Source organism: Acinetobacter sp. WCHAc010034 (assembly GCF_001696615.3).
In the GTDB taxonomy this organism is placed as follows: Bacteria; Pseudomonadota; Gammaproteobacteria; order Pseudomonadales; family Moraxellaceae; genus Acinetobacter.
The window spans coordinates 1-56,655 of record NZ_CP032268.1; the positions used below are offsets into that span (position 1 = coordinate 1).

A 56,655-nucleotide genomic window follows, 5' to 3' on the forward strand; every position below is an offset into this window, starting at 1 on the left:
AAATCATTCTTTGGGCTGTGCGCTGATATTGTAAATATGGCATTAGCTATGATCATCTCTTAATGCATAGCGTTTAGTCATAAAAGTATAATGGGGACAAGACGGTTTTCCTCAAATTAATTGATGACACGCCCTAGGTTAAATACTCTCTATCCTTAATACTAATCAAAAATAGTTTTAGGATAAGTTTTTTCAATGAAAATTATATTGCATAAGATTAAAAAATATTTTCTAAAAAAATAGCCTATATTTTTAGCCCTTAAATGAATAATGATTTTTTTGTAACTATAGAGCACACCCCAAAGTAACGTCACATCTGTCTGTATCCGCAACCTAAAATCAATGGTTTAGAAGCGGTGGAACATAGATTTAAATACGCCTAAAGTAAGTCTTAGATTTATACGTGACAATAAAAAGCCAGTTGCACTGGCTTTTTCTATTTTGGACTTACATTTCAAATTTCGAATAAGAGATTTTGTGTTAAATCAATCTAGTAATATTTACTCAGATAGAAGAATATATAATTATTTTGGCTCTAGACTAGCAGAATAATTATGTTAGTCTAGAATAATGATAGAAAACAGTAAATTAAGTCACTACAAGATTAAAAAAATTATTCAATGCTTTTGTGTTGATATTCCTGCTTCCAAAACAGCCTTATTACTCAATTTAAATCGTAATACGATTAATTATTGGTACATGCTTTTTAGAGAAACTATCTATGATCATCAAACAGATTTAAGAGCTAAGTTTGTTGGTTTAATAGAAGTAGATGAAAGCTATTTTGGAGCGAAAAGGCAACGTGGGTTTCATGGAAAGTTAAAGCGTGGTCGTGGGACTCTAAAACAGCCAGTATTTGGAATATTCGAACGTAATGGGCGCGTCTATACTGAAATCGTACCTGACTGTAAAATGAAGACTTTACAAGAGGTTATCATTGGTAAAGTTTCACTTGAGAGTGTGATTTATAGTGATGGATGGCGTGGCTATAATGGTCTTGTTGATGTGGGTTATTCAAAGCATTTTAGGGTAAATCACGGAGCAAATGAGTTTGCTAGAGGACAATGCCATATAAATGGAATAGAATCATTTTGGAGCTTTTGTAAAAGAAGGCTAGCAAAGTTTAACGGCATATCAAAAGAGTACTTTGATTATCATCTTAAAGAAACTGAATGGCGTTGGATGAGGGAACCTAATGAGTTAGCAACTGAGCTGTGGAACCTCATTAGGTAAAATTAAGTGTAAATCTGCTAGTCTAGAGCCAAAAATAATGTCATTGAATGTGATCATGGTAAGTTAAAGCGAATCATCAGGGCCACATTAGGATTCAAATCTATGAAGACTGCTTATGCCACAATTAAAGGTATTGAAGTCATGCGTGCACTACGTAAAGGACAAGCATCGTCATTTTATTATGGTCAGCCTCAGGGTGAAGTGTGTCTAATCAACAGGGTTTTCGGTCTCTAAGCACTTTTTAAAGGGAACATCATCGACTCAAATCACTATTTGCAACAGTGCCAAAAAACCTCCTTAAGGAGGTTTTTTAAAATCAACTGGATTAAAACTGCGGTTTAACCACCACTAAAATCACTACTGCGAGTAAAATAAGCGTTGGCATTTCATTGAAGAAACGCCAAAACTTATGTGATTTGTAATGCGGGTTTTCCATCAGTTTTTTACGGTAATAACCACAAACAAAATGGTAAATCACCAGTAAGCCCACTAATCCAACTTTCAGGTAAAACCAGAGTGCTTCATGGTAATGCCGAGTTGCATCACCCCAATCCACTAAAAAATGCGCTGTGATGAGAGTGGCAAGCATTGACGGCCACATGATGCCGCGGTACAACTTTCGTTCCATAATCTGGAAACGCTGATGACTCGTGCCATCTTCACTCATCGCATGATAAACATATAAACGTGGCAGGTAGAACAATGCCGCGAACCAACAAACGACTGCAATAATATGTAATGCTTTTACCCACAAGAAAGCATCAGAAGGAGCATCCATCCATTCACCCTTTTAAAGGGCAGTGTGGCAGAAGTTGATCATCCATGGCTGAATGATCAACACTTCTTAGCTTAGCCTTCCTATTTTTTGAAAACAAGAAGACAGGCATTTACACCGCCAAAACCGAAACTGTTACTCATCACAGTATTCAATTTTGCATCACGTTTTTCAAGTACGATATCAAATCGTTTTGCGCCTTCATCCAGTTCAGTCACGTTGATGTTTGGTGCAATAAAGTCATTTTTTCATCATCAATACTGAATAAATCACTCATATAGGCATACGATACGGATACAGTCCATTCAGTTTCGCTGACTGTAAGCGTCATATGTTCACAGCTCATTAGCCATTGCGTAGTGATCCTGAAAACAGCCAGTTTTTACGTCCCATGCATGGGTATTTGTAGTCATGAATTAAGTCCCCATTTATTTTTAAGTGGGAACTTAATTAAGGCTTATCGGATAGCTTGGTAAAGTGTGTTCACTAGAGAGGTTGCTACAATCCTTTTTGGGGAAAGAATTAGTTCATTAGAAAGTGATGATTCAGTGGAATGAGCTTAGATAGTGGCAGTCCGAACCGATTAGGTATCTAAATTAGGAAGGAATTGTTTTACATAATACTTAAAAATAGATTATATTATTCTTAATTAAATAAGATAAGCAAAATACAGATGCAAACATTTTTATTAGGAAAGAGGGCTCTTTCCGTTCTTGTAGTGCTTATTACATTAATCTTATTTTTGGTTTATGTCCTATTGCGTACAGGACCTTTTGCACCTGTCAAGGTCACTCTGATACAAGTTCAGTATAAATCCATTCAGCCTAGTCTATTTGGTATAGCGACTGTTGAAGCTCGTCATAATTACAAGATTGGTCCCACAACGGCAGGTCGTCTTAAAAACCTTCGAGTCGATATAGGAGATGCTGTACAAGCTGGACAACTTTTAGGGGAAATGGATCCCGTTGATTTAGAAGAAAAAATACTTGCGCAACGTGCCATTATCCAAAAAATCATCTCTCAGCAACAAGATACTCAAATTCGTCAAAAGTTTGCACAGCAACAAGTTCAACGCTATCAGCAACTCACCAAAATCAATGCCACCAGTCAAGAGTCACTCGCCATTAAGCAGCAGGAACTTGATCTTGCTACAACGGCACTTGGCTCAATGCAGCAAGAACTTAATAAAGCCCGTGCAGACCTCAATACACTACAAGCCCAGCGCGACAATTTAAATTTAATGGCAACAGCACCAGGTATAGTCACAGCCCGTTATGCAGAACCTGGCTCTACTGTAGTTGCAGGGCAAACCGTATTGGAAATTGTAGACCCGAAGTCTATTTGGTTGAATACACGCTTCGATCAATCTAGTGCGATTGGCTTAGCCTCAGGTTTACCTGCACAAATTCATTTACGTTCGCGTCAAAGTAACACGCTTTCAGGTCAAGTCTTATGGGTAGAGCCTCGTGCAGATGTTATTACCGAAGAAATCTTAGCCAAAGTAGTCTTTAGTCAACAACCTAACCCTCTACCCCCTTTAGGTGAATTAGCAGAAGTGACAATTAAACTAGCACCACTGTCTCGCAGCCTTGCTATTCCAAATGCTGCTATTCACCGCATCAATAACCAAGTCGGTGTCTGGAAAGTGACAGATCAAAAACTACAATTTATTGAAATTAAACTAGGTCGCTCTAATTTAGAGGGTGATGTTCAAGTACTCGATGGTCTATCAGAAAATGATCAAATCGTTTTATATAGTGAAAAACCACTTAATGCGAAAAACCGTTTGCGTATTGTAAAAAATCTTGCAGGAACATCTGAATGATTAGCTTAGCCGGTCGGGATATATTCCATTCATGGGGTAAGTTTGTTTTTACTGGTTTTGGACTTGGCTTGTTGATCGGCGTGACTCTAATTATGGCGGGTGTCTACCGTGGTATGGTGGATGATGCCAAGGCTTTATTAAATAATAGCGGTGCAGATTTATGGGTAGTACAACAAGATACGCTTGGTCCATATGCTGAACCTTCTAGTGTGCGTGATGATTTATATCGTAGTGTCAAGACTACACCTGAAGTAGAACATGCCTCAAATATTACTTATCTGACCACACAAGTTCATTATAAAGATAAAGATATCCGTGCGATGGTGGTTGGAATCCATACAGGTGAACATGCCTGGAATAATTTAGGCTGGCCACCTTACCTTTTAGCGGGACGTCAATTGACTCGAGGGCACTATGAAGCTGTTGTAGACATCACTTCAGGACTTAAATTAGGTGATCGCATCAAAATCCGTCGTAATTATTTTACTGTAGTAGGATTGACTCGACGAATGGTGTCATCAGGTGGTGACCCGATGATTTTTATTCCGATTAAAGATGCACAACAAGCCCAATTTCAAAAAGATAATGCGGCAATTTTACAAGACCGCCGACGTACCGCACAAAATCCAATTTACAATCGGCCTGCTTATCCAGATTTATTAGACAGTGTTCTGAGTACTCAAACCAGCAATCGTTATGTAAATGCAATTTTAGTCCGTCTTAAAACTGGTACTTCCGCAGAAGATACTGCTGAACACATCCAACGTTGGCAGCAACTGACTGTCTACACGCGTCTTCAAATGGAACATATTTTAATTAGCAAGATGATTGCAACGTCAGCAAGGCAGATTGCGATGTTTTTAGTAATTTTGGCTTTGGTGAGCGCGGCAATTGTGGCATTTATTATTTATACCCTAACCATGGATAAAATTCGAGAAATTGCAGTTCTGAAACTAATTGGAACACGCAACCGAACGATTGCCTGGATGATCTTACAGCAAGCGCTCGCACTTGGTCTAATTGGATTTACTATAGGTAAAATCACTTCAACCTTTGCTGCGCCATATTTTCCAAAGTATGTATTATTGATTCCTCAGGATTCTATTCTTGGATTTATTGCTGTGATGTTGATTTGTATGTTGGCAAGTCTAGTAGCTATTCGTATGGCATTACGTATTGATCCAGCCGAAGCAATTGGAGGATAACACATGACCCACGGAATTTTAATTGAGGGTTTAAAAAAACGTTTTGGGCAAGGTGATAATGCTTTTTATGCATTAAAAGATGTCAATATGTGGGTGGATCCAGGAGAAGTTGTTGGACTGATTGGTCCGTCAGGTTCAGGTAAAAGTACCTTATTAAAATGTTTAGGCGCTGTGATTGATCCCACTGAAGGACGTATGACTTTAGGGAGTGAAGTGATTTTTGATCAACACTGGTTGGTAAAAGATTTAAGTGCATTGCGACGTGACAAAATTGGTTTTATGTTCCAAACACCTTATTTGATTCCTTTTTTGAATGTTTTAGATAATGTTGCGCTATTACCTATGCTTGCAGGTGTTCCTAATAACATAGCACGTGCAAGTGCTTTAGAAATTTTAACGGCTTTAGATGTTCAGCATCGTATTCATGCCATGCCTGGGCAATTATCGGGTGGTGAACAACAACGTGTAGCTATTGCACGCGGCTTGATTAATAAGCCACCTGTCATTTTGGCAGATGAGCCAACGGCACCTTTAGACAGCGTTCGTGCCATGACTGTAATTCGTTTGTTGCACGAAATGGCGGAAAAATTTCAAACAGCAATTATTGTTGTTACACATGACGATAAAATTATTCCGACTTTCCAGCGACTATATCATATTCGTGAGGGAATAACGTATGAAGAAAAAGGAGAGGGTCGTAGTTTCTAAAAGCGTAGAAATTTAAAGTATTTTATCTAGTTGATAGATTTAGATTAATAGCTTAATTATTTTCAATAAGCTGAATAAATTTTCTTTTTATTGCGTTGTTTTAAGTGGTATTCATCTGCTTTGGATAAACGAATAGTTTTCATATTTTTACGATGATATGTAATTAAACCAAATGTCTTGATTCCTCAAATTTGATTTTTAATTCTTGACTGATATATCCATGAACAGCATAGAGTTTTGTTTTTAAGCCTTCTACCAAATGCTCAATCATTTTAATGTCTGCTGTATGTTCATTAGATAAAGCTGTACTGACAATCTTGCCTGACTGACTCATGATTAAATGTAGCTTACAGCCAAAGAACCAGTCCATTGAGCTTTTACCACTTGTTGCAATGGTAGATATTTATACCGTTGAATACGCTGATTTTTGCCTACAGGCAGCGTAGTCGATTGATCCATAAATAAAATTGCTCTGATAATCTTTCATCAAGACAAAATGTAAAGCATACAGTGCCAATCGATGTGCTCTGATGAGATAAACTATCCGTTGTTAACAAGGTAAATATCTAAAGACTTGACCGTGATTTTGCTTTAATGAAAAGAATAAAACTTTGAGATTATGGAAATACGAAAATTTATACTAAATGGCAATAAACACGATTTACGAAACTTTTAATTGAGAGGATCGTATTTTAAAAATTGCCAATAAGTTACTTCGATTTTTGAAAAAAGTCATCAATCATGCAGAAGAAATATGTAAAATCAAACATGGTCGCTGAAAGCGTAGGTTGTGTGGTAACTCCCTAATAGTATGTAGCCACCTTTTTTTTCAAGCCAATTTCTTATCCACAATTCAGGTTATATTGATTTAAAAAGAGTATAAATCCTATGAAATTTATTAAAAACTTGTGCTTGTCTTTTCTGCTGTTTTTTTCAAGTTTATCGATTGCAGTAGCAGAAACAACAAAAGATCCATTATTTGTATTGCTTACCAGTAATGATGCTCATCGTACAAAGATGGCCATCGGCATGAGTAATAATCAATTCCAAAAAGGGCATCCCTTGACTGTATATTTAGTCGATCAAGGGGTTATGCTTGCTTCTAGCCGCTTCGAACATAGATATGCAGAGCATCAGGCCATGCTGAAAAATATAATGGTCAATGGTGGACAAGTCTTTATCTGTAAAATGTGTATGGATCAATATGGTGTTAAAGAGGGTGATCTTATCAAAGGTTTAAAATATGCGAATCCTGATGATATGGGGGAAGCAATTTTTCAACCTGGTACCAAAACTCTATCATGGTGATTTAATCAGATTTCTTACAACAAAGTATAATAAAACCTATTAAATTCACATGACGTTACTCAGAGAACTATAAAGCTACAGCCGTGAAATTTCAGGGCTGTAGCTTTATAGAAATACCACAACTTTTCGCAACAAGAATAGCATTCGGTATTCCTGCTAATAGCTCAGGAAGAGAAGAACTTGATTTTCCAAGCTTAATTTGGATGGTCTGCCTTTAGATGGAATATGCATTTTCAATTGCTTAACCATTAAATAAAAAGTTGACAATCAGATACCTATGTATCGCTTGAACTGAGGATCAGAAAGAAGATTGCTTTTTGATTTATGAAAAGAAGTCTAATCAGTGGTAGATGTCACTGCTGAAGGGCTTTGTTGCACAAAGATTTGAAATGCAAAGCGCCCCTAATTGAGCCAAATTTAAGGCGTAACTTGGGTAAGTGGTCGACCTAATTCCGTAAATCTGTTAAGGACTGCTACACGTGCATGGATCTCATTCACTTGGCTATCAAAACTCCTTGCACTGAGTTTATCTCCTAATAATTTGATGCAATGCATCTTAGTTTCAACCAAACTTCGCCGATGATAGCCTGACCATTTTTTCCATAGTGTCCTGCCTAAACGTTTAATTGTTCTAAGTAATTCATTTCGCTCTAGCGAGCTACTCTTTGTATCTTTCCATTGTTTCGCATTTTTTCTAGGTGGAATCACCGCATGCCCTTGCCGATCTGCAATGACCTGACGGCATTGCTTGGTGTCATAAGCTCCATCGGTATAAACAGAGTCAATCTGCTCATCTTGTGGAATCTGATTAAGTAAATCACCAAGCACCTGTGAATCACTGACATTATTGGTTGTAAGCTGAACTGCTCGTATTTGTAGGGTTTTAGCATCTATACCAATATGAAGTTTACGCCATTGGCGACGATATTCAGGTCCATGTTTCTTGCGCTTCCATTCGCCCTCACCTAGAAACTTCATGCCTGTAGAGTCCATGAGTAGATGCAGCCCATCGCTACTTTTTTGGTAGCTGATTACAATATCAATATGCTTTTGTCTTCTACAAAGCGTGGTGTAATCTGGAGCTATCCAATTTAATCCGCAAAGTTTAATCAGACTTTGCACAAAGCCAGTAACCATACGTAAAGACAGACGGAATAAGGATTTAATCATTAAGCAGCATTGGATGGCTGCGTCGGAGTAGGTTTGATTTCGCCCTTGTTTGCCTTTTGATGGAGCATACCATTGCGTAGCAGGATCAAACCAAATGGCAATATTTCCGCGACTCATAAGTGCTCGGTTATATGCGGGCCAATTGGTTGTGCGGTAGATTTTGTGTGTAGGCTTCTTCATTTGAAAATTATATCGCTGAAAAAGCCTTTACAGATAGGTTTGTGCAACAAAGCTCTGCTGAAGCAGAGTCATAATCGAGAACACTGTCGATAATCGCACATTGTTTTGTACCTGGATCTGAAACTACATAACTGAATGTATTTGTTTTAGGATCAAAAAATCTTTTACATTTGGTTGAGTCGACATAGTCTTACTCCTTTTTAAAATTTAGAAGCTCACAGAGCATATTTAAAACTTAGTTTTTGATACAAGGCAGGCCATTTTTCCACCAAGATTTCATACCACCTTTTAACTGTGTGACTGAATATCCCATCTTGGCTAATTTGCGTGTCGCTGGAATGCTTCGGTGCGCCGATAAACAAATGGTCACCACGGGCTGATCCAGATTGAGCCCCAATGATTGTATTGTAGATTCATTCAACTGTGTAATAGGTAAATTAACAGCACCTTTTATATGACTGTGTTTAAACTCGTGAGCACTTCGGACATCAACAATCTGTACAATTTCCCGTTTCTGTAATAATTCCTGACAAGTGATTTCAGGCACCTTGCCCCAAGGTAGATACATCAGAATATTAAACATGATTTTCCTCTATTAGAACAGTTGTTATCCGCGACTTATATTTATAAGGATTTAAAATAAAAATAAGTAGTAAAATAAATATAAGCCAATCTTGGGTTAAACTTCAAATCTATCCTCATAGAAAATACAATGACTTTTTAATAACCAAACCTACAATGCAGTCCAACTTTAATAAGACCTCATTCGCTCCAGAATGATCTTACGCTTCCTATTCCATAAAGAAAAAATAAAATTATGTTTAGTAGCAGATTAAAATCGATTTTATCGTCTATTTTTCAATTATAAATTTTATATTTTGTTATACTATAACCTATGTAATGTCCATAAAAGTGTAGTGAAGTGCTCATGATGTTGGGAAGATTGCTGGGGTTATCAGCAATCTTGTTACAGATCGCTGTGTTCCTGCAGCCTTTATTGCCAGAAAAACACAGTGTTTTTTCGGTATGTAAAACTATTGCCGCAGCATTACATCTAGAAGTTACTAACGTTCATCCACACCACAGCTTCGCAACATCACATCCGCATAGCAATCAAGCCAGCGGAGCAGACCAAAGCAATGCACATATCCTCGCACATGTGCAGGATCGACATGAACATCAAGAGCGGGATGATGCACATACCGGTCATGACTGCCAGTTTTGCCTGGTGCACAGCTATACCCTACCGCTACTCGATACCAAACTCAGACTAGTACTGATCAGAACTCAGACCTTACTGCAGTTCTTCAGTACATTTGTCCCATATACGCTGTCCCAACCTACTCCCTGGTTCCTTATTCCTCAGAGCCGTGCTCCTCCTCTAACATTCATCCATTAAATCAGCAGATGTGATATCGCTGAGCAGTCTTCCTAGTTTGCGATATGGTCGAAAATATTCATCTATCCAGAATATGTAGGCAGCTCACAATCGACATCTTCAGTCACCGTAATCCTATCCGTAATAGTTAATATGACTTTTGATTTGTCTGTATCTAAATCTTTTTGAAGTCCAACTATCACAGTCTCAATGACTTTCTAATTTTTCAAAGTGTTATTACAACTTTTTAGTATATCGATAAGGAGGACACAATGATGAATCTACTTCAGCATGATCAGGCACATCACCTAAAAAGTGATTTTAATAACAACTGTTGTCTGGATTTAGCACAACAAATTGTAAGGATCCGGCAAGCTCTCAATATTTCACAGACAGAACTAGCATCAAAACTGTGTATTTCCGCCCGTACCTTAGAAAGTTGGGAACGTGGAGTTCGTCATCCCTCAAGCTCAGCCCAAGCTTTGTTGAAACTCTTTATCAAGTCACCTCAGTTTGTTTTGGAAAATCTTGCTTGAATAGTATTAGCTATGTTTTTGAATAGTTTTTGTCACTACAAGCTTAACTTATAAATCATCATGAACCGATACATACCTATAAAGAGCAGTAGTATCGGTTTGGTTTGGAGAAATCTTTATGGTAATTGTAATTACATCACAGAACCGACGTCATATTACTCCGCACGCTGGGAAATGCCGAAAATTCTGGAAATATGAGCTCAAAGATGGGAAAGTTATGGACAAACAGCTCATTGAGGTGGAGAAAGAAGCATCATTTTCTCAGTCGGGTGAGGTGCTAGAAAAACTGTTACCTATGGATATTTTCGTAACTACAGGGATGGGGGACAGATTACGAGAAAAACTCAAAAATATTGGCGTACATGTTATTGTGACTGGCGAAATTGATCCTGATAATTTTATTAAGAGTTTAGTTTAACTCGCCCGCCTACCTCTGCGCTTTCGTTAAATGCTTTAGATTATTTTCTGTGTATGCTTGAATAAAATCTGAAACCATAGTTAAAGTTTCCCTTAAAAGTTAATGGAAACTTTCGCTGATAAAATACATCTTACCTAACTGCTATTTGATCAAAACATTAAATTGTCTAGGTTTGAAATAGGTTGACACTATATTTCATATAAATGCCTGACGAATTTCATCAGGCATTTTTTATTTGTAAGACAGATGCTTCTAATAAATTACAAAAGGAAAACCTTCTCAATCAAATGAAGGCCTTTCCTAAAATTAACTATTGTGAAGTATATGACCCATCTACTACATACTGGCTGCCCGTTACAAAAGATGCATCATCAGAGAGTAAGAAAGCAACGACCTGTGCAACTTCTTCCGGATTTCCTAAACGACCAACTGGATGCAATTTTATCAGTTCAGCTTCATCAAACTCACCAATTAAAGGCGTTTTAATATAACCAGGATGTACTGAATTAATACGAATACCCTTTTTAGCATATTCTAGCGAAGCCGTTTTAGTAAGCCCGGTTACACCATGCTTAGCTGCAACATAACCAGAAATATTTTCAGTCCCAACTAAACCTAAAATTGATGCTGTATTCACAATTGCACCACCGCCGGCTGCCAATATTGCAGGGATTTGATAATGTAGGCCATAAAAGACCGCATTCAAATTAATATCAATCACACGACGCCAAGCTTCAATACTTAAATTTGCAATTGGCTGAACGTCACCCAATATTCCAGCATTGTTAAAAGCTAAATGAAGGGCACCATACGTGCTAATTGAAAATTCAACCGCTGCTTTCATGTCTTCAGGTTCAGCCGTATTGGCTTTATTCGCAGCCGCTTTACCGCCTAAAGATACAATTTCCTCAGCAACTTTCTGTGCTGCTTCAAAGTTAATATCCGAGACTACAACACTTGCACCCTGCTTCGCTAAAAGCATAGCTGTGCTTTTCCCAATTCCAGAACCCGCACCAGTAACTAGGGCAACTTTATTTTTGAACCGATTTGACATAATAAAACCTCTTTCTTAAAGTACTGCAATGCTGAATATTTGCATCACATTTAAGAATTCACTTGTTTTTACTTCATCACTTGTATCGCAAATTGAATAACATGGCATTTACCACAATGTAATTCTCCCTCCTGTCTTTCTTGCTCTCCAACATAAAAATGATGGATATGATCCTGCTTGAAAACCTGCAAAATATCCCACGGATAGTATAAATATTCGATATTTTTAGGGCCACCAGTTTTATAGTTGATCTGCTCCTTGGAATACAGCTCACCGATAAACCATCCACCGTTTAGCAAAGATTCTCTTATGCCTTCTAAAACCTTTGTTTGTGTTTCTGTATCGAAATGACCAAATACACAAATCACGTTTTGATAACGCTCGGACGGCCATTTAGCTGCTGTTAAATCAACATGTCTGAGTTCAAGATTTATCCCTGTGGCTTCGGCTTTGCTGGACAGATGCTTCAAAGCAACATCGGAATAATCCCAAACTTCTGCCGAAAAAGGATAATTATCCTGTCTTGCCTGCTCAGCCAGGTACAGGATATTCCTTCCTTCTCCTTCAGCAATTGCCAGTGTTTTACCTTCAATCCGGATTTTCCGCGCAATCTCCTGGATAAACAGGTTTGCTGCTGTGCCGTATAGGTCCTGCGTCTGGGCATACAATTCATTCCAGTGCTGACTCATTTTATCACTCCATTTACGCCACTATCCAATCAGTTGGAAAACTCTTTAAATGCTTCCAGGGCATTTGCGGCATACATCAATGAAGGTCCACCGCCCATATACACAGCAACGCCCAGAGCTTCCTCCAGCTCCTGCAGGGTCATACCCATTTTGACCAACGTCCTGACATGAAAACCGATACAACCATCACAACGTGCAGCCACACCAATCGCCAAGGCAATCAATTCCTTGGTTTTGGAATCAATCACACCATCACGCATTGCGATCTGGGATAATTGATTGAAACTTTTCATTAAATCAGGTGAATCCTGGCTGAGCGTTCTTAAATTACCTGAAATATTCTGGGTTAATTCTTTGTATTTCATGACTTTCTCTCAAACTAAACAATCAACAATAAGGTTTTGTTTATTCAATAGATTATTTTTGTACCGGATAGCCCTGCTCTAGCCATGCTTGAAATCCCCCTTGAACGGATTTAACCTGAGTAAAACCCATATTCTGCAAAGTATCTGTAGCCAGTGCCGAACGGCCGCCTGTACCACAGATCAAATAGATCGGCTGATCTTTAAGATGTTCCAGTGCCTGTAGGGTATCGCAATGATGGCTCGCCAAAGGATGCTGGTGAATCCTCATTTCTAAAACACCACGAGGATAGTTCACCGCACGGTCTATCGCTGCCGCCTGAAATTCATCTGGTTCCCGAACATCAATTAGAATGGTTTTATGATTTTTCATGGCTTCAAGTAAGTCATCTACACTCACTTCCTGAATCCGTCTTTTCGCATTCAGAATGATTTGCTCTGCAGTTTTCATCATTTCTACTCTTCCTCACTCATCAAAATTAGCCTCATCTGTTATAAATGCCAGATCAGCAACTTAAAAGCACTTTGTTATAAACTCTCATTCCAGCACTGTTGCAACGATCACACTATTGCAAACAGCCCATTTGCTAAATTCATTTTAGACTCTACACCTGTTTGATATTCATTCAGATGACAGATCATGTAGTCATACATCAACTCATGCATTCTTTATCCATACAATGCACAGGACTAGCCTATGAGTGCTGAATAGATTAAATAGATTGCCACCCCAATCACAGTCGTAGCAAAAACCTTTTGGATTTGATTACTCTTTATCAAAGGTATCAAACTACGCCCAATGAGCATCCCAATGATACAAGCCAGAACAAAAGTCAGGGTAACCGAAACAGGATATTGAAAACCATCCAGAACGTGGGCAGAAATACTGACACTGCCAATCAGGAAGATAATCATCAGGGAAGTCGCAACGATACTACGCATATCGAGGTCTGTGAATTTACGCAGCGCTGGAACAATTACAAAACCACCACCAACCCCAAGCAGGCCAGTTAATAAACCCGCAACTACACCAATACCGGCGAGGAACGAGGCCGTTTTCACATTCCAGATCAGGCGACCGGTCGTTTGATTGACCTTACACGGTGGATTCTCATGGTCATTAACTTTGTTAAAGAAGATCCGGTAAGCCACAATCAACATGACTAGACTGAAAGCCATCGTCAGCCAGACCGGAGAAACAATACCAGCCAGATTTACGCCATAGCGTGCTGAAGGAATACTGATCAGGGCGATCCAGAGCGCAGCGCGATAACGTACAATACGCTTGAATAAACCCTCGAACGTTCCGACCAAGGCAGACAGAGTCACTGCCAGCAAGCCCACAGGCGCAGCCTGTGCCACGGTCCAGCCCTGACTCGCCATCAGTGCCGGTACAGCCAGGATACCGCCACCAGCACCAGTTAAACCCAGCAAGCCACCGATGGCCAACCCTTCCAGTATTAACACCCACATAGCCACTGTTCCTCTCTTTGCTAATGCAATTAAACAAAAGACCAAACTTTTTGTTTAATCTTGAAACATGTCTATTTGAAGTAATTGAGCGGAAGTTTTAAATAAGAAACCCCATTCTCTTCTGGCGTTGGAAACTGTCCACCTTTCATATTGATCTGAATGGAAGGCAGGATCAGCTTCGGCATACTCAGTCCCGCATCACGCTGCTGACGCATTGCGACAAAATCGGCTTTACTGATCCCGCTATGCACATGAATATTATGCTGTTTCTGCATCTGAACAGTGGTTTCACACTGATACGCATGACGTGACTCAGGCAGATAGTCATGACACAAGAAGACCCGAGTATCTTCTGGTAGCTGATACAGGCTGTGTACCGAATCAAAAAGCGTTTCTGCACTGCCCTTTGGAAAATCACAACGTGCCGTACCATAGTCCGGCATAAACAGCGTGTCGCCGACAAAGACGGCATCTTCAACCACATAGCTCAAGCAAGCAGGCGTATGCCCCGGTGTTGCTATGTTATAGACATCCAGCTCACCGATTTTGAAATGCTCACCATCTTCAAATAAATGATCAAATGGCTGACTAGCATTCACCTGCTTGAGATCCAGATTATAAATTGCAGCAAAGGTCTGCTGCACCACAGCGATTTTCTTGCTGATTGCAATTTTTCCGCCCAGTTCCTGTTTCAAATACTGGGCTGCAGTCAAGTGATCTGCATGAACATGGGTTTCCAAAATCCATTCCACGTCTAAAGTCTGTGCTTTGACATAGGCAATGATACGATCTGCCTGTGTGGTTGAAGTGGTTGCAGATGCCGCATCATAATCCAGCACACTGTCAATGATGGCACAGCGCTTTGTTATTGGATCGGATACCACGTAACTGAAGGTATTGGTCGCCTCGTCAAAAAAATCCTGTACCAGTGGGTGTTTTGCCATCGTTATTCTCCAGCCCATTTACGGTGCAGCAATACGCCAATCAACATCGCGATAATAAAATAGAAGACATGGTAATGCCCCAGGCCAATCAAGGTGAAACTTGGTGCTGGACATACCCCAGCAATCCCCCAGCCGATACCAAACAACAGGCTGCCAATGATTAAGCGTGGATCAAGTTTTTGACTGGTGGGCAATACAATAGGTTCGTTAAATACGGTTTTCGGTGCTGCAGAACGCATGGCTTTTTGAAAGGGAATAAATGCCACGGCAATTGCACCCATCATCACAAAGGCCAGACTTGCATCCCAGTCACCAAACAGATCCAGGAAATCCAGCACTTTTTCCGGATTGGACATGCCTGAAACCATCAGTCCGACAGAAAAAAGAGCACCAAAAATAAAAGCTAAAATATTTTTCATTTTAAAATGCTCCAGTCACGTGACGAACAATATAAACAGTGACAAAACCAGCAAACATGAAACTCATGGTGGCCACGATGGAACGTTTAGACAAACGACTCATCCCGCAAATGCCATGACCGCTGGTACAGCCTGAACCTAAGCGGGTACCAAAGCCGACCAAGAGACCCGCAACCACCAGCATCAGCGGACTCGCATTCAATTCAATTTCTGGCTGAACAAACAGTCCATAGATAAATGGCACCGTGATTAAACCCGCCATGAACCAAATCGCAGATGTTTTAAACATCATTTTAGGATTCAGCACCTGTCCGATTAAGCCACTGATGCCTGCGATACGACCATGCACATACAGGTAACCAACGACCGATACACCGAGCATCAAACCGCCGAGAAAAGCAATCAGGAAATCATGCATAGCGAGTCTACTTAAGTTTACAATATATTTATATATAATATATAATATATAATATTAATCAAGCACTCTGTGATATTCTTTCATAAATGATTTTTAACTATGCAGGACTGAAGGAGATCGTAATGAATACTGGAACTAATCAGGCTAAAATTGATTTTTCGGAAGTCGATATAGTCACAAACTACTTAAAAGTCTTATCAAATCCTGACCGCCTAAAAATTTTATGTGTCTTGGTAGAAGGCGAACTCAATGTACAGAAAATTGAGGAAAGCACTGATATTCATCAACCAACACTGTCCCAACAACTGACTGTACTGCGTAAAAATAATATGGTCAGCACTCGTCGTGAAGGTAAACAGATTTTCTATCAAGTATCTGACCCCAGAATCCTGACGATTATGCAAACCCTGCATCAGTTATATTGTGCTGCTTAAGCCTGTTTTTCACTCTAACTTGTACTTTGCTCTGCAATATTCCTCAGATATGAAGAACATTTTTGTTTCGCCACCTTTCGATATTACGCATACACTCATTTATGAATCCATTGATCATAAAATGGCACTCAAACTGGCGGGTAGTAAAGCATTTCCAGACCTGTCACATCTCATTAAATTGGCTGAAAGTGATCAATTTAGAATTAGAAATCCCAAAGCAATCATAGAGTCCTTGAGCGAAAATATATTGGACTATCTTCGTGCATCAAATGAGGTTCAATTATTCGATGGATTGCGGACATCTATAGAACTTTCAATTTCAAATGTTATGGCGACAGGCCTTGGCACCCAACATTATCGACATGATAAAAAGAAGTAATTTAAATGGTGTAATGAAAAATCCTGTAAAAAGACTCAAAATCTTGCAATAAGTACAAGGGCAACGTAAGATGAGGAGTGAAGTCATTTTAAATTCCTTGTACGGCAATTTGCATTACATGGAACAAACCCACAATAGTTACCGCTATTGTGGGTCATTAGCCCCTCTTCTTAACTAAGTTATAAGAAAAATACCTCTATCATTCGATTGATTCCTTTATATAAATAATAAAGTAAATATATGTTTTCGATGAAGCTTTATAAAATTCAGTATTAGACCTGTAGGGAAAACTTATCAAACGAAGTATTAGTTAATCCTTTTCTTCAACTTCTTCCTTAAACTCAAACAAATCATTCATCGTACAGTTAAAGTACTTACACAACTTATCGGCGACTGGTAATTCAATACGTACAGCACGGTCATAATACATACTTGTGAGCGTGTTGCGATTGATACCTGTTGCATGCACCACTTCACTTAATTTTAAAATTTTTCTATCGCCCATGAGGCTAGATAACTTACAAGTAATCATATTTAAATTAATTTACAAAAAATAACTTGCTGTGAGTTATTTGAAGTTGTTGACTGAGTAATACTTTGCTAAAATTAACCTACAGCAGGTTATTACAACTTATAGAAAGTATATTTTATCCATTTCAACTAAATTATAACTTTTTAAATATAAGGATTGAACCTGCATTAGATTATTTTGTGGAGATGACCGCCGTGTTACCAAATGAGTTATTGATCAGCCAGCAAGCTCGTGACTTAGGAAATCAATTAATTAAAGAAATGAACATCAATAGAAGTTATGGAATGGCTAATTTTCTTGGAGTAAATACTTGCTATGATAATCATCTGGCTGTACTTATTTGGACATTTCAACTGCTTGAAAGGGAACCTGCCTTAAATGAATTAGCAGAAATTAAAAAATATTTTCTTTTAATCTTTCCAGATAGTGTTTATCAATTAGCCTAAGTTGTATTTAAAAATTAATTTTTTAAATAAAAAGCACTAAATCAAAGAAACTTTCTTTAAAAATACCTATTAATTCATACGATTTACAGAATATATGAAGCATAAGTTCCTGCTCTATCACTCACTCGTACTAAAATTACATCGCTCTTTTTACTGATACTAAACGATTCATGTCCACACTACGTTCTGCGGCTTCGAGGGCTAGTTTTTGTTAAACCACTGAGAATAATGACAATAAACTGACCACTATATTTTTCCGGAGAGTGGTGTAGGAACTTTTTCATTATTGCTAATCATATCAGCGACAACATCAGCAACGAGCTCCTCTATTCCTGAGAATGCTTTAGACTGATCCGCATCAAGCCAAGACAATGATGGAAACTCAGCACACAACCCAACATACTCATTATCTTCTGCTGACCATGTAACACGGTAAGTATATTGTTTACTATCCATTTGACACCCCATAATGTTTTAAGTTTATGTATAAAAGTACGATTTTCATTTAGTAGTACTTAAATAATCACCCCACCACTGCATCATTTCAGTCCGTTGAGCTAAATAGTCAGCGTGATTATAGCTGGCACGGGTACGGTTCTTATCAATATGTGAAAGTTGTGCCTCAATCCAATTATCTTGGAACAAACCTGAGTCATTCAAAATGGTACTAAAAGTAGAACGTAATCCATGAGAAGATAATTGATGTTTGCCATACCCCATCTTACGTATGGCCATATTTAGAGTATTAAAATGAATCGGTTGATTGTATTTGCGTGGGCTAGCAAAAAGGTATTTTTCACCGTATGACCACTGCATGACGTCTTTTAAAATCTCTAAAGCCTGATTTGAAAGTGGAACTAAAAAATCTGGAATCTCATGGCCTAATATGACTTTTCGTCGAAACTGTTTAATATGTAAGGCTGGTATTCTCCAAATTTTATCTTTTAAATCAAAATGATGAGGCTCAGATAATAATAATTCAGCCCCTCGTACGCCAGTATGCAATTTGAACATCAATGCTTTTTTAATAATGGGATGGACATCCAATTTTTGTAATTTATTCTTAAAATCAGATATATCCTCCGCTTTCAAATACGGATAATTTTTCTTGATTTTGCTGTTAATGGTGATTTTATTTAAACCATGAGCGATGTTGAACTCACAATAACCCATCGCTACAGCGTAGTCATAAATTTGGTTCAAATAACTACAAGCTTTTTTGACAGGTTCTTTTACTTGGCGTCCCTCTATTTTTTTAATTACTGAAACCAGGTCATAGCGCTTGATATTTTGAAAAGGTAAATCCTGAAGGTCTGGATAAATATCTTGCTGTAAACATCTTTCTGCTAACTGTAGTACACCACAGCGGGGTAGATCGTTGAATGCATTCTTAATTTTGAACTGCAGCCACTCATCTCCGACCTTGCCAAAGGTGATGACATTAGAGGCAGTATCTTGTTCAAAACAGAAATTATTGTCTTTAAAGTCATCTCTGACTTGTCGTGCCTTTTTCAGTGATAAATCAGGATAAAGACCTAACTGAATGCGTCGACGTTTTTTGGTTAGTGGATCTGTATAACGATAGCACCAAGATTTTCTTCCATTCGGCTCAATCTTCAGGCTAAGTCCATCTTCATCGGATAAAAAACATGTTTTTTCCTTGCAATGAGCTTGGCGAACTTTAATTTCAGTAAGACTCATGGAATTTAAATGAAACCTATCAGAGGATTGATTGGATCAATTATATCAAACTAAAACGTTTTATATATGATGCGTACACTACGCATCATATATATTTGTAATATATTGTTTTATATATTTAATATTTTAAGTATTTGTATTTTAGTAACCATTATAAGTACCACCTCTTCTTTAAGTTCCCAACAACTCACTTTTTCTGTCATCAATGTTAAATAAGTCTTGTGCTTTAAATTCTTAGATGACCTCCTCTACCCTTTATTATCATTTTTATAAAAGTAACTATATGTACTCATTAAAATTTGTAGAGCTCAAAAACAAAAAAGACCGCTATATAGCAGTCTTTTAACTTAATTAAATAATAATTAATTCATTTTCATCATAAGTGCATAAGCATCACGTTTGTTTTGACGCAATGATTCTATCTCGGACTTCGTCAGCTGTTTTACGAGAGTTGAGGATATACTTTGCTTCCCACTCTGTGAGCCTTTCGAAATCGTACCCGTAAATCGATTTCCACCATGCTTCAAGATTACCATATACATCCCTCAATTGCTGAAGAGTTTCTTTACTTAGAGCTAATTGTGATGAGTATTGTTTACCCGTCAGTGCATATGCTCCAATAACTTTATTCGTCCCAGTTGTTTCAATATGACCTTTTAATGCTGCAAAAGTACCACCTTGGGTCTGGGTATCATCAACAATAATAACACATTTATCATTGTTTATTGTCCCATCAAATGCTGGTGGGTTGGCTAATCTATGCCACCCATCACCGCCAGTTCTTGATACTTTTATAGCTTGAACTATATTCGTATCAACTTCAAGCCCAAGTTTCTTTGCTATAACTGCTGAAGTAGCTAAAGGAATCATATTACGACCGACTGCTTCCTCAGCATGTACAGGTACTATAATAGTTTCCCGACCATCGATAATTCTTTCTAGTTCAGCAATCGCCTCATCCGAAACTAAATCTTTAGCTAAAATATACGCACTTTCAACATCCCCTGCTTTAGCAGCTTCATACATGTAATGAGAGGTTGCATCTCCAAGACCACGGTCAATAACCGTTTTAGGAAACATATTCCAATCTGTGCGATATAACTTCATATTTTTAAATAAGTTTTAATGATGGCTAGCATTAAATTTTACACTAAATTTACCGCTAGCATCTCTTGGATATTATTTTTCGTATCAGGCAGCACTCTCAAAAGCCGTTTGTTTGGACAGTCCCCATGATCATACACGAGGCAGCTTCAAATACTTATGGGCCCATCCTATCCAGTTGTATCTTCTTGCATCACATGAATATTGTATACTCATTTTGACTACTTGAAAATTATGGAACAACGTCAATAAAAACAATAACTCTAGAGTCTTTAGTCGACATTCCTAAAAAGGTAAATTCAACATTTCTTTCCATATCATTTCTTTGTGTCTCTAGATGAACAAAAGAAACATAGCTTATTTCAAAGAATCGGGCTAGGGTTTTTATGCCAATGATTTTGTTCTCTTCATTAGCAATTAAAACATCTAATTCCAGATCAAACTCTTCTAATTATTTAATTAAATCTTTAACTTTCATTTTACTATCAACCTCTATGAATTATTTAAAAAATTAGCACAATGAAACTTGTGAAAAAAATGGATTTGAACAAAATTTTTTAGCAAAAAAAGCATAGCAACCAGAAAAATCTTTCCAGCAATCAACAAAAATATCCCCGTGTGCTTCCAGTTTACAACATTTTGACTACCACACTGCCCACAGTAGTAATAATAGCCTTTGATACGGCCACCGCATTCAGGACAATTTTTATGATTAATGAATAAGTTACTCAACGTCTCTTCTCCAAAATTCTTATTATCAAGTTGTAAGTGAAGATAGCACACATTTATAAAAAATGTCTTTTTTAAAACATCAAAAGATGTTATAAAAAAGACATTCGCTACTTTAGGATAACTTTTAAGATGAATTTAAATCTCCTTGATGAAGAATCAATCCAACCTTCTGAACCCACGCCATGTGATTTTTTCAAAGGTGAAAATGCTATCAAAAAAGCTAAACAGTTAGGATTACCTGATCTCGAGTTAGTCAGAAACGCAATTATGATCGGTGATGCTGACTATAGAACAAATACTCACTATAACCGTGCACGCTTTATTGCACGATGGGGAAAAATTGGAGAACAGATTGCTTTACTGCTTCGACAATCTGATCCTGCTTGGATATTCCACAATGACAGCCAGCCAAGAATTGAGAATACAGTAAAGAAAATACAAATTATCTTTATGAGCGGGAATATTGCATTGGGGTTAGCTGATCAAGTTGTATCAGCACACTGTGAAAAAGGATTAATGACATTAAATAATATTAAGGAGAATCAGTCTGCTTATGATGATGAGACAAAATTGAGAACATGGATTTTATACTTTCCTTCAGCATCACATCCAGCCTATAAAGACATTGATATCCCAAATATTCCTTTTGAATTTGCATACCCAACTAGCTTCGTACAGGACTTAAAAGCGAAAAAAATTTCAATTTTACCAAGTGACCATACTTGCAGAATTGCATTTGAAATAGATAATACAGTTCCTGTAAAAACTGATCCTAAGCCAGTATTGGAACCATCTAATGAAATTAAACCAGATGATTTTGATATTCAGCTTGTAGTTTAATCTGAGGTTAATGTGTTTAATAAAGATCGTTTACGTATTGCTAAAGAATTACGAGGACTTAGCAATACCGATTTCGCAGAAAAATTGAGTTGCTCTATCTCTAAGGTAAAGCAACTTTTAGACGTGGATAAAGAAATCAATGAAAATGATCAAGATGATATATGCCGTGTATTAAATTTACCCAAGTCATTCTTTGCAGGTAATGACACACAACCACATGAAACAGACCAAATCTTCTATAGATCGGTTGCTCGTATTAAAGCACAGCATAGAAAAGCTAATGAGGCATATACTCTTTTAGCAATAAATATTAACAAGTACTTAAATCAGAAAGTAAAGTTACCTACTTTTCACCGTCCTGATTTAGATATTACTGAGTTTTTGGGTGAATCTAAGTATGCCGATCACCTAGCGTCAGAGTTGAGAGGTTTATGGGCTTTAGGTAATCAACCTATTAATAACATTGTTTCGTTGTGTGAGCTAAAGGGAATCCGTGTCTTTAGATTACCGACTGAAATTCGAGAAATTGATGCACTATCTTTTTTTGATGATGAAAGTGGTAGCCCTTTCATATTTCTAAATACATTTAAGTCTGCCGAAAGAGCCCGCTTCGATTGTGCACACGAACTTGGTCATATCGTTATGCATACGCATAACAAAAAAATTCGTGTCGAGAAAGATAATCGTGTTCTCGAAACTGAAGCGGATCAATTTTCATCTGAATTTTTAATGCCAACAGATGCATTTCTTTCTACTGCTCCACGCTATTTTTCACTAGAAAATATGATTGAGTATAAAAAGATTTGGCGAACATCCCTGAAGGCTATTAACTATAAAGCTCACAAGCTGGGATTAGTTAGTGATTGGGTTAATCGTAGTAACTCTATAAAGATCAATTCGTTGGGCTACAACATTAATGAACCTGAAGAAACTCATCGAGATGAGAGTTTGATGTTGCCCAAAATTATCTCTGTTTTAGCCTCACAACCATCTTTTGATAAAAATAAAATGCTTGATGAAATTGGAATCTCTGAAGAAGATTTTAATCAATTAACATTTGATGCTTTAGTTAAAGTTGAGCCCCCGAAGAAAAAACATAAGTTATATATTGTCGAGTAATACAAACCTTCCTTAAAAATAATGCGCCTTACGGCGCACTATTTATGCAAAATCCTGATTAATTTTTTTATGACTTCACGCCCAACGTAGTTTTGCATCCCATAAGTCATACTTTAACTGAAAATGTAACTTGCCCCATCATGACTTTTTTCATATAGCCTACTTGAACTGACACCATAAATCCCATGTGTTCCATAAAGCATCGTATACAATTTCAGATAAATTCTTTAGTTATGTGATCAGGCTATGTGCTCAAATTACCTATTTCCAAATAAAAGAAATTTGACACTCTTAGGTGTCGATACAAGCCAGTTTGATCTTGAGCTTAAGGATCATGTATTCCCTTCCTATCATGCTCCAATCATTCTGAACGGCTCAGATCACTTAGAGCTTGATATTGCAAAGTTTGGATTACTACCGAGCTGGGCGAAAGAATTGAAGTTCAGCAGTCATACTTATAACGCCAGAACTGAGTCTGTAGCAGATAAGCCTAGCTTTCGACATGCTTGGAAGTACAGCAAGTTCTGCCTAGTCCCAGTACAAGAATTTTATGAGCCGAAATACATCAATGACAAGCCACACTGGTACACCATCAAGCGTAAAGATGATCAGCCTTTTACTGTTGCAGGGATCTATGATGATGCAGTGATTAATGGCAATAAGGTACGTTCCTTTTCAATGTTGACCATCAATTCGGACCATCACCCTTTTATGAAACAATTCCATGCACCGAAGGATGAGAAGCGATCCATCATCGTTATTCCAGAACAGTACAGAAAAGACTGGCTAACAGCCGATCATGAACATGCGCATGAATATTTCTTTCAAATGCCCGATGAATTCGTCACATTTCCACGCGATGAGCAGAAACAAAACGTCTTATTCTGACGCATCCTTGTTTATCCACAACTTTTTAAATTTGAATTTTAAACGCTGTTAGTAATATCCTATTTAAACAAATTCTACTTCCAAACACGCCTCGTAGCGTAGGAGTATCTCATGTCTAAGAAGTTGCCTATTTACTTCTCTGACGACGCATGGTCATCTTTACAAGAGCTCATGGGTCCAGAGGGTAAACCAAGTCCTACCATCAACACCGTGCTTGAACAAATCGCTGTTCAAAATGAGCTTGTTGAAAAATTAGGGCTTACTGCTGTCCTACCCAAATCCAAAGTATCTATTCCCGTCTCTTTAGAGCGTATTCCTGCAGGTCCGGCCTTCAGCACCAAGGATGAGCAAGACAAAGCACTCGATCTGAATGAGTTCCTGATTCACAACCCTATTTCTACTTTTATTGCCTATGTAGACAGTGAATCCATGCTCGATGCTGGCCTAGAGATTAATGATCCAATCATTATTGATCGCAGTATTGAAGCCAAGCATTACGATATCGTGGTTGCCCTGATTGATGACAATGCCTCGACCATTAAGCGGCTGATGATCACCAATAAGATGTCCAAGTCTGAAATCAAAGAAATATTTGGAGATGAAGATTATCCGCTTCCAGAACTTTGGTTGAAGGCTGAAAATTCGAATTACAATCACATCATTCCTGATGATAGTCAGACCATATCAATCTGGGGTGTGGTGACTTTTAATTTAAAGCGTATTTATCACCGCTCATAAAAAGAAGAATAACCATGCAAAGTGAAAATGAAATATTCGCGTTAGTCGACGTGAATAATTGCTACGTCTCGTGTGAGCGTGTGTTTAATCCTGCCTTGAATGATCGCCCAACCATTGTGCTCAGCAACAATGACGGCTGTGCCGTGGCCAGAAGCCAGGAAGCGAAAGACTTAGGCATCAAGATGGGTGTTCCTGTATTCCAAATTAAAGAGCTGATCAAACAACATAACATTCAGGTGCTATCCAGTAATTTCTCCTTATATGGCGAAATGTCCAAGCGCTTTATGGAGCTGCTTGGGGACTATGTTGCACCAGGAGATCAAGAGGTCTATTCCATTGATGAATGCTTTCTGAAGCTCACAGCTTACGAGCATCTATTTGACCTGACTGTATATGCTCAAGACATGAGGGCTAAGGCTTGGCGTTGGTTAGGCCTACCCTGCTGTATTGGAATTGGTCGCTCTAAAACCGAAGCCAAGATTGCCAATCATCTCGCCAAGAAAAACAAGTTCTTCAATGGGGTCTGTAATCTGGCCCATATGGACCCATGCTCTACAGAAACGCTACTCGCGCAGGTTGATGTGTCTGAGGTTTGGGGCGTAGGCAGACAGAACTGTAAGAAGCTCAATACTATGGGTGTTCAATCTGTGCTGGATCTGATCAATGCCAATCCTAAAGAAATCAAAAAGCAGTTTAGTATCGTGATGGAAAAGACGGTGCTTGAGCTACAGGGCCTTTCTTGTATTGACCTTAGTGATGATACTGTAGCGAAGAAGCAAATCATCAGCAGCCGTTCATATGGCAACCCAGTGTATGAAATGGATGACATTAAAGCTTCGGTTCGGCTTTATGTGGCCAGAGCCGTGAAACGAATGCGGGAAGATGGCTCAATCTGCAAGATGATCGGCGTGTATATCCAAACCAGTCGCTTTGATAATACAGAGCGCTACTCGCCTTACATCGTCGTTCAAATGCATGAGCATACGGATGATCTACTGCTCATCACCAAGGCCGCGATGAAAGGCATCGATCAGATATTTAAGAAAGGCTTTAAGTATAAAAAGGCGGGAATCGTGCTGCTCGAAATTACAGATCAATCCAAGTTTGTGCCCGATCTATTCACGGACTATTCACATAAGCAAGAGCGAGAAAGGCTTTCAGATGCCATCGAAGCCATCAGTGAACGGTTTGGGAAGAATCTCGTCACGCTAGGCATTGCCAACAATAAAGAAGCCACATGGCACATGAATCAAAACCTTAGATCACCTTCGTATTTAACCAAATGGTCTGACTTACCAAGAGTAGGATAAAAACATGCACTTATTTAAATTAACTGACGAACAACTCGCACAAATTCTTATCCCGAAACGATTTGTACCACCTACTCCACCTGAACATGAAGGCAAGAATATGGTCTATGTATTTGATAGTGAGGATAAGTTTGAACTGACTTATGATGAGCTGGTGGAAATCATTAGCAAAGCTAGAATGGCTGGTCCGAAGTTGATACCTGTCTTAGGCACCGTGAATTAAATTGTGCAGTGTTCGCACGCCACTTGAAACATAACTTGATTGGAAATGAATTTGGGCTGAGAAAAATTCAGTTCAAATTTAACCTGACGGGCACACTAAAAAATGGGTAATTGTCAGATCGAGTTTGGACTACAACACTTTAGCTCATCGATTTACCATACCGCTAATCTTCACACCATTTTCGTAAATCCAGCGATCAAACTGTGATACTACATTCCGCTTATTAATCCAAGTCAGCATGGTGCTTTTCATAAAGGCAGTTTACTTATAAACAGGGAAATTTCTAAACAATTCCCCTTTAACATGCTTAGGCTATTTGATCCAGAGTTCATCTTTTTGCATCATTTTTAACATTAAATTAAATATAACCAGCGGAGTAACATTTTTTTTGTTAGAGCCGACAACTCTTTGAAAACTAAATTTAACGGTTCGCTCAGGAGCATCCAAATTAACTGGGTAGTTTTGTTTTTCTAAATACAGATGATCTCCTAACATTGGCTCTATACCAGTAATAAAATTAACAATTTGTTGCTCATCACCTTTCATTCGGCATTGAAAATGTAGAAAATTCTTACGCAGTTTTCCAAATAATAATAATATTTTAAGCGCCTTAACCATGTTCTTTTCTTTCAGTGCATCTTGCTGCCTATCATCTTTATAATGAAAATCAAGGAGAGGAATTATTTCATCTGGACGAGTCAGTTTTTTAGCCTTTTCGTAAAGTTCATCAAACCAACTCTCTTCTAAATTCTTACTATAAACATAATTCGTTTTTAAATTAAATTTTTGGCGATCCATCCATTTAGTGCTCATCCATTGACATCGTTGCATCCATTCTTGAGCTTGGGTATCTTCGCTTAAACGACCTTCTCTAAAACTTATCAAACGTTGAAAAGGTGTCAGAGTACTCTTCTCTATACTAAACTTCTTTTCTTGTCGGCCAGCCATCGTAACTGGCTGTGTTTGCTGATAAGAATTAAACCATTTCTGCTGCTGAGTATAACGATTTAGGTTTATGTAGTCTGTACTTGACTTCACTGGACTAAAACACTGTTCTAATACTTTTTTTGAAATGATACACGGCGAATTATAAATTCGATCGACTGCTAATAAATCCAAAACATGAAGGTAATTTGAAGCCGTTTGCTCAATACTGCTATGCCCCATCCAAGAGGCGAGCACCTGCCATTTATGTTGAATAATCTCTTCTTGAGCACGTGCTTTCATACCAAACAATAAATCCCTCATCTTTTTTGCTTTTACCCAAGGACAATCTGTGTAGGTCTTGATCATTTCTTTTGAACCGAGCAAAGTTATTGCTAGATAGTTAGCAGCACTGTGGCGTAATGTATGAAAACTAAAGCCATGATGCATACCTAATATTTGACTAAACAAATCTACTGTAATTTTGCTGATACATTGATCAGTTAATACACGATGATTCACACTAAAAAGTAGATCATCCTGCTGATTAACCAAATATTGCTCATAACGATGTTGTATGTAACGTTGTACTACTAAAAACTCATGTTCTGACAATGCAATTTTCAATGGTATTTGACGATTCGCACTTCGCGTTTTCAGACGGCGATATGAATTGTCTTGGATATGAAGCGTGATATTATTAAAAACTGTATTTTCTTTTTCTTTATAAAGTAGCTCTGGGCAAATAATATCTTGTATTTTAAGACAACGAACTTCATTTAATCGAAGTCCAGTTCTATAACTTAGTAAATACATCAGCTTTAAACAACTCAGATGATCGACCCACTCTGATGCCGTTGGCTCTTGACTTAAATTTTCTAGTTTTTCCAATAATTTGCCAAATAGCAAAGGACTCACTAGCCGTGCATTGCAAATTTGTAAATGCTTAAAACTTGAATTCTGTAACACCAATACCCCTGGAGCATCATAATTCTCTATACAGAATTGATGAAAATCTTTTAGGCGACCAAAACGGTATTCTGCGCTTTGGTGCATCTTACGAGAGGTTTTTCCTTTCACCGAATCTCGTTGAACTGCTTTTTCATCACGTTCACTGCTGTATTTCAATAGCTGCCGATATAAATCCTCATAGTCATCTATGGATTGTTGCTTTAAATCTAATTTATTGAGCCAAATCTCAAATATAAATTCTTTGCCAAACGATCCTAAGTAGCTTTCAATAGTTGATAATTGAAGCCCTCGTTTTTTTAAATGCATTAACCAGTGAATTAAGCGTAGTTGAGCATCAATTAAAGACTTTTCCTCCGTATTAGCATCAACTATCTTCTCCTCTAACACCCTTCTAGTTTCTTGCCAAAAACGTAGCGTGCGTTCTTCTTTATTCCTCTTTTTATCTAAACGCTCAACTTTTTGACCTTTACGTTTCTTTTGACCAAACAACATCAACTCATACGGAATCGTTTGTAATTTGCTTTGAACAGTCGGAACTTCAGGAAGTAACTGCTCTTGTTCAAAATGAATAGGGCGATTATCTGGTTCTGTGACTTGATTGTAATCATTATTCCACAGCAATCTAAATTCGGATGGCCTTAAAGCAACAGTATTAATCTCTTGCTGAAGCACATTACTCAAAAATATATCTATGCTGAGGTTTGGATTAAATTCGAGTACCATTTGCACATCATTAAATGCACGAAATCCACGGCGTTTAATTTGATATTGCAGATCCCCAAGACTTTTTTTCCTGCCTATCTTACTCAAGCTTTCTAAAATACAATCTTCAACTGAATGTTGCAGACAAAATTCTTTCTGAGTAGCTTTCAACTTTTTTAAATATTGCAAAATGAACTGCGCATATGGGTTAAAAAAAACATGTTTCCATTGGTACAACTTTCCCTGTTCTACATCGTTGCCATATTGAGAGTTTTCAACACGATAATGTAGTAACAATGGATTAGTGATTTTTTTGTAGTCCGAATGGTATAACCGAAAACAATTCAGATCTGTACCAAGCTCAATGGCCTCCTGCAATTGCTTCTGAATAGCAATCAAATGCTGTTCATCTGCACAGCCTGAAATATATATAAAACTTAAGCATAAATTTCCCCATAAGTACTTTGGTTCATTCCAATATTCAAATGAATCTTGCCAATACTGCCTTAATTCCTTAAGTACATGGATATGTAGATGCCCCTGTTCTAACCGTGACTCTGTACTCTCAATTTTTCTAGGCAGTACGATCCGTTTAGTATGTGGATTTAGCTTAATTCTGTATGATTTTTTATCTACATTCTGGTTGAATTGCTTCCTTCTTTTATTAAATTCATCTTCAGTAAATTGCATCAGTTTTGATTGTTCGTCTCGGCTCAACTTTTGACTCAAACAATCAACACTATCTTTAATGTCATGCCATTTTTCAGCGATCTGCTGATCAAGTTTTTGCTGCATTTCTTTCGTCAATACTTCAGGTGGAGAAGGCTGTCTATCTAGCGACTTTTTCACCATTTTATGAATATCAACAAATAGATCATCTAGTTGTGGTTTTATTAGTTCTTTGATTTTTTGCATACAACTATTTTCGCTCTAAGTGTTTAATCGATAAAGATTTGACATTATCTTGCAATTGCTGGCGGGCTTGCTGTACATAGACATTCGGGATAAGTGAAGAATGCGGATGAAAAGCCTCTCGGTCACGTTGGTCATGACCATACAGGGCCTGAATTAAGTGAAAAGCTAATGCTGGTTTACCCTCTTGCTGCTCATGCATCAAAAAGTTCATGTCAAAATGACGTAACCAATTCGAATACATATTCTTTGGAAAGACTCCTTGCATATATGAATTCACCCATTTTCTCGATAAAGGGATTAACTTAATTTTCCTGCTCTGCCATTCTTTGACAGTTATCGGCAAGATATCTTTACTAAAAATGACCTTACCAAAAAGATCATTTACAGTTATCTTCTTCTTTGCAAAGACTTGTCTAAAAAATGAACCGTACGCTTCAATAATTTGTTCTAAAAAGGCAGTGTAATTTTGCAGTGTTTTTATGAAAAAATCAGATAAAGGGATAAAACGACCATCTTTTCTTGCTTTACTATTTTTTTTATCATTCACATATAAAAGCTTGAGCTCAACACAATAATCATCCAAATTCCCCAACAGGTTTTTTTTAGGCCGACTTGCCAAACTCAACAAACTGATATGCCACATCCAACACGCATATGCATTAAGTTGATTAATAATGTGCTTATCTTCTTGGATGTTTTCGTGACAATGTCTATGTAAAATATGGAATTGCTCTTTCACAAAATTGGGTTCAAGTGCCAGTTGGCTCCCTATCCTTCCTATAGATAATGCAGATTGTACTTTGAATTGTTGTTGCAATATTTTTAGTTCAGCCGTGTCTTCAGTAAAATGTGTGGAATGTGGTGTAAGTGCTTTTTCTAAAAGGCTAGATATGTGCTACTGAGTTGAGTTTTCGGTAGCCCGCCATAATAGATACCAGGCATGTGATGCTGACTATCCCGCCCAGCAATTACATGAGCAAGATATTCATTATATGTTTCATAATATATATGAAAATATAATTGAGCCTGCAGTTTTTCTACAGTGATCGAACCTACAAACCGATTATCAAGCCAATTCTTAAGTTTCGTATTAATGTGTGTTGATGAAATTAGTGGATTCGATGCTTGTTCTATATAGTCAAACCAAGCAGAAGGTAAATGTAGTTGATGTGTCATCACTTCATTCCACCGCACATGATTTAAGCTCTTAATCTTCTGCTCTGTAATTTTAAGATTTAATTTGAGTAAATATTCGCGACGTCTACTTGAACCATTCTGGATCAAAATTCCATCTTGAATAAGCTCGTTAAAATCCATCAGTGCGACGGGTGATAATCCCGTCAAAAGTGACAATAAACATGCTGCAGCGATTGCAGCATCCCTCCAGTGCCCGGATAACTCGGTTCTCAACACATAAACAATTTGCTTCAGTATATCTGGCGCCAAATAATGTGGATTTGTAACAAAAGGAGCATGACGGCGCTGGCGATGCCGCATTAGATGCGTCGCATTATCGCTGAGTATATAATTTAAATTTTTAGACTTTTCATCTTCTGAATAAAACTCCATTTCAGGATCTAATAGATCAACTTCACCCTCTTCATCTTTGTGAAGAGCGGCATCATAAATACTGATCTTTGCGTTATGTCCAATATCTACTTGCTTACCCGTTTTAATTTCACGAAATTTTTTGAGTTCATTTTTCGTCGGCCATTGCAAAACTTTACTTTTTTTTGACTTACGCTGACGATGAACAACACGACGATCATCAAGTCTTTTAAAAATTATTAATAGAGCCGATAAATACTCTATGGCTTGTACTTGTTTGAAATCTTTAATATTAAAAAGTTGATTACGATCCTCCTTTTTCAAGTTACGTTCGTACATGACATAGCGATTTAGTAGCTCACTGCATTCTTGAAATAATTCAGCATGATTAGAATCCAGAACATATCGTGATACATAGCGAAAGAGATCACAAACATGTTTTTGCTTATTCTCAGCTTTATCAATTTTTGCAAATTCTTGATACTGCCGATATGTTAAAAAACTCGCTTGTAGAATCAAATAACGTTCAGACGACAGCTCTTGAGTATTACTAGTAGTCGGGCATGCAAAATAACTTAAAGAAGCTAGATAATAATATTTACCTAATTGTCTAGAACTAGATATATAGCCATATATCTGTTGTGCTTCCTTATATAGAGCATGGGCTTTTTCACGTAAATCATCTGATAGATCGACAAATTGTGTATTCACAACATGATTGCGTAATAAACAATAATCTTTTTGGAATTTTTCTGCTAAATCTAAGAATTGCTCTTCTGTTTCAATCTTTGGCATATTCGCTTTCGCTTAATTTTTTATCAAATTGCATTGGTTAAATTCATTACGATCTGAACAATTTGGTAAAAGTTGATCTTTTATTGAACTCTTTGTCAGCTTAAAAAATCTAGCAAAAAATTTAGCATCCAGCTCTTTCTGAGCTTTTCTCTCAAAGCACAAGTGTTGCTGTGATTTTTCGATAAAATCATCAAGATTATGTATCAACTGTAAGATTGCAACATAATTAGAATGTACACGTAAGCATGGCTCCGTTTGCATTAATAGCAATATTTTTTGCCAAATTTTCACATAGATTATTTTGAACTTTGCTTGTACTACTACTTTCTGGCTCTGTTTAATCTTTTTGATTTTCAGTAGTTCTGAGTTAATTTTTACTATCTTAAATTGAACATTTTGTCGCTCAAAGCAAAAGGGCATGATAAATTGCCCCATAAATATCTCTATATTTTTTACTAAATAGTCAAATTTTAACATTTTTATCGATATAAAAAATGAGCATATCTTTGTATATTAAAATTCATTTAATTTATCAACTAAATTTTCTCAAAATTACAATTATCAACAAATACATATGGTTTACTTATCATGGGTGGTCTAAATTTTAAAAATTCTTCCACTTTTTTTTAGTTTTCTGTTATCTGCTGAAGAGCAAATGGTCCGTATGGCTCTTGCAGATATTGAAGCAGTTAAAGGTCTTACTTTTGATCTTCCCAATCGAAAACTGAAAGTCTTCCATAATGAAGGGATTCAGCAAATTACGGCCAAACTTGAAGGACTGGGTTTTGGGGCGAAACTTGATGAAACACAGCTTTCTACAGGCGATATACCTAATGAACCTGATCCTGTGAGACAAGCTAAAGTACTTAAACTGTTATTAGGCATTAATGCTCTACTTTTCTTTATAGAATTCATCAGCGGAATTATTGCTGCGTCTACAGGATTGATTGCTGATTCTCTAGATATGTTTGCCGATGCAGCCGTTTATGGTATTGCGCTATATGCCGTCGGAAAAGCTGCGAAATATCAAGTGAAAGCAGCCCATTTCGCAGGTTGGATTCAGTTATTACTTGCTGTCATCGTGATTATTGATGTCATTAGACGATTCATGTTTGGAAGCGAGCCAGAATCAACGCTCATGATTGTTATTGGCCTGCTCGCACTTATAGCTAACGTGACATGCTTATATCTTATTTCTGGTCATCGAGAAGATGGCGCACATATGAAAGCCAGTTGGATTTTCTCGGCGAATGACGTTGTCGTAAATATGGGCGTTATATTTGCCGGTGTACTCGTGGCGTGGACGGGATCAGCTTACCCAGACTTAATCATTGGCATCCTGGTTTCTTTATTCGTGCTTAATGGTGCTCGAAAGATTTTGGCTTTGAAGTAAGAGTATCGAAAATGAATCTATTTCAAGTTAAACAAAATCAGATCGTCAAAATTAGAGATCTCAAAAAAGGTAATCAATACAGTCATACCACTGATCCCGTATTGGAACGGCTCCAACTATTAGGTTTTAGAGAGGGTGAAACTCTACAAGTACTCGCTAAAGGTGTTTTTGGCGGAGATCCTGTTTTAGTTCAAATTGAAACTTCAAGATTCGCATTAAGAAAGAATGAAGCTGAAAGAATTTTTGTAGAGTTAGTATCCAATGAAGATTAAGAACATTGCATTAGTCGGTAATCCAAATTGCGGAAAAACCTCTTTATTTAATACGCTTACTGGTACGCGACAAAAAGTTGCCAACTATGCTGGAGTTACCGTAGAAAGAAAAGAAGGTTCTTTTAAATTACCTTCTGGTGATGCAATACGAGTATTGGACTTACCCGGAACTTACAGTTTAAAACCTAGTAGTTTAGATGAAGAAGTCACCAGGGCAGTTTGTTTGGGCGAGCTAAAAGGTGAAATTCTACCCGATATTTTTATATGCGTTGTAGATGCCACAAATTTAAGCTTACATTTGAGCTTGGTTCTCGAAGTTCGTGCTCTAAATCGCCCTATGATTCTTGTATTAAATATGATGGATGAGGTCAAAAAGCGTGGTATTTCCATTGATAAGGATAAACTGTCTCAACTGTTAGGTATCCCTGTAGTTGAAGCTGTCGCAGTTAAAACAAAAGGAATTCAAGATTTAATTAATCAATTAGATCAAAAAAATCTTTTTATTACTCCTTATCATTCTGAATTAAGTCATTTTGAACAGGTCAAACAAATCACCAAACAAGTTATTTTAAATAATGACAGTGGTGATAAAAGAACCGCATTTCTAGATAAAATTTTTCTACATCCTGTATTGGGTTTAGTAATCTTAACTTTAACCATGTTTGTGATGTTCCAGGCGGTATTTATATGGGCAACGCCTTTTATTGAATTCATTGAAAATTTTGTCGCATGGCTCAGTGATTTTATTGGACCACTAATCCAACATCCTCTATTAAAAAGCTTGGTTGTGGATGGGGTAATTGCTGGTGCAGGTAGCGTGCTTGCATATATGCCTCAGATTTTGATTTTATTCTTCTTCATTTTAATGCTTGAAGAGTCAGGCTATTTACCCCGGGCAGCATTTCTTTTAGATAAATTAATGTCTAAAGCCGGGCTTAGCGGCCGTTCATTTATTCCTCTGCTATCCAGTTTTGCTTGTGCCATTCCCGGAATTATGGCAACCAGAAGTATCAGCTCTGAACGGGACCGATTAGCAACAATTATGATTGCACCCTTGATGACCTGTTCAGCAAGATTGCCAGTATATGCTTTATTGATCGCGGCATTTATTCCGAACCAATTAATCTACGGCTGGTTAAGTCTGCAAGGATTAGTCCTTTTTGGTCTTTATATGTCGGGAATAGTCTCAGCGTTATTAGTTTCAGTGTTTCTGAAATTGGTTCGAAAAGATAAAACTGAAAGTATTTTTATTTTTGAACTTCCCACATACCGAATTCCAGATATTAGAAATATTGCATTAGGCTTATATGATAGGGCAACTATTTTCTTAAAACGAGTTGGTGGCATTATCGTTGCGCTGTCTATCTTGTTATGGGTGCTAGTCACGTTCCCTCAACCACCAGATAATGCAACCATGCCGGCCATTAACTATAGTTTAGCTGGTCAGTTAGGGCATTTAATTCATCCTATATTTGCGCCTATTGGGTTTACATGGGAAATATGTATTGCACTCATTCCTGCTATGGCAGCAAGGGAAGTTGTAATTGCTGCTCTTGGGGTGATTTATGCGATGTCAGGTGATGAAGATACAGTAACTCAAAGTCTGTTAAGTCAAATTTCAGGCCCGGATGGATGGGGGTTAGCCACAGGTTTATCATTATTGGTATGGTTTATTTTTGCTCCCCATTGTCTTGCCACGTTAGCAACAATTAGACGAGAAACAGGTAGCTGGAAACAGCCTGTCGTTATGGCAACTTATTTGTTTGCATTATCCTACATCTTTTCATTCATCACATATCAAGTTGCGAGTAAGTTTTAATTAGCAAATGAATAAAAGAGGGGGGGAGCTAGCTCCCCCCCCTTTATTAAATTACTCGATGTAAGCGTGGGCTTCTGAATACTTTTATCTAACTATAACAACTACTTAAATGTTTAAATCTCTAGGTTTTGAATAGTCGAGGTATCAGACGAATATAGATTGGTAAAAAGCATAGTTCAACGATAGTCTGAGTCAAGATTACAGCAGGAATTATGGGCATACTTCCCGGAATTGCAAAAGCTAATGGAAGAATAACAAATGAATTTCTATATGATGCTGAAAAGGACACAGCACTAGCAGAGCCAGATTCTAATCGAAAAATACGAGCAATTATCCAACCCACGAATGGAGCAATAATGGCAAAAGAAATATAAATTGGTAAAGCTTGAAGAGCTGCACTTTTTGCAAGCCCAATTTGAGGCATAACTGATGCTAGGACGATAAACAAAACTAGGGCTGTGGCAGGTACAGGAAATAAGTTTAGGCTTTCAGCCACTTTTTCTGCTTGTTCATTTCTATTCCCAATGAACTGAACTATAGCTGCCATTGCTAAGGGTGCAACAATGAACCATACAAACGCATGGACAAAAGGACCAATTTCAACAAGCTGAGCTACCTCTTCTCCGAGGAGTACACCAAGATAAATTGGTAGTAAGATCATTTGGATAAGCAATAATACAGGTGTCATCGCAAGTAATAATCTTGCATTACCTTTCCCAACATGGGTGAAAGTAATCACATAATCAATACACGGTGCTAGTAGAACAAAAAGTACAGCTAAACGAATAAGTGGGTTTTCAGGTAAAAATTGTATTAGACCTGCCGTAATTAAAGGTAAGGCAATAAAGTTAGTAATAAGTAATGCAGAAATAAAACGTAAATTTTTTAATGCCTTGCCAATTTCTGCAATAGGTACTTGTAAAAAAGTAGCAAATAACATTAATGCCAGTGCAGGGTTAATCAAACTTTCTAAAATCGTCGCTCCACTGATGGTTAATCCAAAAATAACTCCGATAAAGATGGTACAGAAGTAGATTTTGACTTGATTATCTTCAAGAAAATTTCGAATATTTTCCATTTTAATTGAGTTACTCACTTGCTTTTAAATAGCGGTATACCGCCTGGCGACTAATTCCAAATGCCTGGCCTAATGCCATTTTTGAAGGGTACTTTCCTTCCTTCCATTCTTGTCTTAAAGCTTCAGCCTGTTCAGGTTTCAATTTATGTACACGCCCTTTGTACTTTCCTTGAGCAGAGGCCAGTTTTATTCCTTCTTTTTGACGCTCTAAAATGATCTCACGTTCGAACTGTGCAAAAGCGCCCATCAATTGCAGCATCAAATTATCCATCGGGGTAGATTGAGCAGTGAAAGTAATATTTTCTTTTACGAACTGGATGGCAATTCCTCGTTTGACCAGTTTATCTACTTCAGTGACTAAATCTTTTAAGCTTCGAGCAAAACGATCCATGGAATGTACAATCACCCTGTCCCCTTCCCGGACATAGTTCAACATTTCCTGAAATTTCGGTCGGTCGGTATTTTTACCCGAAGCTCGGTCAACAAAAATCCGGTCGATTTCAATTCCCTCAAGTTGACGTCCTGTATTTTGCTCGACTGAACTCACCCGGACATAACCTACTTTTTGACCTTTCACTCTTTCACTCCCCAATTGGATAAAAATGAACAATTTCGTAAATTATAAATCTTTAATATCAAAGTTACATGTTATATATGATTAAAAATCATTTAAATGATACATAAAATCCGGGACATTCTGAGTGTTGCTTTAGGGTACAGGCAAATAACACTCATCTAGAGCCTGTCACCAATTAGCTTGAGAAAACCTGATTTGTCCTCATTATCCTTTCATGACTAAAAGCTATGTATTAAGAAACGATCAGAGAGAACGGATTAAGGATTTGTTGCCTGGACGGGCGGGTACTGTTGGAGTAACCGACAAAGATAACTGAACTCTACTGTAAGTAGTCATATCCTTATTTTTATCTAATTGAGGTGTATAGGCTGAAGGCATCATGTGATGTCATAAGAAAGGCTGAGCGGATTTTTTGCATGTGATTTAAAGTTTATGGCTGTTATATATTTGATATTAATAAGTAAGTTATTTGTTACAACGTGCATTGATCTACTTTTGCTGTTTCAATTGCTCTGTGCTATTGATACTACTCCGTTCGATTTTTGGTAAATTTTCATGTCTAAAAAAGTTTTTGAAGATTCAGATAAAAAAATTATATTACCTGCTGATATTAAATTTGATAACGGCTTAGTAGTACCTATTGAAGAGGTTAGTGTTAATACTGTCCGTGATGATGATAATAATATTATTGCCTTAGATCTTAATACCGATTATGACGGTCCAACTATGACTAACCACATAGTTTTTGATATTTATGGTCAGCCAGATACAGGTATTGGTTTATATGATGAAGACCCAGATTACTACGAACATCCTGATGATCGTTCTTATGATGTAGCAGAAGATATTTCCCAAGAAACGTTAGATGAAATACAAATTCAAATCAAATAAAAAAGCCCCTACACTAGTTGAGTAAGGGCTTCTTGTTCATTCGTAGTGGTAACGACATGAAATAATCGTTATCGCTGCGTCTGTTACTTCATAGACTAGTCTATTCTTTTCATCTATTCGTCTGCTCCAAAACCCAGATAAATCACCGAGTAATGGTTCAGGCTTACCAATACCTTCAAATGGAGTTCTCAGACACTCCTTGATTAAGGCATTGATTCGCTTTAGAGTCTTTTTGTCTTGGCTTTGCCAGTAAACATAATCATCCCAAGCTGAAGGTGTAAAACTAGTCTTCCGTTTCATCTAAAAGTTCTCTTTCGATCGTTTTAGATGCTCGTAATTCTGCAATTGATTTTGCTAAATGTGCTGCATTACTTGGAGAAGACATGAGATGCAATGTTTCCATCAAACTATCGTAATAGTCTTGACCCATAACAACGGCATGTTGACCTTCTTTACGTGTAATAACAGCTACATCTGCATCATCAATAACACGGTCTAAAACCGTTTTCAGGTTATTGCGAGCATCTGTATATGTAAATACATGCATTTATAGCCACCGATTAACAATCATCATTGTCTTAGTAATTTTAATTGTACAGTATTCTGTACATAAAGTAAAACACTTACTTCGTAAAAAGTAAGAGCCATAATTTATGGCACTGTTGCAAATAGCGATTGATGATAAGCAAAATAGTTTTTTAGCTAAAAGTTCAGTATATGAATCTCTTCCATTGTCGGCATTTTTAGGGCGAAATCATTCTTTGGGCTGTGTGCTGGTATTGTAATATGGCATTAGCTACGTGAACTTCGGGAAATGCTTTCTGAACGTGGTGTGAATGTTGATCACACGACTATCTCAGAGTGAAGTGTGTCTAGTTAATAGAGTTTTCGGTCTCTAAGCTTTTTTGAAGGGAATCTCATTGATTCAGTTCCCTATTTGCAACAGTGCCATTAAAATTACTAATATTTTTAAATAAGAAACTTTTTGGACAAATTATTTCAAACAGACCTGTAAAACAATTAAACTATTTATACATAAATTTATAAAATAGGGGGAAATTTTATGACTGACTTTATTAATAATATTCCATCCGACTTACCGGCTTGGGCATGGGTAGCTATCACCGCTCTAGTAGTTTTAGGTCTTTGGCTTTTAGCTAAAGCGACCGGTAACACCAATAAAAAAACAACAATCATTAAAGGTGTGAATCAATCATCAAGTTTTGCCAGTTCACAGCAAGTTGCAGAGACAATTCATAATCACGATAGTAAACCTAAATCAGATCAAGGCGAATAATCATGGGGGCATTATCAGAAAAAGTAGATATTAGTGAAGTCACACAAGGCGGTTCAAACAATACTCAACAGGTTGCTAAGACCATCATCAACAACTATGGAACCACTCCATTTAACGAATCAAAAAAATCTTTTATAATTCAAGATATTATCGAAAACATTATTGAATTAGAATTATCTTTTGAGGCTTCAGAGGTAGATGTAAAAATATACGATATAAGTAAAAAAGTGGATCACAATAGAATTGAAATTTACAAAGAAGCCTTCGATTTTTTCATGGGACACAGACAAGTAATTCAGTCACGATTGCATGCATTGGAAAACAACCTTACACCACTTGCAACAAATAAACTTTTTATGGTCATTCGAAATCTTTACCACAAATATGTTTATTTAAAAGATCCAGACTCTATAATTGGTCAAATGCAAACTGAGTTGTCTAATATTTTACTGGCAAGTAATCCAGAAAACTATGATAATATTTCATACGTACCATCAATTATTTTCTATGTTTTCTCTGAATGCCAAATATTTAAAAAGCCTCCGCTATGATTTTACTATCCAATAAGAATCCTAAAAATTCAGTATATTATTTAGGCTCCGTCTTATTAAAAATCATGATTCAAAATAAAGAAAACAATCTTGGAATTAATGATTATTATGATCTAGTCAACAGCATTGAACCTATTTCAATGAATAGATTTTTATTAGTTTTAGACTGGTTATATATGCTTGGAAAAATAAGCTCAGACAGTAAAAAAGGATTAATTTTATGTATCTGAAATACTTATCCATTAAAGATAAGGATAATAATCCTATTCAACATGTTGAGTTCAAGAAAGGTATAAATATAATTAAAGGTGAGAAATCTAATAATACTTCAAATACAAAAACAAATAGTTTAGGTAAAACAACGCTTTTACGCTGTGTAGATTTTTGTCTTGCAGGTAAATGGAGTTCATTCGTCTTTGATAAAGAGTTGAAAGACACAAAGAATAATACTGTATTTAATTTTCTTAAAGAAACACTGCCTTCTTTCGAATTAGTGCTCGCCGATACTCTAGAGAATAAAGTTACAAAAACCCTTAAGATCACTAGATCACTTACAATCAATCAAAAAGCAAAAAAAGAGACTAGTTTTTTTAGTACCAATAATTTTATCAATGGTGAATTAGTCTCAGAAGCAATTTTTGAAGAAAAAATTAAAAAAATGCTATTTGACTTCCAAGGTGATAAACCATCTCTAAGACAATTGACTGGCTTTGTTGCACAAACCTATCTGTAAAGGCTTTTTCAGCGATATAATTTTCAAATGAAGAAGCCTATACACAAAATCTATCGCACAACCAATTGGCCCGCATATAACCGAGCACTCATGAGTCGCGGAAATATTGCCATTTGGTTTGATCCTGCTACGCAATGGTATGCTCCATCAAAAGGCAAACAAGGGCGAAATCAAACCTACTCCGACGCAGCTATCCAATGCTGCTTAATGATTAAATCCTTATTCCGTCTATCTTTACGTATGGTCACTGGCTTTGTGCAAAGTCTGATTAAACTTTGTGGATTAAATTGGACCGCACCAGATTACAGTACGCTTTGCAGAAGACAAAAACATATTGATATTGCGATTAATTATCAAAAAAGCAGTGGTGGGCTTAACTTGCTGGTAGACTCTACCGGTCTAAAGTTTTTAGGTGAAGGTGAATGGAAAAGGAAGAAACATGGACCTGAATATCGTCGCCAATGGCGTAAACTTCATATTGGTATAGATGCTGAAACCCTTCAAATACGCGCCATTCAACTCACTACAAATAATGTGAGTGATTCACAAGTGCTTGGTGATTTACTCGATCAGATTCCACAAGATGAGCAGATTGACTCTGTTTATACCGATGGAGCTTATGACACCAAGCAATGCCGTCAGGTCATTGCAGATCGGCAAGCGCATGCGGTGATTCCACCTAGAAAAAATGCGAAACCATGGAAAGATACAAAGATCAGCTCGCTAGCGCGAAATGAATTACTTCGAACAGTTAAACGTTTAGGCAGGACATTATGGAAAAAATGGTCCGGCTATCATTGCCGAAGTTTGGTCGAAACTAAGATGCATTGCATCAAATTATTGGGGGATAAACTCAGTGCAAGAAAATTTGATAGCCAAGTCAATGAAATTCATGCACGTGTAGCAGTCCTCAACAGATTTACGGAATTAGGTCGACCACTTACCCAAGTTACGCCTTAAATTTGGCTCAATTAGGGGGCTTTGTATTTCAAATCTTTGTGCAACAAAGCCCAATTGACTCCAAAATTTATTCGAACTTCTGATCATCAAATTTCCAATATTATTAAATATCTCCATCCATCTACTTCTTCATTTGAGTATGAATTATTACATTTGTTCTTATTTGATTTTCCTAAAATGGATATTATTCATGAAAGAACAAATATTGAGCATACCATTGGATCAAAATCACAAGAGTTTAAATATCTTAATAACACGTTAAGTACTGGTAAACGTGAAATCAATGATGTAAAAAAAATAGAGCTTCTTGAACTCAAGTCAAAATATGACAGTTTCCAAAGGCTTTGTTGCACAAAGATTTGAAATACAAAGCCCCCTAATTGAGCCAAATTTAAGGCGTAACTTGGGTAAGTGGTCGACCTAATTCCGTAAATCTGTTGAGGACTGCTACACGTGCATGAATTTCATTGACTTGGCTATCAAATTTTCTTGCACTGAGTTTATCCCCCAATAATTTGATGCAATGCATCTTAGTTTCGACCAAACTTCGGCAATGATAGCCGGACCATTTTTTCCATAATGTCCTGCCTAAACGTTTAACTGTTCGAAGTAATTCATTTCGCGCTAGCGAGCTGATCTTTGTATCTTTCCATGGTTTCGCATTTTTTCTAGGTGGAATCACCGCATGCGCTTGCCGATCTGCAATGACCTGACGGCATTGCTTGGTGTCATAAGCTCCATCGGTATAAACAGAGTCAATCTGCTCATCTTGTGGAATCTGATCGAGTAAATCACCAAGCACTTGTGAATCACTCACATTATTTGTAGTGAGTTGAATGGCGCGTATTTGAAGGGTTTCAGCATCTATACCAATATGAAGTTTACGCCATTGGCGACGATATTCAGGTCCATGTTTCTTCCTTTTCCATTCACCTTCACCTAAAAACTTTAGACCGGTAGAGTCTACCAGCAAGTTAAGCCCACCACTGCTTTTTTGATAATTAATCGCAATATCAATATGTTTTTGTCTTCTGCAAAGCGTACTGTAATCTGGTGCGGTCCAATTTAATCCACAAAGTTTAATCAGACTTTGCACAAAGCCAGTGACCATACGTAAAGATAGACGGAATAAGGATTTAATCATTAAGCAGCATTGGATAGCTGCGTCGGAGTAGGTTTGATTTCGCCCTTGTTTGCCTTTTGATGGAGCATACCATTGCGTAGCAGGATCAAACCAAATGGCAATATTTCCGCGACTCATGAGTGCTCGGTTATATGCGGGCCAATTGGTTGTGCGATAGATTTTGTGTATAGGCTTCTTCATTTGAAAATTATATCGCTGAAAAAGCCTTTACAGATAGGTTTGTGCAACAAAGCCGTTTCCAAATCTCAAAAGAGTATGATCATGAAAATGATGCTTTAAATAAGATTCAAGAAAAAATAAATAAAACGAAAGCTCATATCAATGAACTTTTACTTGATAAAGATGTTTGGGAAAAGCGATTAGCGGAAATGCTATCAAAGAGTAATTCTATTGATACTCAAACTATAGAGTACATCTATAAAGAAGCTCAAATCTACAATATCGATATACATAAAAAGTTTGAAGAAACTGTTATTTTCCACCAAAAAATGATTGAAAATGAAGTTGAATTTATCAAAAAATCAGTTTCTAAAAGCAAAGAAGCAATTAATTCACTAGAATTGGAACATGCTAAATTAGCAGAAGAATATTCAGTCCTGCTAAATCAATTAGCAAAAACAGGCTCTCTTACTGAATATACCAATTTAGGTCATCAAATTAATGAACTTACTAAAGAGATTGCGGAGACTGAATCCTTAATAAGTCAACGTGAAAAAACCTCGGAAGAGTTGGCATCACTTAAACAGCAATTTAATAATCTAACGATAAAAATTGAGGATATATTAGAAAAAATGCGAATTAAAATTACTATTTTTAATCGCTATTTTTCTGAATACTCAAAGATTCTAACCGATGATAGTTACTACATAGTTGTCAACAAGGATAAGCTTCAACACTTCACCCTTATACCAAGTTGTGAAAGAAACGATAGTAATATTGGTGATGGTAGTAAACAAAGCGTCATCATTGCTTTCGATTTAGCTTATGTTTCATTTGCCAATGACCATACTATTAACCTAACAAGACCACACTTTTTTACACAAGATAAAATAGAAATTATTGATGTCAATATCTTGGATAGATTGATCAACCTTATTAATAGAGTCGATTGTCAGTTTATATTTCCTATCATTTCAGACAAATTAGATGGCATCCCCGATTTTGATGATAGTAATATAATACTTACATTATCAGAGGATAATAAATTCTTTAATATTGAGAAATACAACTCTGCCAAGAAAGGTTTAATATCAAAGTCTATAATCGATCTTGCTTTATAATATTACATCCAATATAAGCCAGGCTTCTTTAACTATAGCTAACTTGATTAGACATTTAAGTATTAAACTATTTTATAGCTACAATATTTAATGTCTGAAAAAGCTTTTAATTGTATGGATAGATAGCCCAAGCGTAAGTATCCGGCGATATTTATATATGAAATTCGAGTATTAGGATCCAAAAACCTAATTTTTATAAGCAGATACTCGTTATACTTAAGCAAATTTAGGTATTACTAGAGATTCTTGCTTCATGACTCAGGTTCAACTTCAACAACTACAAAAACATCTTTGGAATATTGCGAACGATTTACGTGGAAAAATGGGAGCTGATGAGTTCCGTGACTACATTCTCGGCTTCATTTTCTACAAATACCTGTCTGAAAAAGCGATTAGCTTTGCCAATGAACTGTTGAAAGATGAAGGCTTGGCAGAAAAATATCACCAACTTGATGAAAATAACCCTGATCACGCTGAACTCATTGACGGCATCAAAGAAAACTCAGTCGAAGAAGTCGGTTATGCCCTAGCTCCAAAGCAACTGTTCCACACAATTGCTGAACGTGGTCGTCAAGGTGAATTCATTCTTGATGAATTATCAAATACCTTACGAGAAATCGAACGTAGTACCTTGGGTGCTGAGTCTGAAGATGATTTTGCCAATCTATTTGAGGATCTCGACCTTAATTCAACCAAACTCGGCAACAATGCCAACGATCGTAATGAATTGGTCAGCAAAGTACTCACACATTTAGACAACATCGATTTTGATCTCAGTAACTCAGAATCAGATGTATTGGGTGATGCCTACGAATACCTGATTGGTGAATTTGCATCTGGTGCAGGTAAAAAAGCAGGTGAATTCTATACACCTCAAACCGTATCAACTTTGCTTGCAAAGATCGTGACTCAAGGCAAACAACGTCTACGTTCAGTCTATGATCCGACATGTGGTTCAGGTTCATTGCTTTTGCGTGTAAAACGTGAAGTTCAAGATGTCGATATGATTTACGGTCAAGAGATGAACCGGACCACCTATAACCTGGCACGAATGAACATGATTTTGCATGATGTTCACTTTGCCAAATTCGATATCAAGCAAGAAGATACCTTAATTCGCCCACAGCACATTGATCAGCGTTTTGAAGCAGTGGTCGCCAATCCTCCATTCTCAGCCAAATGGTCAGCAGATCCTATCTTCTTGCAAGACGAGCGTTTTAGCCGTTTTGGTAAACTTGCACCAAGTTCAAAAGCAGATATGGCTTTTGTTCAGCACATGCTTCATCAGCTCGATCACAACGGTACTATGGCGGTTGTTCTACCGCATGGTGTGTTGTTCCGTGGTTCAAGTGAAGGTGTGATTCGTCAGTACCTGATTGAAAAACTGAATGTGATTGATACTGTGATTGGCTTACCTGCCAACATTTTCTACGGTACGTCTATTCCAACCTGTATTTTGGTACTGAAGAAAAATCGTAAACATACAGGCGATATTTTATTCATTGATGCCAGCAATGACTTTGACAAACAGAAGAACCAAAACAAGCTATTACCTGAACATCTCGATAAGATCATTGCAGCCTTTGAACAGCGTCAAAATATCGAGAAATATGCAAAGGTTGCGACACTGCAAGACGTGAAAGATAACGATTACAACCTCAATATTCCTCGCTATGTCGATACCTTCGAAGCTGAAGATGAAATAGATCTGAATGCCATTGCACAGCAACTCAAAGAACTTGAGCAGCAAAGCCAAAATACCGACAAAGTAATTGCTGAATTCTGTAAAGAACTTGACATTGACTCACCTTTTACGGAGGTGAAGTAATGGCTACACCTAAGTTACGTTTTCCAGCATTTGAAGAGAAGTGGAACAAACAAAGATTAGATAGTTTTTTAGAAAGAGTTTCTAATCCTATTGATGTGATTCCTAACAAAAAATACTCCCAAATTGGCATTCGTTCGCATGGCAAAGGAATTTTTCATAAAGAAGCTGTTACAGGTGAAGAGTTAGGAAATAAAAGAGTATTTTGGGTTGAGCCAAATGCTTTGGTAGTGAACATTGTTTTTGCATGGGAACGAGCTATTGCAGTTACAAGTGATGCAGAAAAAGGAATGATTGCATCGCATCGATTTCCTATGTATTTGCCGAAAAATAATTTATCGAATGTAAACTTTCTTCGCTATTTGTTTGTTACTGATAAAGGACAAAGTTATTTAGAGCTTGCATCCCCAGGGGGAGCAGGACGCAATAAAACCCTAGGTCAATCTAATTTTGCGGAATTAAAAATTGATCTACCAAGTTTAGAAGAACAAACAAAAATCGCTACTTTTCTTTCTACAGTGGATGAAAAGATTAGTCAGCTTTCGCAAAAACTCCACCTTCTGGGCCAATATAAACAAGGCATGATGCAAAAGCTGTTTAGTCAGCAGATTCGCTTTAAAGCGAATGATGGTAGTGAGTTTGGAGAGTGGGGAAAAGTTAAATTCTCTGAAAGTTTCGTATTTCATAATACAAACTCATATTCACGGGCTTTGCTGTCGGAAGTAGGTGAAGTTATGAATATTCACTATGGTGATATTCATACAAAGTTTTCTATGCTTTTTGATGTATCTAAAGAAATTGTGCCATTTTTAAATGATCAAATAGATTCTACTAAAATTGCTGAAAATCAATTTTTGAAAGAGGGCGATTTAGTTATTGCTGATGCTTCTGAAGATTACAAAGATATTGGTAAAGCCATCGAAGTTGTTCATCTAAACAACCAGAAAGTTGTTGCAGGATTACACACATATATCGCTAGGCCTGTTCAACCCTTTGCCTTGGGTTTCTGTGGATATTTAATGCAAACTTTTGAAGTTCGGGAGCAAATTAAAAAGCTAGCTACGGGTACTTCTGTCCTGGGAATTTCAAAAACAAATATTGGCAAAGTTGAAATAAAACTCCCCAGCCTCGAAGAACAAACCAAAATCGCCAACTTCCTATCAAGCATTGATCAAAAAATTGATGTTGTTTCAGAGCAGCTAGAACAAGCCAAGCTTTGGAAAAAAGGACTTTTACAGCAAATGTTTGTTTAAATACTGAGAACGTCAATTCCTCCATCTGATCTGAAGACTTTGAGGGTAAAACATCACCGTATGTTTTGAGCTTCAATCAGATGGATTTCACTTAGATCACAGTAATTCAATAAAAAATTAGAGAAAGAGATGTCCGTACAAAGCGAAGCTCAACTTGAAAATCAACTCATTGAACAGCTCAAAAACCTGGGCTATCACCAGGTTGATCTCAAAGATGAAAATCAACTGCTGAGCAATCTAAAAATTCAAGTTGAACGCGCCAATGACATCGCTTCTTTCTCTGCAAATGAATGGGCACAAGTCCTCAACCATCTCAAGGCTGGCAATAGTTTTAACTGTGCCAAAGTACTGCGTAATCGCTTTCCTGTGAACTTTGACGATGGTTCTACACGCCACATTGATTTTTTGTTTGCCGATCCTCAGAAAAACATCTACCAAGTGACCAATCAGATCGCTATCGATCACAGTGCCAGTAATGGCCACACCAGTCGCTTTGATGTCACCTTGCTGATCAATGGCCTGCCTTTGGTGCAAATCGAGCTAAAACGCGCCGGGGTAGAGCTTCCTGAAGCCTTTAACCAAACCCAACGCTATGCCAAAGTCGCTTATAGTAGCGGAGCAGGTCTGTTTAATTACATCCAGCTGTTCGTGATTAGTAATCGTGACCACACCCATTACTATTCAACCGGCACCAGCAATTTCGAATTTACCTTCCCTTGGGCAGATTTTGACAATAAGCATATCCATAAAATCGATACCTTTGCCGAAGCCTTTTTAAAGCATCAGCACATCACCCAAATGCTGACTGAATACATGGTGATCCTGGAAGTTGAAAAGCGTTTGATGGTGCTGCGTCCCTACCAAATCTATGCGGTACAGCAGATTATTCAACGTGTGCAACATTCAGCGCAAAATGGCTATATCTGGCACACCACAGGCTCAGGAAAAACCCTGACTTCATTCAAAGCCAGTCAACTCATCATGCGTTTGCCTGAAGTTGAAAAGGTCCTCTTCGTGGTGGATCGCAGTGATCTCGATACCCAAACGGTACGTGAGTTCAATGCCTTCAAAAAAGACAGTGTCGATACCACCAAAAATACCGGAACTTTGGTCACTCAGTTGGGCCAAAAGCACGACAAACTGATTGTCACCACCTTACAAAAGCTCGGTGGTGTTTTAAAAAGTATGCTGACATTAAATGAAGCCATTATTGATGTAAAAGAAGGTTAAGTCGAAGGCTTTAAAATGGTTTTCAAGCTTTTTGGAGAAATTGCAACTTCTTCTAAAACCACGCCTTATTCGATGCCTTATTTTGCAATTATTACCTTCAATTCCTACAGTAAACAACTTACCAATACTTTGCTTGCAGTTTTTAAAAGCAGTGATGAAACTGTCCCAATGATCACTTGCAATTCGGGTGTAGTGAATACCTAATTGTTTAAGCTTTGTCTTCAACCTTTGGACTGTAGCTAAATCTCTCTTACCCCAAACATAAGCAACAATCTCACCTGTTTCTCGATGGTAGGCGTAAATAAGCCATTGTTTATTATTTTTATTTCCAACAAAAGTCCAGAATTCATCTACTTCGAGAGATTCATAATGACTTTGTTTAGGCTGAATTTGATAGGCCGATTCAGTTAAAGTCCGTAAGACTTTACCGATACTAATGCGCTCAACTTCAGCGATATCTCGTATACCGCTGCCTCTGACCATTAACTGTAATATTTTACGAGTAATGCCAGAATTACATCCTAGATAGCTCAGAGCATGGTCACCAATAAACTGACGTTTGCAGTCTTTGCATTGGTAGTTTTGTTTCCCATCTACTTTGATGCCATTTTTCTTTATACTGTCACTGAGGCAGGTTGGACATTTGATTTCTAGAGTTATTTGCATTTCTCTATTTTATCAAAATTCAACCTGCTTTTTTTTAGCATACTTTTTGATACACCACCCAAAAGCTCAATATTGCCATCAGTTCTGACCGTTATAGCGATCAGATTCACTATCTCAAAGATAAAAAAGTCGTGATTATTTTTGATGAATGTCACCGTAGCCAATTTGGTGATACCCATCGCAATATCAAACGCTTCTTTAATCAGGCGCAAATGTTTGGTTTTACCGGAACGCCAATTTTTGAGAAAAACAGCCAACTGAAAATTGACTCAAAAGCAATCACCACCAATGCCCTGTTTGACGAATGCCTGCATAAGTACGTGATTACCGATGCCATTCGTGATGGCAACGTCCTACCCTTCCAGATTGCCTATCTGGGTAAATACACCAGCAATGGCATCGAAAATAGCGACAGCTATGAAGAAGATGTAGAAGGAATTGATACCAAAGAGCTGTTTGATAACCCTGCCCGTCTCGAAATGATTACCCGCTATATCCTGGATAATCACCACATCAAAACCAAAAATAAAACCTTCACCGCGATGTTCTGTGTCAGTTCCGTTGAAGTCCTGACCCAGTACTACGAACTGTTCAAAAAAGTACAGCAGGAAAAACAGCAACAAGCCGAAGAACAAGGTGGGATTTATACGCCATTGACCATTGCCACGATTTTTTCCTTTGCAGCCAATGAAGAACTCAAGGTCGAAGATCACAGTGGTTTAATTGAAGAAGAGTCTGCGGATCTCCCGCCCCGGATCAGCCAATCCAATCGGGATAAACTCGATCAGTACATTGCTGAATACAATGCCAAATTTGGCCAGAACTACAACTCAGGCGATGAGTTCTACGCTTACTATCGTGACATTGCCAATCGGGTACGTAAAAAAGAAATCGATATTTTGCTCGTGGTGAATATGTTCCTGACCGGTTTTGACTCAAAACCACTCAACACCCTGTATGTCGACAAGAACCTTAAATATCATGGTCTCATTCAGGCCTTTTCACGCACCAACCGTATTCTGAACGCAGATAAGCCGTTCGGTAATATCCTGTGCTTCCGTAACCTGAAACAGGCCACGGACCAAGCCCTCACCCTATTCTCAAATAAAGATGAAGCACAAAGAATCGTGCTGATTCCAAGTTTCGACAGCATCAAGGAAAAATACAACGCTGCGGTCGCCCATTTACTCAGTATTGCCCCAGATCCGGATCAAGTCCCCAATACGCTGGAAACCGAAGAACAGCAATTGGAGTACGTCAAAGCCTTCCGTGAGGTGATGCGGATCAATGCCCAATTGGAAAACTTTGTCGAGTATGAGCAAGACGATACAGATTTAAACAAAGCAGAATTCCAGAAACACACCTCGCAGTACAAATATCTGTACAACAACGTCCGTGTGGTCCAGCCTAAAGACAAGGTATCGGTCCTCAATGACGTCAATTTCCAACTGGAACTGATCCACCGCGATACCGTGAATGTCGGTTATATCCTGAATTTACTGCAATCGGTGGTCAATCATAAAGATCCTGAAAAGAAACAGCAGTATCGTTCCCAGGTGCAAGATATCATCTCGACCAACCACAACTTGTATGACAAACAAGAGCTGATTCAAAAGTTCCTGGATGAAAACATTCCGCGCATGGCCAATGGTCAAAGCGTTGAACAAGCCTTTGCTCAGTTTTGGGATGTGGAAAAAGAAAAGGCGCTGAATGAGCTGTGTCAAAAAGAAGCCATCAAACCTGAAGTCTTCAAAACGGTGCTCAGCCAATATGAATACACCCAGCGTTTACCTAGCCGGGAAGATGTCAAAGACTTACCGATTGCTCGCCCTAAGATCTCAGAACGTAAGACTCTGATGAATACCCTGGTTCTCAAAACTCGAAATTTTATTGAAAAGTTCTATCGGGGTTTCTAAACACCATGGTCTAGGTCATATTTTGCAGGCTCATATGGTGGCTACCCATTACTTGATCCTAGCCAAAATAATGGACAGCACTTCCCTCTAAAGATAACGTAACGTTAACTTTGTAGATACAAGAAATGACCATCTTGCGTAGCGATTCTACTCATTACTATTGCTTCATAGATAATTACTGCCTTTAACCATTTTTCTGCATACATCTTTTTAAGTTTAGTATTTTCTGCTTCCAGTTCTTTCAACAGTGCCATCAATTAAAGCTGTAAAACTCCATAAATTAATAAAAAGATGAAAATTCACGCAAAAAAATTAAGATAACAAGAAAAAATTTGATTTTGAAAAATATAAAGTTAGAAAAAAATAAAAATTCTAAAATATTCACCAGAAAGCAACTCGGTATTATGCGTACAATACGCATAACACCGACATTATAAGTTATTGTTTTAACGAGGTATATTAAAATTTGTTTGAAAAATAGTAAATAAAATATTAAACAAAAAATATTTAAAAAATTATATATAATTCAATAATTTACAATTTTATTGAATCTAAACTAAAAAATTGCTTATAAAATATAAAATTAAATGAATTTTAACATAAGATAAATGTATTTAAAAACAAACACTTATGCTATCATTTTTTTGTAAATTAATTTGAACTCTAATAAAGCCAAAAATTTGGAATTAGTGTATAAATTGTACAGCTCTCCTATGGGTAGACAAATCTTTATAGATAGGTTTGTTTAAAAAAGTGTTATGAAGTTATGTTATTTAATTTATAAGATTAAATAACATGTTCTTATTTTATTTAAAACTTTTATCAATCAGCTGCTTAAAATCTTCTAAATTCTGCTCTGCCAGTGACTCTAAAGCTATTCTTACAATACTAGATCTGTTAACACGAGCGTTATTACTTTTGATAATTAGCTCATCAATTAATTCACTTAATTCTTGGTTTAAAGAAAAGGTACAACGAACGAATTTCTTTTGTGAAACTTCTAGATCCTTAACTCTTTTATCAGCTCCAGATATGAAATTTTCAACCAGTTTATCCTGATCTGAAAGCTCGTCAGTTTTCTTTTTTAAACCGCTAAGACCTGCCATAGTTATACTCCTAAAAACTCTTGAGCTATCCCTTCAATTTCTGCTTTTGCTTTAAAATCACTTGTTACTTCAAAAACAGATAGGCCATTTTCATCTGCATCATCATAAACATTTCGATTTGTCGTGATGTGGTCTAAGGCTTTTATTCCGAACGATATACAGGCTTCTTTAGCATCTAGAATTCGCTGTACTTGTGACGGTAATGTTGGGCATTGTGTAATGATTGCTCTTGCATTCAAATCTGGATTCACTGCTCGCGCCAGTTTTAATACTTGCTCCATATGATCCAAAGTCTTTAGATCTCTACGTTTAGGCCTAAAAGGCAATAGCATATGTGTTGCTATAGTCATAGCAGAACGCAATGCTTCCGAATCTTGCCCACCAGCATCAATGATAATATCTTCATATCTTTTTGATAAATCTTTTAAAACTTGACGAATATTGCCTGAAGCTTGTACAGATGGAATATTCTTTAAATCCTCATTCTCATCACGCTCTTTAATCCAGTCAGTAGTTGTACCTTGAGGATCTGCATCTAGAAGAAGAACATCTCTATTCTTTTTTTGTAAATAAACCGCTAAGTTTTGGGCAAGGCAGCTTTTACCAGCTCCGCCTTTTTCACCACCTACTAAAATAATCATAAGTTATGTAAGTTACGTAATTTTGTTAAAAACAATGTACAAGTTTGATTCTCCTGAATCAACTATTGTGAAAAATAAATTTAAAAAATAAAGTTATCCACAAGTAATGCTCTTTTTTAATTTTATATATATTTTTAAATTTATATTTATAAGACCTTTGTATGCCTTATGTAGTCTAGTTCTCAGAGGATTTATATGGACGTTTTCCTGACAATAAGTGGACATTTTCCTTTATTTAAATGGACGTTTTCCTGACAATAAGTGGACATTTTCCTTTATTTAAATGGACGTTTTCCTGATATAAATGGACGTTTTCCTGGCATAAATAGATCTTCCATTAATGGTCATTAAGTGTTAATGTCCATTAATGATATTTGTTTCTCTAATCACAATATGGCAAATCTAATTTATAAAGATAATAACTTGATTGAAGCATCTTATGCGTTGACTTTGTCTGAACAACGCTTAATTTTAGTTGCGATTATTGCAGCTAGGGAAATTGAAAAAGAGCTTACATCGGATACCTTGCTAACAATACATGCATCTGAATACATGAAGCACTTTAATTTGGGTCGTCAAGCGGCCTATGAGGCTCTTCAAGGAGCGTGTGATAACTTGTTTGAACGTAGACTCACCTATAAGGCCATAGATCCTGTTACAGGTAAGCCAGCGGTCTACAAAAGCCGTTGGGTATCAAAAGTTGGCTATGTTAAAGAAGCTGCATGCGCTCAACTAATTTTTGCTCCTGATATTTTACAGCTTTTTGTAAAACTTGAAGAAAAATTTACCCGTTATGAATTAAAGCAAATTTCTCAATTATCTAGCGTATACGCTATACGGCTGTATGAACTTTTGATTAGATGGCGTAGCAAAGGCAAGCTATATATTAGTATGGTTGAATTGCGTGATAAGTTAGGTTTACTTGAAAATGAATATAAAACCATGGGCGATTTTAAAAAGCGTGTATTGACGGTTGCCATAGATCAAATTAATAAACTTACTGATATCGACGTAAGTTATGAGCAGAAAAAAGAAGGAAGAACAATTACACATATCGAATTTTCTTTTAATCAAAAAGCTTCCTTAATTGTTAGTGATAAGGTACTGGAACCGACATATCAGTTGACACCAAAACAATCTATATTTTTCGCTCAAAAATTGTGTGACCTTATCAAATATCCCGAATTCGGGGGAAAATATGCCAATGTAGGCGAAGAGATCGAAGCGTTTAAAGAAAGGATTTCACTTGAACTTCTCGACCCTGAAAAGGTAAAAAAGTATTATCCTGATTTGTTAAAAGTGGGCTATAAAGAAAAATATAAATCAGAAAAGTTATCATAACCTGAATAATAGAAATTCTTATTTTGAACACTACTAACCTATAGAAAAAAATTTAGTCTGTCTTGGTAACCCTAGTTCTATAATTTGGTCTTTATTGAGAAGTGTCCATTTTAATTGGAAGGCTATTACATGAACGGTTAGCAGCTGATCTATAAGGAATATTAAATTATAAAGTTACATAACTTATGAACTTATGAACTTATGAACTTATGAACTTATGTAATCCTGAAGAGAGTGATGAGATGGAAACCTCTCCCGGTCATGCTTGTCAGGGATTTGTCCATATATGGAAGTGCAGTGCTGAAAACTAAGGATCCATCTAATGAGAAGAACTGCCCGGGATTAATCTGCCAGGAATATTAAATTATGAAGTTACATAACTTACGTAACTTATAAACTTATGTAATCTGAAGAGAGTGATGAGATGGAAACCTCTCCCGGTCATGCTTGTCAGGGATTTGTCCATATATGGAAGTGCAGTGCTGAAAACTAAGGATCCATCTAATGAGAAGAACTGCCCGGGATTGGTCTGGCAGGAATAAAAGTTACATAACTTGCGTAACTTATGATGTTATGTCATTTGGGAGAGGATATGAAATTGAAAACTCTCCCGGTAATTCCTGTCAGGGATCTGTCCATATATGAGAGTCTGCCGCTGAAAATAAAAATTAGTGGTGTTTCAAAAAGTATGCTGAAAAAAACAATATGGCTTTTGATAAAATAGAGGTATGAAAATAACGCTATAAATCAAATGAAGAGAGTCCTCTCCCGGTCATGCTTGTCAGGGATTTGTCCATATATGGAAGCGCAGTGCTGAAAACTAAGGATCCATCTAATGAGAAGAACTGCCCGGGATTAATCTGCTATAGGAATATTAAATTATGAATTAATGTAATCCTGAAGAGAGTATGGATGGAAACCTCTCCCGGTCATGCTTGTCAGGGATTTGTCCATATATGGAAGTGCAGTGCTGAAAACTAAGGATCCATCTAATGAGAAGAACTGCCCGGGATTAATCTGCCAGGAATATTAAATTATGAAGTTACATAACTTACGTAACTTATAAACTTATGTAATCTGAAGAGAGTGATGAGATGGAAACCTCTCCCGGTCATGCTTGTCAGGGATTTGTCCATATATGGAAGCGCAGTGCTGAAAACTAAGGATCCATCTAATGAGAAGAACTGCCCGGGATTAATCTGCCAGGAATATTAAATTATGAAGTTACATAACTTACGCAACTTATGAACTTATGTAATCTGAAGAGAGTGATGAGATGGAAACCTCTCCCGGTCATGCTTGTCAGGGATTTGTCCATATATGGAAGTGCAGTGCTGAAAACTAAGGATCCATCTAATGAGAAGAACTGCCCGGGATTGGTCTGGCAGGAATAAAAGTTACATAACTTGCGTAACTTATGATGTTATGTCATTTGGGAGAGGATATGAAATTGAAAACTCTCCCGGTAATTCCTGTCAGGGATCTGTCCATATATGAGAGTCTGCCGCTGAAAATAAAAATTAGTGGTGTTTCAAAAAGTATGCTGAAAAAAACAATATGGCTTTTGATAAAATAGAGGTATGAAAATAACGCTATAAATCAAATGGGCTTTGTTGCACAAAGATTTGAAATGCAAAGCGCCCCTAATTGAGCCAAATTTAAGGCGTAACTTGGGTAAGTGGGCGACCTAATTCCGTAAATCTGTTAAGGACTGCTACACGTGCATGGATCTCATTCACCTGACTAGGAAAGCTTCTTGCCATTAATTTATCGCCTAATAATTTGATGCAATGCATCTTGGTTTCCACCAAACTGCGGCGATGATAGCCTGACCATTTTTTCCATAATGTCCTGCCTAAATGTTTAACTGTTCGAAGTAATTCATTTCGCTCTAGCGAGCTACTCTTTGTATCTTTCCATGGTTTCGCATTTTTTCTAGGTGGAATCACCGCATGCGCTTGCCGATCTGCAATGACCTGACGGCATTGCTTGGTGTCATAAGCTCCATCGGTATAAACAGAGTCAATCTGCTCATCTTGTGGAATCTGATTAAGTAAATCACCAAGCACCTGTGAATCACTGACATTATTGGTTGTGAGCTGAATAGCGCGTATTTGTAGGGTTTTGGCATCTATACCAATATGTAGTTTACGCCATTGGCGACGATATTCAGCTCCATGTTTCTTGCGTTTCCATTCGCCCTCACCTAGAAACTTCATGCCTGTAGAGTCTACGAGTAGATGCAGTCCATTGCAACTCTTTTCATAGCTAATTTGAATATCAAT

At 37.3% G+C, this 56,655-nt stretch carries 59 protein-coding genes and 9 pseudogenes (1 of these 68 only partly in view); 36 read left to right on the forward strand and 32 right to left on the reverse strand.

Annotated elements, in window-relative coordinates; all coding sequences use genetic code 11:
• The first annotated feature begins 570 nt into the window (after positions 1–570).
• Together BEN74_RS00020 and BEN74_RS00025 are read left to right on the forward strand one after the other, a co-directional pair.
• Complete coding sequence (locus BEN74_RS00020; RefSeq protein WP_068908137.1) at positions 571–1,233, forward strand: IS1595-like element ISAcra1 family transposase; 663 nt, start codon at positions 571–573, stop codon at positions 1,231–1,233.
• A 30-nt stretch (positions 1,234–1,263) separates the two neighbouring features.
• Positions 1,264–1,467 (forward strand): annotated as a pseudogene (locus tag BEN74_RS00025) (DDE-type integrase/transposase/recombinase); the annotation flags it as partial.
• Between the two features lie 91 nt (positions 1,468–1,558).
• Here BEN74_RS00025 and hemJ read toward each other — a convergent pair.
• Complete coding sequence (gene hemJ, locus BEN74_RS00030) at positions 1,559–2,011, reverse strand: protoporphyrinogen oxidase HemJ (protein WP_016165450.1); 453 nt, start codon at positions 2,009–2,011, stop codon at positions 1,559–1,561.
• An 80-nt stretch (positions 2,012–2,091) separates the two neighbouring features.
• Positions 2,092–2,278: pseudogene (locus BEN74_RS00035) on the reverse strand (beta-ketoacyl-ACP synthase I); the annotation flags it as partial.
• A gap of 403 nt (positions 2,279–2,681) precedes the next feature.
• Here BEN74_RS00035 and BEN74_RS00040 point away from each other — a divergent pair.
• Genes BEN74_RS00040 through BEN74_RS00050 form a run of 3 tightly spaced genes read left to right on the forward strand, consistent with a single transcriptional unit; the run spans position 2,682 to position 5,746 of the window.
• Positions 2,682–3,833: an efflux RND transporter periplasmic adaptor subunit gene (locus BEN74_RS00040; RefSeq protein ID WP_016165452.1), complete on the forward strand. Its 1,152-nt coding sequence runs from the start codon at positions 2,682–2,684 to the stop codon at positions 3,831–3,833.
• Positions 3,830–5,038, forward strand: coding sequence for an ABC transporter permease (locus BEN74_RS00045; RefSeq protein WP_068912712.1), 1,209 nt, complete (start codon positions 3,830–3,832; stop codon positions 5,036–5,038). Before BEN74_RS00040 ends, BEN74_RS00045 begins: the two co-directional genes overlap by 4 nt.
• A 3-nt stretch (positions 5,039–5,041) precedes the next feature.
• Positions 5,042–5,746, forward strand: a complete 705-nt coding sequence (locus tag BEN74_RS00050; RefSeq protein WP_068912714.1) for an ABC transporter ATP-binding protein — start codon at positions 5,042–5,044, stop codon at positions 5,744–5,746.
• A gap of 163 nt (positions 5,747–5,909) precedes the next feature.
• Here the strand turns inward: BEN74_RS00050 and BEN74_RS00055 are convergent, their stop codons facing one another.
• Entirely contained in the window at positions 5,910–6,116 is a 207-nt protein-coding gene (locus BEN74_RS00055) for a transposase (protein ID WP_068912715.1), read from the reverse strand.
• Between the two features lie 518 nt (positions 6,117–6,634).
• Here BEN74_RS00055 and BEN74_RS00060 point away from each other — a divergent pair.
• Entirely contained in the window at positions 6,635–7,054 is a 420-nt protein-coding gene (locus BEN74_RS00060; RefSeq protein WP_068912717.1) for a DsrE family protein, read from the forward strand.
• A gap of 417 nt (positions 7,055–7,471) precedes the next feature.
• Here BEN74_RS00060 and BEN74_RS00065 read toward each other — a convergent pair whose 3' ends face one another.
• The 3 genes and pseudogenes from BEN74_RS00065 to BEN74_RS00075 all read right to left on the reverse strand — a co-directional run bounded on the left by BEN74_RS00065 (position 7,472) and on the right by BEN74_RS00075 (position 8,987).
• A complete protein-coding gene (locus BEN74_RS00065) occupies positions 7,472–8,404 on the reverse strand; it encodes an IS5 family transposase (protein ID WP_068907476.1) in 933 nt (310 codons plus the stop codon).
• Between the two features lie 37 nt (positions 8,405–8,441).
• Positions 8,442–8,570, reverse strand: a pseudogene (locus BEN74_RS00070) (MBL fold metallo-hydrolase); the annotation flags it as partial.
• Between the two features lie 69 nt (positions 8,571–8,639).
• The gene (locus BEN74_RS00075; RefSeq protein ID WP_068911068.1) at positions 8,640–8,987 is read right to left on the reverse strand and encodes a rhodanese-like domain-containing protein; all 348 of its coding nucleotides are present in this window, start codon (positions 8,985–8,987) and stop codon (positions 8,640–8,642) included.
• Positions 8,988–9,332: 345 nt separating this feature from the next.
• Here BEN74_RS00075 and BEN74_RS00080 point away from each other — a divergent pair, with 345 nt between their 5' ends.
• The 3 genes from BEN74_RS00080 (at position 9,333) to BEN74_RS00090 (ending at position 10,736) form a co-directional block, all read left to right on the forward strand.
• Positions 9,333–9,803, forward strand: a complete 471-nt coding sequence (locus tag BEN74_RS00080; RefSeq protein ID WP_171404874.1) for a DUF2946 domain-containing protein — start codon at positions 9,333–9,335, stop codon at positions 9,801–9,803.
• Between the two features lie 254 nt (positions 9,804–10,057).
• Positions 10,058–10,318 (forward strand): helix-turn-helix domain-containing protein, encoded by a 261-nt coding sequence (locus tag BEN74_RS00085; protein ID WP_086374386.1) that lies wholly within the window; start codon positions 10,058–10,060, stop codon positions 10,316–10,318.
• Positions 10,319–10,436: 118 nt separating this feature from the next.
• The gene (locus tag BEN74_RS00090; protein ID WP_068911067.1) at positions 10,437–10,736 is read left to right on the forward strand and encodes a NifB/NifX family molybdenum-iron cluster-binding protein; all 300 of its coding nucleotides are present in this window, start codon (positions 10,437–10,439) and stop codon (positions 10,734–10,736) included.
• A 310-nt stretch (positions 10,737–11,046) separates the two neighbouring features.
• Here the strand turns inward: BEN74_RS00090 and BEN74_RS00095 are convergent, their stop codons facing one another.
• The 8 genes from BEN74_RS00095 to BEN74_RS00130 all read right to left on the reverse strand — a co-directional run bounded on the left by BEN74_RS00095 (position 11,047) and on the right by BEN74_RS00130 (position 16,095).
• Positions 11,047–11,790, reverse strand: coding sequence for an SDR family NAD(P)-dependent oxidoreductase (locus tag BEN74_RS00095; RefSeq protein WP_068911066.1), 744 nt, complete (start codon positions 11,788–11,790; stop codon positions 11,047–11,049).
• Between the two features lie 68 nt (positions 11,791–11,858).
• Complete coding sequence (locus BEN74_RS00100) at positions 11,859–12,479, reverse strand: class I SAM-dependent methyltransferase (RefSeq protein ID WP_068911065.1); 621 nt, start codon at positions 12,477–12,479, stop codon at positions 11,859–11,861.
• Positions 12,480–12,508: 29 nt separating this feature from the next.
• A complete protein-coding gene (locus BEN74_RS00105) occupies positions 12,509–12,844 on the reverse strand; it encodes a carboxymuconolactone decarboxylase family protein (RefSeq protein WP_068911064.1) in 336 nt (111 codons plus the stop codon).
• A gap of 52 nt (positions 12,845–12,896) precedes the next feature.
• The gene (locus BEN74_RS00110) at positions 12,897–13,292 is read right to left on the reverse strand and encodes a rhodanese-like domain-containing protein (RefSeq protein WP_068911070.1); all 396 of its coding nucleotides are present in this window, start codon (positions 13,290–13,292) and stop codon (positions 12,897–12,899) included.
• A 239-nt stretch (positions 13,293–13,531) separates the two neighbouring features.
• Positions 13,532–14,314 carry a sulfite exporter TauE/SafE family protein gene (locus BEN74_RS00115; RefSeq protein WP_068911063.1) on the reverse strand — a complete coding sequence of 261 codons (783 nt, stop codon included), beginning with the start codon at positions 14,312–14,314 and terminating at the stop codon, positions 13,532–13,534.
• Between the two features lie 71 nt (positions 14,315–14,385).
• Complete coding sequence (locus BEN74_RS00120; RefSeq protein WP_068911062.1) at positions 14,386–15,258, reverse strand: MBL fold metallo-hydrolase; 873 nt, start codon at positions 15,256–15,258, stop codon at positions 14,386–14,388.
• A gap of 2 nt (positions 15,259–15,260) precedes the next feature.
• Entirely contained in the window at positions 15,261–15,677 is a 417-nt protein-coding gene (locus BEN74_RS00125; RefSeq protein ID WP_068911061.1) for a DUF6691 family protein, read from the reverse strand.
• Position 15,678: 1 nt separating this feature from the next.
• On the reverse strand, positions 15,679–16,095 hold the full coding sequence (locus BEN74_RS00130; protein ID WP_016165476.1) for a YeeE/YedE family protein: 417 nt from the start codon (positions 16,093–16,095) through the stop codon (positions 15,679–15,681).
• Between the two features lie 122 nt (positions 16,096–16,217).
• Here BEN74_RS00130 and BEN74_RS00135 point away from each other — a divergent pair, with 122 nt between their 5' ends.
• Together BEN74_RS00135 and BEN74_RS00140 are read left to right on the forward strand one after the other, a co-directional pair.
• Entirely contained in the window at positions 16,218–16,529 is a 312-nt protein-coding gene (locus tag BEN74_RS00135) for an ArsR/SmtB family transcription factor (RefSeq protein ID WP_016165477.1), read from the forward strand.
• 121 nt (positions 16,530–16,650) lie between these two features.
• On the forward strand, positions 16,651–16,908 hold the full coding sequence (locus BEN74_RS00140) for a hypothetical protein (protein WP_228157021.1): 258 nt from the start codon (positions 16,651–16,653) through the stop codon (positions 16,906–16,908).
• 310 nt (positions 16,909–17,218) lie between these two features.
• Here BEN74_RS00140 and BEN74_RS00145 read toward each other — a convergent pair whose 3' ends face one another.
• The gene (locus BEN74_RS00145) at positions 17,219–17,440 is read right to left on the reverse strand and encodes a helix-turn-helix domain-containing protein (RefSeq protein ID WP_004658364.1); all 222 of its coding nucleotides are present in this window, start codon (positions 17,438–17,440) and stop codon (positions 17,219–17,221) included.
• 194 nt (positions 17,441–17,634) lie between these two features.
• Here BEN74_RS00145 and BEN74_RS00150 point away from each other — a divergent pair, with 194 nt between their 5' ends.
• The gene (locus BEN74_RS00150; RefSeq protein WP_068911069.1) at positions 17,635–17,886 is read left to right on the forward strand and encodes a hypothetical protein; all 252 of its coding nucleotides are present in this window, start codon (positions 17,635–17,637) and stop codon (positions 17,884–17,886) included.
• A 246-nt stretch (positions 17,887–18,132) separates the two neighbouring features.
• Here the strand turns inward: BEN74_RS00150 and BEN74_RS00155 are convergent, their stop codons facing one another.
• The 3 genes from BEN74_RS00155 to BEN74_RS00165 all read right to left on the reverse strand — a co-directional run bounded on the left by BEN74_RS00155 (position 18,133) and on the right by BEN74_RS00165 (position 20,694).
• Complete coding sequence (locus BEN74_RS00155) at positions 18,133–18,354, reverse strand: antitoxin HicB (protein WP_086374384.1); 222 nt, start codon at positions 18,352–18,354, stop codon at positions 18,133–18,135.
• A gap of 33 nt (positions 18,355–18,387) precedes the next feature.
• Complete coding sequence (locus BEN74_RS00160; protein ID WP_068911059.1) at positions 18,388–19,587, reverse strand: tyrosine-type recombinase/integrase; 1,200 nt, start codon at positions 19,585–19,587, stop codon at positions 18,388–18,390.
• 393 nt (positions 19,588–19,980) lie between these two features.
• Positions 19,981–20,694, reverse strand: a complete 714-nt coding sequence (locus BEN74_RS00165; protein WP_001986287.1) for a phosphoribosyltransferase — start codon at positions 20,692–20,694, stop codon at positions 19,981–19,983.
• A gap of 858 nt (positions 20,695–21,552) precedes the next feature.
• Here BEN74_RS00165 and BEN74_RS00175 point away from each other — a divergent pair.
• From BEN74_RS00175 to BEN74_RS00200, 6 genes are all read left to right on the forward strand, one after another.
• On the forward strand, positions 21,553–22,263 hold the full coding sequence (locus BEN74_RS00175) for a hypothetical protein (protein ID WP_001052588.1): 711 nt from the start codon (positions 21,553–21,555) through the stop codon (positions 22,261–22,263).
• Positions 22,264–22,275: 12 nt separating this feature from the next.
• Positions 22,276–23,382 (forward strand): ImmA/IrrE family metallo-endopeptidase, encoded by a 1,107-nt coding sequence (locus BEN74_RS00180; protein ID WP_002046586.1) that lies wholly within the window; start codon positions 22,276–22,278, stop codon positions 23,380–23,382.
• Between the two features lie 246 nt (positions 23,383–23,628).
• Positions 23,629–24,270 (forward strand): SOS response-associated peptidase, encoded by a 642-nt coding sequence (locus BEN74_RS00185; protein WP_005245165.1) that lies wholly within the window; start codon positions 23,629–23,631, stop codon positions 24,268–24,270.
• A 111-nt stretch (positions 24,271–24,381) separates the two neighbouring features.
• Positions 24,382–25,008: a LexA family protein gene (locus BEN74_RS00190; protein WP_000038641.1), complete on the forward strand. Its 627-nt coding sequence runs from the start codon at positions 24,382–24,384 to the stop codon at positions 25,006–25,008.
• A gap of 14 nt (positions 25,009–25,022) precedes the next feature.
• Entirely contained in the window at positions 25,023–26,318 is a 1,296-nt protein-coding gene (locus BEN74_RS00195; protein WP_001190354.1) for a Y-family DNA polymerase, read from the forward strand.
• Positions 26,319–26,322: 4 nt separating this feature from the next.
• Positions 26,323–26,541: a hypothetical protein gene (locus BEN74_RS00200; RefSeq protein ID WP_000550047.1), complete on the forward strand. Its 219-nt coding sequence runs from the start codon at positions 26,323–26,325 to the stop codon at positions 26,539–26,541.
• Positions 26,542–26,685: 144 nt separating this feature from the next.
• Here the strand turns inward: BEN74_RS00200 and BEN74_RS19865 are convergent, their stop codons facing one another.
• The 4 genes and pseudogenes from BEN74_RS19865 to BEN74_RS00220 all read right to left on the reverse strand — a co-directional run bounded on the left by BEN74_RS19865 (position 26,686) and on the right by BEN74_RS00220 (position 32,874).
• Complete coding sequence (locus BEN74_RS19865; protein WP_372551473.1) at positions 26,686–26,793, reverse strand: hypothetical protein; 108 nt, start codon at positions 26,791–26,793, stop codon at positions 26,686–26,688.
• Positions 26,794–26,853: 60 nt separating this feature from the next.
• Positions 26,854–30,054: a site-specific integrase gene (locus BEN74_RS00210; RefSeq protein WP_002046149.1), complete on the reverse strand. Its 3,201-nt coding sequence runs from the start codon at positions 30,052–30,054 to the stop codon at positions 26,854–26,856.
• 4 nt (positions 30,055–30,058) lie between these two features.
• Positions 30,059–32,397 (reverse strand): annotated as a pseudogene (locus BEN74_RS00215) (hypothetical protein).
• 12 nt (positions 32,398–32,409) lie between these two features.
• On the reverse strand, positions 32,410–32,874 hold the full coding sequence (locus BEN74_RS00220; RefSeq protein WP_000911011.1) for a hypothetical protein: 465 nt from the start codon (positions 32,872–32,874) through the stop codon (positions 32,410–32,412).
• Between the two features lie 163 nt (positions 32,875–33,037).
• Here BEN74_RS00220 and BEN74_RS00225 point away from each other — a divergent pair.
• From BEN74_RS00225 to feoB, 3 genes and pseudogenes are all read left to right on the forward strand, one after another.
• Positions 33,038–33,790, forward strand: a pseudogene (locus BEN74_RS00225) (cation transporter); the annotation flags it as partial.
• Positions 33,791–33,801: 11 nt separating this feature from the next.
• Complete coding sequence (locus BEN74_RS00230; RefSeq protein WP_004665962.1) at positions 33,802–34,062, forward strand: FeoA family protein; 261 nt, start codon at positions 33,802–33,804, stop codon at positions 34,060–34,062.
• Positions 34,052–35,881 carry a ferrous iron transporter B gene (gene feoB, locus BEN74_RS00235; protein ID WP_068911058.1) on the forward strand — a complete coding sequence of 610 codons (1,830 nt, stop codon included), beginning with the start codon at positions 34,052–34,054 and terminating at the stop codon, positions 35,879–35,881. Before BEN74_RS00230 ends, feoB begins: the two co-directional genes overlap by 11 nt.
• Positions 35,882–36,002: 121 nt before the next feature.
• Here the strand turns inward: feoB and BEN74_RS00240 are convergent, their stop codons facing one another.
• Both BEN74_RS00240 and BEN74_RS00245 read right to left on the reverse strand, forming a co-directional pair.
• Positions 36,003–36,959: an arsenic resistance protein gene (locus BEN74_RS00240; RefSeq protein ID WP_004665958.1), complete on the reverse strand. Its 957-nt coding sequence runs from the start codon at positions 36,957–36,959 to the stop codon at positions 36,003–36,005.
• A gap of 10 nt (positions 36,960–36,969) precedes the next feature.
• Positions 36,970–37,536, reverse strand: a complete 567-nt coding sequence (locus BEN74_RS00245; RefSeq protein WP_004758168.1) for a recombinase family protein — start codon at positions 37,534–37,536, stop codon at positions 36,970–36,972.
• A gap of 214 nt (positions 37,537–37,750) precedes the next feature.
• Between BEN74_RS00245 and BEN74_RS19620 the strand changes: the two are divergent.
• Positions 37,751–37,849, forward strand: a pseudogene (locus BEN74_RS19620) (IS5/IS1182 family transposase); the annotation flags it as partial.
• 242 nt (positions 37,850–38,091) lie between these two features.
• A complete protein-coding gene (locus BEN74_RS00250; protein ID WP_068911057.1) occupies positions 38,092–38,427 on the forward strand; it encodes a hypothetical protein in 336 nt (111 codons plus the stop codon).
• Between the two features lie 36 nt (positions 38,428–38,463).
• Here the strand turns inward: BEN74_RS00250 and BEN74_RS00255 are convergent, their stop codons facing one another.
• On the reverse strand, positions 38,464–38,727 hold the full coding sequence (locus tag BEN74_RS00255; protein WP_005264103.1) for a Txe/YoeB family addiction module toxin: 264 nt from the start codon (positions 38,725–38,727) through the stop codon (positions 38,464–38,466).
• Positions 38,711–38,974 (reverse strand): type II toxin-antitoxin system Phd/YefM family antitoxin, encoded by a 264-nt coding sequence (locus BEN74_RS00260; protein ID WP_005264105.1) that lies wholly within the window; start codon positions 38,972–38,974, stop codon positions 38,711–38,713. Before BEN74_RS00260 ends, BEN74_RS00255 begins: the two co-directional genes overlap by 17 nt.
• Before the next feature lie 106 nt (positions 38,975–39,080).
• Between BEN74_RS00260 and BEN74_RS19775 the strand changes: the two genes are divergently transcribed.
• From BEN74_RS19775 to BEN74_RS00285, 7 genes and pseudogenes are all read left to right on the forward strand, one after another.
• Complete coding sequence (locus BEN74_RS19775; protein ID WP_261183611.1) at positions 39,081–39,212, forward strand: hypothetical protein; 132 nt, start codon at positions 39,081–39,083, stop codon at positions 39,210–39,212.
• A pseudogene (locus BEN74_RS19565) lies at positions 39,181–39,283 on the forward strand (IS6 family transposase); the annotation flags it as partial. The gene BEN74_RS19775 and the pseudogene BEN74_RS19565, both read left to right, overlap by 32 nt.
• Before the next feature lie 207 nt (positions 39,284–39,490).
• Positions 39,491–39,724, forward strand: a complete 234-nt coding sequence (locus BEN74_RS00265; protein ID WP_005264115.1) for a hypothetical protein — start codon at positions 39,491–39,493, stop codon at positions 39,722–39,724.
• Positions 39,725–39,726: 2 nt separating this feature from the next.
• Entirely contained in the window at positions 39,727–40,275 is a 549-nt protein-coding gene (locus tag BEN74_RS00270) for a hypothetical protein (protein WP_005264116.1), read from the forward strand.
• Positions 40,272–40,505: an ABC-three component system middle component 6 gene (locus BEN74_RS19870; RefSeq protein WP_068911056.1), complete on the forward strand. Its 234-nt coding sequence runs from the start codon at positions 40,272–40,274 to the stop codon at positions 40,503–40,505. The genes BEN74_RS00270 and BEN74_RS19870 overlap by 4 nt, the downstream gene beginning before the upstream one ends.
• Positions 40,496–41,008, forward strand: a complete 513-nt coding sequence (locus BEN74_RS00280) for an AAA family ATPase (protein ID WP_068911055.1) — start codon at positions 40,496–40,498, stop codon at positions 41,006–41,008. The genes BEN74_RS19870 and BEN74_RS00280 overlap by 10 nt, the downstream gene beginning before the upstream one ends.
• Before the next feature lie 27 nt (positions 41,009–41,035).
• Positions 41,036–41,968 carry an IS5 family transposase gene (locus BEN74_RS00285; protein WP_068907481.1) on the forward strand — a complete coding sequence of 311 codons (933 nt, stop codon included), beginning with the start codon at positions 41,036–41,038 and terminating at the stop codon, positions 41,966–41,968.
• Between the two features lie 391 nt (positions 41,969–42,359).
• On the opposite strand, the gene BEN74_RS00295 is transcribed toward BEN74_RS00285, so the two are convergent.
• Entirely contained in the window at positions 42,360–43,292 is a 933-nt protein-coding gene (locus BEN74_RS00295) for an IS5 family transposase (RefSeq protein ID WP_068907481.1), read from the reverse strand.
• A gap of 41 nt (positions 43,293–43,333) precedes the next feature.
• Between BEN74_RS00295 and BEN74_RS00300 the strand changes: the two genes are divergently transcribed.
• The 4 genes and pseudogenes from BEN74_RS00300 to BEN74_RS00315 all read left to right on the forward strand — a co-directional run.
• On the forward strand, positions 43,334–44,392 hold the full coding sequence (locus BEN74_RS00300; protein WP_068913018.1) for a DUF2326 domain-containing protein: 1,059 nt from the start codon (positions 43,334–43,336) through the stop codon (positions 44,390–44,392).
• Positions 44,393–44,645: 253 nt separating this feature from the next.
• Positions 44,646–46,220: a type I restriction-modification system subunit M gene (locus tag BEN74_RS00305; RefSeq protein ID WP_068913020.1), complete on the forward strand. Its 1,575-nt coding sequence runs from the start codon at positions 44,646–44,648 to the stop codon at positions 46,218–46,220.
• Positions 46,220–47,470 (forward strand): restriction endonuclease subunit S, encoded by a 1,251-nt coding sequence (locus BEN74_RS00310; RefSeq protein ID WP_068913022.1) that lies wholly within the window; start codon positions 46,220–46,222, stop codon positions 47,468–47,470. The genes BEN74_RS00305 and BEN74_RS00310 overlap by 1 nt, the downstream gene beginning before the upstream one ends.
• A gap of 129 nt (positions 47,471–47,599) precedes the next feature.
• Positions 47,600–48,655 (forward strand): annotated as a pseudogene (locus tag BEN74_RS00315) (type I restriction endonuclease); the annotation flags it as partial.
• Positions 48,656–48,664: 9 nt separating this feature from the next.
• Here the strand turns inward: BEN74_RS00315 and BEN74_RS00320 are convergent.
• On the reverse strand, positions 48,665–49,366 hold the full coding sequence (locus tag BEN74_RS00320) for an IS1 family transposase (RefSeq protein ID WP_005005861.1): 702 nt from the start codon (positions 49,364–49,366) through the stop codon (positions 48,665–48,667).
• A gap of 53 nt (positions 49,367–49,419) precedes the next feature.
• Between BEN74_RS00320 and BEN74_RS00330 the strand changes: the two are divergent.
• A pseudogene (locus BEN74_RS00330) lies at positions 49,420–51,282 on the forward strand (type I restriction endonuclease subunit R, EcoR124 family); the annotation flags it as partial.
• A gap of 104 nt (positions 51,283–51,386) precedes the next feature.
• Here the strand turns inward: BEN74_RS00330 and BEN74_RS19160 are convergent.
• From BEN74_RS19160 to BEN74_RS00340, 3 genes are all read right to left on the reverse strand, one after another.
• Positions 51,387–51,536 carry a hypothetical protein gene (locus BEN74_RS19160; RefSeq protein WP_162898101.1) on the reverse strand — a complete coding sequence of 50 codons (150 nt, stop codon included), beginning with the start codon at positions 51,534–51,536 and terminating at the stop codon, positions 51,387–51,389.
• A gap of 552 nt (positions 51,537–52,088) precedes the next feature.
• The gene (locus BEN74_RS00335; protein ID WP_034171686.1) at positions 52,089–52,388 is read right to left on the reverse strand and encodes a hypothetical protein; all 300 of its coding nucleotides are present in this window, start codon (positions 52,386–52,388) and stop codon (positions 52,089–52,091) included.
• Between the two features lie 2 nt (positions 52,389–52,390).
• Complete coding sequence (locus BEN74_RS00340) at positions 52,391–53,029, reverse strand: AAA family ATPase (protein WP_068912720.1); 639 nt, start codon at positions 53,027–53,029, stop codon at positions 52,391–52,393.
• Between the two features lie 393 nt (positions 53,030–53,422).
• Between BEN74_RS00340 and repM the strand changes: the two genes are divergently transcribed.
• Positions 53,423–54,370 carry a replication initiation protein RepM gene (repM, locus tag BEN74_RS00345; RefSeq protein ID WP_201773389.1) on the forward strand — a complete coding sequence of 316 codons (948 nt, stop codon included), beginning with the start codon at positions 53,423–53,425 and terminating at the stop codon, positions 54,368–54,370.
• A gap of 1,658 nt (positions 54,371–56,028) precedes the next feature.
• Here the strand turns inward: repM and BEN74_RS00350 are convergent.
• Positions 56,029–56,655: the 3' portion of an IS5 family transposase gene (locus tag BEN74_RS00350; protein WP_086374392.1), read on the reverse strand. The gene runs 306 nt beyond the window's last position; only the last 627 of its 933 coding nucleotides appear in the window; the start codon falls outside the window, past its right edge; the stop codon is at positions 56,029–56,031.

Bases quoted from the DNA above. Each gene is read 5' to 3' on its own strand.
- BEN74_RS00020 (WP_068908137.1), top strand. From the start codon at position 571: ATGATAGAAAACAGTAAATTAAGTCACTACAAGATTAAAAAAATTATT.
- hemJ (WP_016165450.1), bottom strand. From the start codon at position 2,011: ATGGATGCTCCTTCTGATGCTTTCTTGTGGGTAAAAGCATTACATATT.
- BEN74_RS00040 (WP_016165452.1), top strand. From the start codon at position 2,682: ATGCAAACATTTTTATTAGGAAAGAGGGCTCTTTCCGTTCTTGTAGTG.
- BEN74_RS00045 (WP_068912712.1), top strand. From the start codon at position 3,830: ATGATTAGCTTAGCCGGTCGGGATATATTCCATTCATGGGGTAAGTTT.
- BEN74_RS00050 (WP_068912714.1), top strand. From the start codon at position 5,042: ATGACCCACGGAATTTTAATTGAGGGTTTAAAAAAACGTTTTGGGCAA.
- BEN74_RS00055 (WP_068912715.1), bottom strand. From the start codon at position 6,116: ATGGACTGGTTCTTTGGCTGTAAGCTACATTTAATCATGAGTCAGTCA.
- BEN74_RS00060 (WP_068912717.1), top strand. From the start codon at position 6,635: ATGAAATTTATTAAAAACTTGTGCTTGTCTTTTCTGCTGTTTTTTTCA.
- BEN74_RS00065 (WP_068907476.1), bottom strand. From the start codon at position 8,404: ATGAAGAAGCCTACACACAAAATCTACCGCACAACCAATTGGCCCGCA.
- BEN74_RS00075 (WP_068911068.1), bottom strand. From the start codon at position 8,987: ATGTTTAATATTCTGATGTATCTACCTTGGGGCAAGGTGCCTGAAATC.
- BEN74_RS00080 (WP_171404874.1), top strand. From the start codon at position 9,333: ATGATGTTGGGAAGATTGCTGGGGTTATCAGCAATCTTGTTACAGATC.
- BEN74_RS00085 (WP_086374386.1), top strand. From the start codon at position 10,058: ATGAATCTACTTCAGCATGATCAGGCACATCACCTAAAAAGTGATTTT.
- BEN74_RS00090 (WP_068911067.1), top strand. From the start codon at position 10,437: ATGGTAATTGTAATTACATCACAGAACCGACGTCATATTACTCCGCAC.
- BEN74_RS00095 (WP_068911066.1), bottom strand. From the start codon at position 11,790: ATGTCAAATCGGTTCAAAAATAAAGTTGCCCTAGTTACTGGTGCGGGT.
- BEN74_RS00100 (WP_068911065.1), bottom strand. From the start codon at position 12,479: ATGAGTCAGCACTGGAATGAATTGTATGCCCAGACGCAGGACCTATAC.
- BEN74_RS00105 (WP_068911064.1), bottom strand. From the start codon at position 12,844: ATGAAATACAAAGAATTAACCCAGAATATTTCAGGTAATTTAAGAACG.
- BEN74_RS00110 (WP_068911070.1), bottom strand. From the start codon at position 13,292: ATGAAAACTGCAGAGCAAATCATTCTGAATGCGAAAAGACGGATTCAG.
- BEN74_RS00115 (WP_068911063.1), bottom strand. From the start codon at position 14,314: ATGTGGGTGTTAATACTGGAAGGGTTGGCCATCGGTGGCTTGCTGGGT.
- BEN74_RS00120 (WP_068911062.1), bottom strand. From the start codon at position 15,258: ATGGCAAAACACCCACTGGTACAGGATTTTTTTGACGAGGCGACCAAT.
- BEN74_RS00125 (WP_068911061.1), bottom strand. From the start codon at position 15,677: ATGAAAAATATTTTAGCTTTTATTTTTGGTGCTCTTTTTTCTGTCGGA.
- BEN74_RS00130 (WP_016165476.1), bottom strand. From the start codon at position 16,095: ATGCATGATTTCCTGATTGCTTTTCTCGGCGGTTTGATGCTCGGTGTA.
- BEN74_RS00135 (WP_016165477.1), top strand. From the start codon at position 16,218: ATGAATACTGGAACTAATCAGGCTAAAATTGATTTTTCGGAAGTCGAT.
- BEN74_RS00140 (WP_228157021.1), top strand. From the start codon at position 16,651: ATGGCACTCAAACTGGCGGGTAGTAAAGCATTTCCAGACCTGTCACAT.
- BEN74_RS00145 (WP_004658364.1), bottom strand. From the start codon at position 17,440: ATGATTACTTGTAAGTTATCTAGCCTCATGGGCGATAGAAAAATTTTA.
- BEN74_RS00155 (WP_086374384.1), bottom strand. From the start codon at position 18,354: ATGGGGTGTCAAATGGATAGTAAACAATATACTTACCGTGTTACATGG.
- BEN74_RS00160 (WP_068911059.1), bottom strand. From the start codon at position 19,587: ATGAGTCTTACTGAAATTAAAGTTCGCCAAGCTCATTGCAAGGAAAAA.
- BEN74_RS00165 (WP_001986287.1), bottom strand. From the start codon at position 20,694: ATGAAGTTATATCGCACAGATTGGAATATGTTTCCTAAAACGGTTATT.
- BEN74_RS00175 (WP_001052588.1), top strand. From the start codon at position 21,553: ATGAATTTAAATCTCCTTGATGAAGAATCAATCCAACCTTCTGAACCC.
- BEN74_RS00185 (WP_005245165.1), top strand. From the start codon at position 23,629: ATGTGCTCAAATTACCTATTTCCAAATAAAAGAAATTTGACACTCTTA.
- BEN74_RS00190 (WP_000038641.1), top strand. From the start codon at position 24,382: ATGTCTAAGAAGTTGCCTATTTACTTCTCTGACGACGCATGGTCATCT.
- BEN74_RS00195 (WP_001190354.1), top strand. From the start codon at position 25,023: ATGCAAAGTGAAAATGAAATATTCGCGTTAGTCGACGTGAATAATTGC.
- BEN74_RS00200 (WP_000550047.1), top strand. From the start codon at position 26,323: ATGCACTTATTTAAATTAACTGACGAACAACTCGCACAAATTCTTATC.
- BEN74_RS19865 (WP_372551473.1), bottom strand. From the start codon at position 26,793: ATGAAAAGCACCATGCTGACTTGGATTAATAAGCGGAATGTAGTATCA.
- BEN74_RS00210 (WP_002046149.1), bottom strand. From the start codon at position 30,054: ATGCAAAAAATCAAAGAACTAATAAAACCACAACTAGATGATCTATTT.
- BEN74_RS00220 (WP_000911011.1), bottom strand. From the start codon at position 32,874: ATGTTAAAATTTGACTATTTAGTAAAAAATATAGAGATATTTATGGGG.
- BEN74_RS00230 (WP_004665962.1), top strand. From the start codon at position 33,802: ATGAATCTATTTCAAGTTAAACAAAATCAGATCGTCAAAATTAGAGAT.
- feoB (WP_068911058.1), top strand. From the start codon at position 34,052: ATGAAGATTAAGAACATTGCATTAGTCGGTAATCCAAATTGCGGAAAA.
- BEN74_RS00240 (WP_004665958.1), bottom strand. From the start codon at position 36,959: ATGGAAAATATTCGAAATTTTCTTGAAGATAATCAAGTCAAAATCTAC.
- BEN74_RS00250 (WP_068911057.1), top strand. From the start codon at position 38,092: ATGTCTAAAAAAGTTTTTGAAGATTCAGATAAAAAAATTATATTACCT.
- BEN74_RS00255 (WP_005264103.1), bottom strand. From the start codon at position 38,727: ATGAAACGGAAGACTAGTTTTACACCTTCAGCTTGGGATGATTATGTT.
- BEN74_RS00260 (WP_005264105.1), bottom strand. From the start codon at position 38,974: ATGCATGTATTTACATATACAGATGCTCGCAATAACCTGAAAACGGTT.
- BEN74_RS19775 (WP_261183611.1), top strand. From the start codon at position 39,081: ATGGCACTGTTGCAAATAGCGATTGATGATAAGCAAAATAGTTTTTTA.
- BEN74_RS00265 (WP_005264115.1), top strand. From the start codon at position 39,491: ATGACTGACTTTATTAATAATATTCCATCCGACTTACCGGCTTGGGCA.
- BEN74_RS00270 (WP_005264116.1), top strand. From the start codon at position 39,727: ATGGGGGCATTATCAGAAAAAGTAGATATTAGTGAAGTCACACAAGGC.
- BEN74_RS19870 (WP_068911056.1), top strand. From the start codon at position 40,272: ATGATTTTACTATCCAATAAGAATCCTAAAAATTCAGTATATTATTTA.
- BEN74_RS00280 (WP_068911055.1), top strand. From the start codon at position 40,496: ATGTATCTGAAATACTTATCCATTAAAGATAAGGATAATAATCCTATT.
- BEN74_RS00285 (WP_068907481.1), top strand. From the start codon at position 41,036: ATGAAGAAGCCTATACACAAAATCTATCGCACAACCAATTGGCCCGCA.
- BEN74_RS00295 (WP_068907481.1), bottom strand. From the start codon at position 43,292: ATGAAGAAGCCTATACACAAAATCTATCGCACAACCAATTGGCCCGCA.
- BEN74_RS00305 (WP_068913020.1), top strand. From the start codon at position 44,646: ATGACTCAGGTTCAACTTCAACAACTACAAAAACATCTTTGGAATATT.
- BEN74_RS00310 (WP_068913022.1), top strand. From the start codon at position 46,220: ATGGCTACACCTAAGTTACGTTTTCCAGCATTTGAAGAGAAGTGGAAC.
- BEN74_RS00320 (WP_005005861.1), bottom strand. From the start codon at position 49,366: ATGCAAATAACTCTAGAAATCAAATGTCCAACCTGCCTCAGTGACAGT.
- BEN74_RS19160 (WP_162898101.1), bottom strand. From the start codon at position 51,536: ATGGCACTGTTGAAAGAACTGGAAGCAGAAAATACTAAACTTAAAAAG.
- BEN74_RS00335 (WP_034171686.1), bottom strand. From the start codon at position 52,388: ATGGCAGGTCTTAGCGGTTTAAAAAAGAAAACTGACGAGCTTTCAGAT.
- BEN74_RS00340 (WP_068912720.1), bottom strand. From the start codon at position 53,029: ATGATTATTTTAGTAGGTGGTGAAAAAGGCGGAGCTGGTAAAAGCTGC.
- repM (WP_201773389.1), top strand. From the start codon at position 53,423: ATGGCAAATCTAATTTATAAAGATAATAACTTGATTGAAGCATCTTAT.